The 56,142-nt window shown below is 62.7% G+C and carries 59 protein-coding genes (2 of these 59 running past the window's edge); 20 read left to right on the forward strand and 39 right to left on the reverse strand.

Translation table 11 applies throughout. From position 1 onward, the window contains the following. From NKI10_RS04320 to NKI10_RS04360, 9 genes are all read right to left on the reverse strand, one after another. Positions 1-705: the 5' portion of a type II secretion system F family protein gene (locus NKI10_RS04320; protein ID WP_023703460.1), read on the reverse strand. The gene continues 312 nt to the left of window position 1, outside the view; only the first 705 of its 1,017 coding nucleotides appear in the window; it begins with the start codon at positions 703-705; the stop codon falls past the left edge of the window. Positions 706-744: 39 nt separating this feature from the next. Beyond that, a complete protein-coding gene (locus tag NKI10_RS04325) occupies positions 745-1,758 on the reverse strand; it encodes a type II secretion system F family protein (RefSeq protein ID WP_023703461.1) in 1,014 nt (337 codons plus the stop codon). A 29-nt stretch (positions 1,759-1,787) separates the two neighbouring features. After that, complete coding sequence (locus tag NKI10_RS04330) at positions 1,788-3,293, reverse strand: TadA family conjugal transfer-associated ATPase (protein WP_023681981.1); 1,506 nt, start codon at positions 3,291-3,293, stop codon at positions 1,788-1,790. Positions 3,294-3,322: 29 nt separating this feature from the next. Continuing rightward, positions 3,323-4,606 (reverse strand): CpaE/TadZ family protein, encoded by a 1,284-nt coding sequence (locus tag NKI10_RS04335; protein ID WP_023681982.1) that lies wholly within the window; start codon positions 4,604-4,606, stop codon positions 3,323-3,325. Between the two features lie 54 nt (positions 4,607-4,660). Further along, positions 4,661-5,398: a CpaD family pilus assembly protein gene (locus NKI10_RS04340; RefSeq protein WP_352858845.1), complete on the reverse strand. Its 738-nt coding sequence runs from the start codon at positions 5,396-5,398 to the stop codon at positions 4,661-4,663. Positions 5,399-5,412: 14 nt separating this feature from the next. Then, the gene (locus NKI10_RS04345) at positions 5,413-6,945 is read right to left on the reverse strand and encodes a type II and III secretion system protein family protein (protein ID WP_023681984.1); all 1,533 of its coding nucleotides are present in this window, start codon (positions 6,943-6,945) and stop codon (positions 5,413-5,415) included. Next, positions 6,942-7,754, reverse strand: a complete 813-nt coding sequence (cpaB, locus tag NKI10_RS04350) for a Flp pilus assembly protein CpaB (protein WP_023681985.1) — start codon at positions 7,752-7,754, stop codon at positions 6,942-6,944. The genes NKI10_RS04345 and cpaB overlap by 4 nt, the downstream gene beginning before the upstream one ends. A gap of 205 nt (positions 7,755-7,959) precedes the next feature. After that, a complete protein-coding gene (locus NKI10_RS04355; RefSeq protein ID WP_023740760.1) occupies positions 7,960-8,478 on the reverse strand; it encodes an A24 family peptidase in 519 nt (172 codons plus the stop codon). Positions 8,479-8,627: 149 nt separating this feature from the next. Continuing rightward, a complete protein-coding gene (locus NKI10_RS04360) occupies positions 8,628-8,798 on the reverse strand; it encodes a Flp family type IVb pilin (protein ID WP_023681987.1) in 171 nt (56 codons plus the stop codon). Positions 8,799-9,143: 345 nt separating this feature from the next. Between NKI10_RS04360 and NKI10_RS04365 the strand changes: the two genes are divergently transcribed. From NKI10_RS04365 to NKI10_RS04375, 3 genes are all read left to right on the forward strand, one after another. Further along, a complete protein-coding gene (locus NKI10_RS04365; RefSeq protein WP_023681988.1) occupies positions 9,144-9,566 on the forward strand; it encodes a pilus assembly protein N-terminal domain-containing protein in 423 nt (140 codons plus the stop codon). Between the two features lie 155 nt (positions 9,567-9,721). Beyond that, positions 9,722-10,339 (forward strand): TadE/TadG family type IV pilus assembly protein, encoded by a 618-nt coding sequence (locus NKI10_RS04370; protein WP_031196259.1) that lies wholly within the window; start codon positions 9,722-9,724, stop codon positions 10,337-10,339. A 25-nt stretch (positions 10,340-10,364) separates the two neighbouring features. Then, entirely contained in the window at positions 10,365-11,000 is a 636-nt protein-coding gene (locus NKI10_RS04375) for a TadE/TadG family type IV pilus assembly protein (RefSeq protein WP_023715314.1), read from the forward strand. 25 nt (positions 11,001-11,025) lie between these two features. Here NKI10_RS04375 and NKI10_RS04380 read toward each other — a convergent pair whose 3' ends face one another. Then, positions 11,026-11,979, reverse strand: coding sequence for a PhnD/SsuA/transferrin family substrate-binding protein (locus tag NKI10_RS04380; protein WP_023715313.1), 954 nt, complete (start codon positions 11,977-11,979; stop codon positions 11,026-11,028). A gap of 175 nt (positions 11,980-12,154) precedes the next feature. Here NKI10_RS04380 and NKI10_RS04385 point away from each other — a divergent pair, with 175 nt between their 5' ends. The 4 genes from NKI10_RS04385 (at position 12,155) to rpsT (ending at position 15,516) form a co-directional block, all read left to right on the forward strand. Beyond that, positions 12,155-13,393, forward strand: coding sequence for a phosphopentomutase (locus tag NKI10_RS04385; RefSeq protein ID WP_023715312.1), 1,239 nt, complete (start codon positions 12,155-12,157; stop codon positions 13,391-13,393). Beyond that, positions 13,386-14,276, forward strand: a complete 891-nt coding sequence (mutM, locus tag NKI10_RS04390; RefSeq protein ID WP_023715311.1) for a bifunctional DNA-formamidopyrimidine glycosylase/DNA-(apurinic or apyrimidinic site) lyase — start codon at positions 13,386-13,388, stop codon at positions 14,274-14,276. The genes NKI10_RS04385 and mutM overlap by 8 nt, the downstream gene beginning before the upstream one ends. A gap of 40 nt (positions 14,277-14,316) precedes the next feature. Next, a complete protein-coding gene (locus NKI10_RS04395) occupies positions 14,317-15,090 on the forward strand; it encodes an enoyl-CoA hydratase (RefSeq protein WP_352858849.1) in 774 nt (257 codons plus the stop codon). 159 nt (positions 15,091-15,249) lie between these two features. Next, complete coding sequence (gene rpsT, locus NKI10_RS04400) at positions 15,250-15,516, forward strand: 30S ribosomal protein S20 (protein WP_023681995.1); 267 nt, start codon at positions 15,250-15,252, stop codon at positions 15,514-15,516. A gap of 26 nt (positions 15,517-15,542) precedes the next feature. Here rpsT and NKI10_RS04405 read toward each other — a convergent pair whose 3' ends face one another. After that, entirely contained in the window at positions 15,543-15,794 is a 252-nt protein-coding gene (locus NKI10_RS04405; protein WP_352858851.1) for a hypothetical protein, read from the reverse strand. Between the two features lie 569 nt (positions 15,795-16,363). On the opposite strand from NKI10_RS04405, the gene dnaA reads away from it, so the two are divergent. Continuing rightward, positions 16,364-17,908 (forward strand): chromosomal replication initiator protein DnaA, encoded by a 1,545-nt coding sequence (gene dnaA / locus NKI10_RS04410; protein WP_352858853.1) that lies wholly within the window; start codon positions 16,364-16,366, stop codon positions 17,906-17,908. A 27-nt stretch (positions 17,909-17,935) separates the two neighbouring features. Here dnaA and NKI10_RS04415 read toward each other — a convergent pair whose 3' ends face one another. Continuing rightward, positions 17,936-18,211 carry a hypothetical protein gene (locus NKI10_RS04415; protein WP_155922476.1) on the reverse strand — a complete coding sequence of 92 codons (276 nt, stop codon included), beginning with the start codon at positions 18,209-18,211 and terminating at the stop codon, positions 17,936-17,938. On the opposite strand from NKI10_RS04415, the gene dnaN reads away from it, so the two are divergent. From dnaN to NKI10_RS04445, 6 genes are read left to right on the forward strand one after another with little or no spacing between them, the layout of a single operon-like run. Beyond that, a complete protein-coding gene (dnaN, locus tag NKI10_RS04420; protein ID WP_023669575.1) occupies positions 18,210-19,328 on the forward strand; it encodes a DNA polymerase III subunit beta in 1,119 nt (372 codons plus the stop codon). The two genes, NKI10_RS04415 and dnaN, sit on opposite strands and share 2 nt — an antisense overlap. Before the next feature lie 58 nt (positions 19,329-19,386). Then, on the forward strand, positions 19,387-20,532 hold the full coding sequence (gene recF / locus NKI10_RS04425; protein ID WP_023669574.1) for a DNA replication/repair protein RecF: 1,146 nt from the start codon (positions 19,387-19,389) through the stop codon (positions 20,530-20,532). A 31-nt stretch (positions 20,533-20,563) separates the two neighbouring features. Then, the gene (locus NKI10_RS04430) at positions 20,564-21,319 is read left to right on the forward strand and encodes a molybdopterin-synthase adenylyltransferase MoeB (protein ID WP_023740762.1); all 756 of its coding nucleotides are present in this window, start codon (positions 20,564-20,566) and stop codon (positions 21,317-21,319) included. A 4-nt stretch (positions 21,320-21,323) separates the two neighbouring features. Next, positions 21,324-21,812, forward strand: coding sequence for a GNAT family N-acetyltransferase (locus NKI10_RS04435; RefSeq protein ID WP_023699472.1), 489 nt, complete (start codon positions 21,324-21,326; stop codon positions 21,810-21,812). Beyond that, the gene (locus NKI10_RS04440; protein ID WP_023736145.1) at positions 21,809-23,062 is read left to right on the forward strand and encodes an aconitase X; all 1,254 of its coding nucleotides are present in this window, start codon (positions 21,809-21,811) and stop codon (positions 23,060-23,062) included. Before NKI10_RS04435 ends, NKI10_RS04440 begins: the two co-directional genes overlap by 4 nt. Beyond that, a complete protein-coding gene (locus NKI10_RS04445) occupies positions 23,059-23,472 on the forward strand; it encodes an aconitase X swivel domain-containing protein (RefSeq protein ID WP_023669571.1) in 414 nt (137 codons plus the stop codon). The genes NKI10_RS04440 and NKI10_RS04445 overlap by 4 nt, the downstream gene beginning before the upstream one ends. Before the next feature lie 12 nt (positions 23,473-23,484). Here the strand turns inward: NKI10_RS04445 and NKI10_RS04450 are convergent, their stop codons facing one another. Then, positions 23,485-24,486 (reverse strand): 2-hydroxyacid dehydrogenase, encoded by a 1,002-nt coding sequence (locus tag NKI10_RS04450; RefSeq protein ID WP_023669570.1) that lies wholly within the window; start codon positions 24,484-24,486, stop codon positions 23,485-23,487. 157 nt (positions 24,487-24,643) lie between these two features. On the opposite strand from NKI10_RS04450, the gene NKI10_RS04455 reads away from it, so the two are divergent. Then, positions 24,644-25,201, forward strand: a complete 558-nt coding sequence (locus NKI10_RS04455) for an SH3 domain-containing protein (protein ID WP_023669569.1) — start codon at positions 24,644-24,646, stop codon at positions 25,199-25,201. A 13-nt stretch (positions 25,202-25,214) separates the two neighbouring features. Here the strand turns inward: NKI10_RS04455 and NKI10_RS04460 are convergent, their stop codons facing one another. Further along, a complete protein-coding gene (locus NKI10_RS04460; protein ID WP_352858856.1) occupies positions 25,215-25,574 on the reverse strand; it encodes a DUF4260 domain-containing protein in 360 nt (119 codons plus the stop codon). A 10-nt stretch (positions 25,575-25,584) separates the two neighbouring features. Then, positions 25,585-26,016 carry an iron response transcriptional regulator IrrA gene (irrA, locus tag NKI10_RS04465; RefSeq protein ID WP_031193300.1) on the reverse strand — a complete coding sequence of 144 codons (432 nt, stop codon included), beginning with the start codon at positions 26,014-26,016 and terminating at the stop codon, positions 25,585-25,587. 343 nt (positions 26,017-26,359) lie between these two features. Here irrA and fabA point away from each other — a divergent pair, with 343 nt between their 5' ends. The 4 genes from fabA to NKI10_RS04485 all read left to right on the forward strand — a co-directional run bounded on the left by fabA (position 26,360) and on the right by NKI10_RS04485 (position 30,801). Next, positions 26,360-26,875 carry a 3-hydroxyacyl-[acyl-carrier-protein] dehydratase FabA gene (fabA, locus tag NKI10_RS04470; protein WP_023669566.1) on the forward strand — a complete coding sequence of 172 codons (516 nt, stop codon included), beginning with the start codon at positions 26,360-26,362 and terminating at the stop codon, positions 26,873-26,875. Between the two features lie 122 nt (positions 26,876-26,997). Then, complete coding sequence (gene fabB, locus NKI10_RS04475; protein ID WP_352858859.1) at positions 26,998-28,218, forward strand: beta-ketoacyl-ACP synthase I; 1,221 nt, start codon at positions 26,998-27,000, stop codon at positions 28,216-28,218. Positions 28,219-28,251: 33 nt separating this feature from the next. Then, positions 28,252-29,064, forward strand: coding sequence for an enoyl-ACP reductase FabI (gene fabI / locus NKI10_RS04480; RefSeq protein WP_023669564.1), 813 nt, complete (start codon positions 28,252-28,254; stop codon positions 29,062-29,064). 183 nt (positions 29,065-29,247) lie between these two features. Beyond that, positions 29,248-30,801, forward strand: a complete 1,554-nt coding sequence (locus NKI10_RS04485; RefSeq protein ID WP_023669563.1) for a putative bifunctional diguanylate cyclase/phosphodiesterase — start codon at positions 29,248-29,250, stop codon at positions 30,799-30,801. A 16-nt stretch (positions 30,802-30,817) separates the two neighbouring features. Here the strand turns inward: NKI10_RS04485 and NKI10_RS04490 are convergent, their stop codons facing one another. The 10 genes from NKI10_RS04490 to rimP all read right to left on the reverse strand — a co-directional run bounded on the left by NKI10_RS04490 (position 30,818) and on the right by rimP (position 43,050). Continuing rightward, positions 30,818-31,831 (reverse strand): class I SAM-dependent methyltransferase, encoded by a 1,014-nt coding sequence (locus NKI10_RS04490; protein WP_023715304.1) that lies wholly within the window; start codon positions 31,829-31,831, stop codon positions 30,818-30,820. Between the two features lie 85 nt (positions 31,832-31,916). Beyond that, positions 31,917-34,064 (reverse strand): polyribonucleotide nucleotidyltransferase, encoded by a 2,148-nt coding sequence (pnp, locus tag NKI10_RS04495; protein ID WP_352510973.1) that lies wholly within the window; start codon positions 34,062-34,064, stop codon positions 31,917-31,919. A 278-nt stretch (positions 34,065-34,342) separates the two neighbouring features. Beyond that, on the reverse strand, positions 34,343-34,717 hold the full coding sequence (gene rpsO / locus NKI10_RS04500) for a 30S ribosomal protein S15 (protein ID WP_280790898.1): 375 nt from the start codon (positions 34,715-34,717) through the stop codon (positions 34,343-34,345). Between the two features lie 95 nt (positions 34,718-34,812). Continuing rightward, entirely contained in the window at positions 34,813-35,907 is a 1,095-nt protein-coding gene (gene corA / locus NKI10_RS04505) for a magnesium/cobalt transporter CorA (protein WP_023818823.1), read from the reverse strand. Positions 35,908-35,951: 44 nt separating this feature from the next. After that, a complete protein-coding gene (gene truB, locus NKI10_RS04510; protein ID WP_352858863.1) occupies positions 35,952-36,923 on the reverse strand; it encodes a tRNA pseudouridine(55) synthase TruB in 972 nt (323 codons plus the stop codon). Next, on the reverse strand, positions 36,923-37,342 hold the full coding sequence (gene rbfA, locus NKI10_RS04515; protein ID WP_023669558.1) for a 30S ribosome-binding factor RbfA: 420 nt from the start codon (positions 37,340-37,342) through the stop codon (positions 36,923-36,925). Before rbfA ends, truB begins: the two co-directional genes overlap by 1 nt. Before the next feature lie 170 nt (positions 37,343-37,512). After that, the gene (infB, locus tag NKI10_RS04520; protein ID WP_023669557.1) at positions 37,513-40,077 is read right to left on the reverse strand and encodes a translation initiation factor IF-2; all 2,565 of its coding nucleotides are present in this window, start codon (positions 40,075-40,077) and stop codon (positions 37,513-37,515) included. Continuing rightward, positions 40,074-40,724, reverse strand: a complete 651-nt coding sequence (locus tag NKI10_RS04525) for an RNA-binding protein (protein ID WP_023669556.1) — start codon at positions 40,722-40,724, stop codon at positions 40,074-40,076. Before NKI10_RS04525 ends, infB begins: the two co-directional genes overlap by 4 nt. Positions 40,725-40,762: 38 nt before the next feature. Continuing rightward, positions 40,763-42,358, reverse strand: coding sequence for a transcription termination factor NusA (gene nusA / locus NKI10_RS04530; RefSeq protein ID WP_023669555.1), 1,596 nt, complete (start codon positions 42,356-42,358; stop codon positions 40,763-40,765). Positions 42,359-42,405: 47 nt separating this feature from the next. Next, entirely contained in the window at positions 42,406-43,050 is a 645-nt protein-coding gene (gene rimP, locus NKI10_RS04535) for a ribosome maturation factor RimP (protein ID WP_352858865.1), read from the reverse strand. Between the two features lie 335 nt (positions 43,051-43,385). Between rimP and NKI10_RS04540 the strand changes: the two genes are divergently transcribed. Beyond that, on the forward strand, positions 43,386-43,550 hold the full coding sequence (locus NKI10_RS04540) for a hypothetical protein (RefSeq protein WP_352858866.1): 165 nt from the start codon (positions 43,386-43,388) through the stop codon (positions 43,548-43,550). Positions 43,551-43,592: 42 nt separating this feature from the next. Here the strand turns inward: NKI10_RS04540 and trmB are convergent, their stop codons facing one another. From trmB to NKI10_RS04610, 14 genes are all read right to left on the reverse strand, one after another. Further along, the gene (gene trmB, locus NKI10_RS04545) at positions 43,593-44,294 is read right to left on the reverse strand and encodes a tRNA (guanine(46)-N(7))-methyltransferase TrmB (protein ID WP_023669552.1); all 702 of its coding nucleotides are present in this window, start codon (positions 44,292-44,294) and stop codon (positions 43,593-43,595) included. Between the two features lie 138 nt (positions 44,295-44,432). Beyond that, complete coding sequence (gene metK, locus NKI10_RS04550; RefSeq protein WP_023669551.1) at positions 44,433-45,698, reverse strand: methionine adenosyltransferase; 1,266 nt, start codon at positions 45,696-45,698, stop codon at positions 44,433-44,435. A gap of 217 nt (positions 45,699-45,915) precedes the next feature. Beyond that, complete coding sequence (locus NKI10_RS04555) at positions 45,916-46,335, reverse strand: helix-turn-helix domain-containing protein (RefSeq protein WP_023669550.1); 420 nt, start codon at positions 46,333-46,335, stop codon at positions 45,916-45,918. A gap of 137 nt (positions 46,336-46,472) precedes the next feature. After that, entirely contained in the window at positions 46,473-48,065 is a 1,593-nt protein-coding gene (lnt, locus tag NKI10_RS04560) for an apolipoprotein N-acyltransferase (RefSeq protein ID WP_352858868.1), read from the reverse strand. Positions 48,066-48,142: 77 nt separating this feature from the next. Next, positions 48,143-48,613 carry a VOC family protein gene (locus NKI10_RS04565; protein WP_352858870.1) on the reverse strand — a complete coding sequence of 157 codons (471 nt, stop codon included), beginning with the start codon at positions 48,611-48,613 and terminating at the stop codon, positions 48,143-48,145. 20 nt (positions 48,614-48,633) lie between these two features. Further along, positions 48,634-49,728: a hemolysin family protein gene (locus NKI10_RS04570; RefSeq protein WP_023682011.1), complete on the reverse strand. Its 1,095-nt coding sequence runs from the start codon at positions 49,726-49,728 to the stop codon at positions 48,634-48,636. Between the two features lie 28 nt (positions 49,729-49,756). Continuing rightward, complete coding sequence (gene ybeY / locus NKI10_RS04575) at positions 49,757-50,263, reverse strand: rRNA maturation RNase YbeY (protein ID WP_352858872.1); 507 nt, start codon at positions 50,261-50,263, stop codon at positions 49,757-49,759. 17 nt (positions 50,264-50,280) lie between these two features. After that, entirely contained in the window at positions 50,281-51,273 is a 993-nt protein-coding gene (locus NKI10_RS04580; protein WP_027049340.1) for a PhoH family protein, read from the reverse strand. An 83-nt stretch (positions 51,274-51,356) separates the two neighbouring features. After that, positions 51,357-52,766, reverse strand: a complete 1,410-nt coding sequence (miaB, locus tag NKI10_RS04585) for a tRNA (N6-isopentenyl adenosine(37)-C2)-methylthiotransferase MiaB (RefSeq protein WP_352543374.1) — start codon at positions 52,764-52,766, stop codon at positions 51,357-51,359. A 76-nt stretch (positions 52,767-52,842) separates the two neighbouring features. Then, complete coding sequence (olsA, locus tag NKI10_RS04590) at positions 52,843-53,643, reverse strand: lyso-ornithine lipid O-acyltransferase (protein WP_352543375.1); 801 nt, start codon at positions 53,641-53,643, stop codon at positions 52,843-52,845. Positions 53,644-53,671: 28 nt separating this feature from the next. Next, positions 53,672-54,166: a ribosomal protein S18-alanine N-acetyltransferase gene (rimI, locus tag NKI10_RS04595; protein ID WP_023669542.1), complete on the reverse strand. Its 495-nt coding sequence runs from the start codon at positions 54,164-54,166 to the stop codon at positions 53,672-53,674. After that, positions 54,166-54,843, reverse strand: a complete 678-nt coding sequence (tsaB, locus tag NKI10_RS04600; RefSeq protein ID WP_023682015.1) for a tRNA (adenosine(37)-N6)-threonylcarbamoyltransferase complex dimerization subunit type 1 TsaB — start codon at positions 54,841-54,843, stop codon at positions 54,166-54,168. Before tsaB ends, rimI begins: the two co-directional genes overlap by 1 nt. 107 nt (positions 54,844-54,950) lie before the next feature. Continuing rightward, complete coding sequence (locus tag NKI10_RS04605) at positions 54,951-56,066, reverse strand: DUF1513 domain-containing protein (protein WP_352858875.1); 1,116 nt, start codon at positions 56,064-56,066, stop codon at positions 54,951-54,953. 3 nt (positions 56,067-56,069) lie between these two features. After that, on the reverse strand, positions 56,070-56,142 hold the end of the coding sequence (locus NKI10_RS04610) for an imelysin family protein (RefSeq protein ID WP_352858877.1). The gene runs 1,007 nt beyond the window's last position; 73 of the gene's 1,080 nt are visible here — the last part of the coding sequence; its start codon lies off the right edge, out of view; it ends in the stop codon at positions 56,070-56,072.

Consider the following 56,142-nt stretch of genomic DNA (forward strand, 5'->3'; position numbering starts at 1 on the left):
TTCCTGCAGATAAGAGAGTTCGGCATTGGTCAGCACGAATTCCTCCGCCAGCGCCACCGATTGCGAACCGATCTCCTCGGAGACCTTGCGCAAGGCAGCCTCGACCGACATGCCCGACTCGACGCAGATCAGCATCAGGTCGAGCGCATCCGGCCACGCCGCCTGGATCGACTGCTTGCGCTTGGCGGCACGATTGTTGACGTAAAGGATAGGCGCATAGAAGCCGGCGTAGGCGACGAGAATGCAGACGAACAGTTTCGCGAAGGCCGGCCGGTCAGGCAGTCCGCCGAGCACGAACAGATAGATCGCTGCCAGCGCGAAACCCACAAACGGCAGGATCAGGCGGAAAAACAGGAAGCGCGTCAGCGGGTTTTGGCCACGAAAGCCCGCCACCTTGAGCTTCTGCAACGTGCCTTCATCGGCCAACGCACGCCGCAGGTCGAGCCTGTCGACGATGTTGCGCATGCCGATCGACTGCTCTTCGCGCAGCCCCTTGCGGCGGCGATCGGCTTCGTTGGCAAGCCGCGAGCGCTGCTTGGCGCGCAATTCGTCACGCTCCAGCGCCACCGATTTCATGCGCGCCTTGAGCTGATTGCCGCCAAGCGCCGGCAGCAACGTGAAGACGGTCGCGAACACCGCAACGCCGACCAGCAATGCGATCAGGAAGGCAGGATCGGTCAGCGATTTTACGACTTGGTCGGTCATCCGTTTTCAGTCTTTTCGTTCGAGCTTTCCAAGGTGGGCCTAAACTTCAAAGTTCATCATCTTGCGCATCACCAGAATGCCGATCGACATCCACACGCCGGAACAGCCAAGGATCAGATTGCCGGTGCTGGTGGTGAACAGCGGCATGATGTAGTTCGGGCTCGACAGATAGACGAGAAGGGCGACGACAATAGGCAGCGCGCCGATGATGACGGCCGACGCCTTCGCTTCCATGGACAGCGCCTGGACCTTGGCCTTCATTTTCTTGCGATCGCGAAGCACGCGCGAAAGGTTGCCTAGCGCCTCGGAGAGATTACCGCCGGCCTGTGACTGGATCTGGATAACGATTCCGAAGAAACTTGCCTCGCTGCACGGCATGGTCTCAGCCATGCGCAAGGTGGCGTCGGGGATGGACATGCCAACCTGCTGCGAATCGACGATCCGGCGGAACTCGGTCTTGACCGGCTCCGGCGATTCATTGGCGATCAGGCGAATGGCGTCGTTGAGCGGCAGGCCGGATTTGACGGCGCGCACGATGATGTCGAGGGAGTTGGGAAATTCGTTGAGGAACGCCTTGACCCGGCGCGCGCGGCGAAACGAGACGAACCAGCGCGGCAGGCCGAGCGCGCCGGCCAGAAGCGTACCCGGCAGGACAAGTAGCGGCGCGCCGGCGAGATAGGCGAGCACCGTCAGCGCGATGCCGCAAATGACGGAGTAGATATAGAAACGCTCGATCGAGACCTGCATGCCGGCCTGACGAATCTGGGCCTTCAACGGCGGCTTCTTGACGGCGAGTTCGTTGGTTTTCTGCTTTTCGTCGAGCTGTTTCAGCGTGTCCTGGACAGATTTACGCCGCTTGACCGCCTCCGCGACACGGTCGCGCGAAGCCTTGACGACCGAACGATCGGTCTCGGCGGCCTTGATCGTCTCGAGCCGCTTGCCGGCCTGCTTCTCGTTGCTCATCTTGGTGAACAGGAAGGCATAGGCGACCGCACCGGCGCTGAAGCCGGCGAGCACGATGAACGCCAGCACGGTGGTATCAATTCCGAACATCGACCTCAGTCCCCACGCCTGGATATGCGTTAGTCAGCGCGTTTCTCCATCGATTCCAGAGCATTGGCGAGGCGCTGTTCCTCGCCATAGTAGCGGGCGCGATCCCAGAAATGCGGACGGCCGATGCCGGTCGACACATGCTCGCCAAGCAGCCTTCCGTTCGAGTCCTCGCCCTTGATGTTGTAGAGCACGATGTCCTGCGTGATGATGACGTCACCTTCCATGCCGATCACCTCGGTGATGTGGGTGATGCGGCGCGAGCCGTCGCGAAGGCGTGCTGCCTGGATGATGACATCGACGGAGCCGACGACGATTTCACGCACGGTCTTCTGCGGCAGCGAATAGCCGCCCATGGCGATCATCGATTCGATACGGTTCAGGCATTCGCGCGGGCTGTTGGAGTGGATCGTTCCCATCGACCCGTCATGGCCGGTGTTCATCGCCTGCAGCAGGTCGAAAACCTCCGGTCCGCGCACTTCGCCGACGATGATGCGTTCGGGCCGCATGCGCAAGCAGTTCTTGACCAGGTCGCGCATGGTCACCTCGCCTTCGCCCTCGAGATTGGGCGGGCGGGTTTCGAGACGTACCACGTGCGGTTGCTGCAGTTGCAGTTCGGCCGAGTCCTCGCAGGTGATGACGCGTTCCTCGCGGTCGATATAGTTGGTCAAGCAGTTGAGCAGCGTCGTCTTGCCGGAGCCGGTACCGCCGGAGATGACGATGTTGCAGCGGACGCGGCCGATAATCTTGAGTATCTCGGCGCCCTGCGGCGAGATGGCGCCGAACTTGACCAGCTGATCGAGCGTCAGCTTGTCCTTCTTGAACTTGCGGATGGTGAGCGCGGTGCCGTCGATGGAGAGCGGCGGCGCGATCACGTTGACGCGAGACCCGTCAGGAAGACGGGCGTCACAGATCGGGCTCGATTCGTCGACGCGGCGGCCAACTTGGCTGACGATGCGCTGGCAGATGTTGAGCAGCTGCTGATTGTCGCGGAAGCGGATGCCGGTCTGTTCGACCTTGCCGTTGACTTCGATGTAGACGTTCTTGGAGCCGTTGACCATGATGTCGGCGATATCGTCGCGGGCGAGCAGCGGTTCCAGCGGCCCGTAGCCTAGCACATCGTTGCAGATGTCGTCGAGCAACTCTTCCTGCTCGGCGATCGACATTGCGAAATTTTTGATGGCGATGATGTCGTTGACGATATCGCGGATTTCCTCGCGCGCGCTCTCGGGATCGAGTTTCGCAAGTTGCGACAGGTCAATGGTGTCGATGAGCGCGGAGAAGACCTGGCTCTTGGTGTCGTAGTAGGTTTCGCTTTTTTCGCGCTGGATCTTTTTTGGCGGCTCCGGCGCCATCGACGGCGCCTCAACGGCACGGCGAGTTGGCGGCGTTGCCAGCGCTCCCGGCGGCGGCGCTGCCGGGGGTCGGGCAAGTACCGCCATCTCCGCAGGCGTTGCAGCAGCCGGCGCCGCTGACGCTGGCTGACGGAACTCCGGGGTGAACCGGCCGCCGTCGTCGGAGCCTCTTTTTCCAAACATGATCGACTACCAATTTCGCTTGAGAAGCGTCATTTCTTGTTACGCGAGAGCTTGCCGAGGAGGCCGCCAAGGCCTGCCTTCTTCCTGGCCTTGATTTCGCTGCGACCGGTCAGCACGTGCGCGATTTCGTTGATCATGCCGACGACCGGGCTCTTGGGATCCATCTCGCCCAGCATGCGGCCGTTGTTCGCGGCATTTCCAAACAACAACGGGTCGAAGGCGATGACCGACATCGGCGTGAGGCTGAGCGGCTCGGCGAAGTCGGAAGCGGAAATCTCGGGCCGTTTCGGCACGCCGGCCTGATTGATGATCAGTTTCGGCGGCGGATCGTTCGGGCGAAGCCGCGTCAGCATATCGACCAGATTCTTGGTGTTGCGCAGATTGGCCAATTCCGGCGTCGCAGTGATGACGATCTCGTCGGCCTTGATCAGTGTGTTCTTGGTCCAGCCCGTCCAGATATGGGGGACGTCGAGCACCAGCAGCGGCACGCTGCGCTGGGCGGTATCGATGAGTTGCGTGAAGGCATCGGGATCGAAATCATAGACACGTTCGAGGGTGGAGGGCGCGGCGAGCAGCGACAGATGTTCGGCGCACTGGGCAAGCAGACGGTCGAGATAAACCTCGTCGACGCGTTCGGGCGAAAACACGGCCTCGGCGATGCCTTGCGCAGGGTCCTGGTCGAAGTTTATGTTGGCCGTCCCGAAAGCCAGGTCGAGATCGGCGACGACCACTTCCGACTTGAACAGCGATGACATCGCCCACGCCACATTGTGGGCGATGGTCGAGGAGCCGACGCCACCCTTGGCGCCGACGAAGGCGATCGAGCGGCCGATCGGCTCGGCTTCCGGATCGACGAAGATCGACGAAACCACCGAGACAATATCGGCCATCGACACGGGCGCGATGACGTATTCGGAAATACCGAAGCGGATGAGTTCGCGGTAAAGACCGACATCGTTGTAGTGGCCGATCACCACGACTTTAGAGGAGGGATCGCAATATTCTGAAAGCTGGGCAAGCTGCTCCAGCAACTGCTTCGGTTCGCTGCGCGACTCCAGAAGGATGAGGTTCGGCGTCGGCGCGGATTGGTAGAATTCGATCGCCGTGGCGATGCCGCCCATATGCACTTTCAGATGCGCCTTGGCCATGCGGCGATCCTCGCCGGCCCGCTCCACCGGATGCGCGACACCTTCCGTCTCGCAAAATGCCTGGATGGAAATACGCGGAACCGGCCGCAGCGCCTGCATCGCGGCAATATCCAATTGCGAGCTGTCGCCGCCGTCTACGGGCGTATCGTAGGCAAGATTGCTCATTGTCATGCTCTTTTCCGTGACTTCTCTTCCGGTCTCTACGCGGGACCGGCGCTCCTAGTACGTCACTTCCGAATTGCCGAGGAACTCGTCCGAAATACCTCTGCCGCGGTAGACGTCGATCACCGCGCCGCGGTTCTCGGCGTCGATGTCGGACGACTTTCTTGGCCCGAGCAGATCGGTCGGATTGGCGAGTTGCGCGGCGAGGTTGTTTTGAGACGAGCAGCCGTAATCGGCGTAGTGCTTGTTTTCGGAGGTTTCGAGGATGTCTTCGGGCCAGCGCCCGCATTTGTCGGTCTGGGCTCTCACCGAAATATAGGAAACGCGGATAGGCGCCGACGCTTCCGGGGAAACCGACTGGTAGGAGGTCACCACGATCCGGTTTAGCTTGATGCCGCTGGCAACCGCCAGCCTTGCGAAATCGCGCGCCGCGGCAGTCGCCGCGACCTCATTAGCCGAGCCGATCGGGGTTGCGATCGTCAGCGCCGGGGCAGCGCTCTTGTCGTAACCGTCGAGGAAGCCCAGAAGCGTGTCGCGCTGCGAGCCGGTCATGCCGCGATCGCCGGCGCCGACCGGGAGGTCGAGCTTCTGGTTCTTCTCGGCAATTACGATCGGATGCGTGGTGCGATAATCATCGGGAATCGCCCCAACCGTGATGCTGTCGCGCTTGGCGCAACCGGCAAGCGAGGCGGCGATCGCGACCGCCAGGATCGGCATTGCCGATCGGCGGATCCGGCCACGGCCAGACCATGCCGTTGCGGCAATCGCCAGTACCTTTGATGCTGACTGATACATGTCCGCTTCCCCGCTTACTTGTAGATGAAGCCGACAACGCCGTGGTAGCGGCCGTTGGGCTTGTCGGTCTGCATGGTGCCGTAGACGCGGTTGACGCGGCCAAGGAACATGGCCGGACCATCGCCTGCGGCATTGAAATTGTCGTCCGGCTTAGCCAGGTCGTTGCGCGCCACCGGCCGAGCCAGATAAGGCGTGATGATGATGACCAGTTCAGTTTCATTGCGGACGAAATCGCGGCTGCGGAATAGCGTGCCGAGCACCGGGATCTTGGTCAGGCCGGGCAAGCCCGATACAGCCTGGCGGACGTCGTCGCGAACGAGGCCGGCAATCATCATCGAACCGCCCGACGGCAATTCGACGGTGGTGTCGGCAAGTCTCTTGCGGATCGACAGAAGCGTCAGGCCGGGCAAGCTGCCGCCGCCTTCCAGGGTGGTAGCACCTTCCGAGGTCGGCTCCGAAACCGATGTTCTGACCTTGAGGCTGATCCGACCCGCCGACAGCACAACGGGCTGGAACTCGAGGCCTATGCCGTATTCCAGCTTTTCGTTGGTGTAGGTGACCTGGCCGGTCTGGTTGTCGGTCGAAACGTTGTTCGTACGTGCCGTGATGAGATTGAATTCGCCGCCGACCCTGAACGTTGCCTTCTCGCCCGAAACCGCGGTGAGGGTCGGTTCTGCAAGCGTCTTCATGACGCCGCTTTGCTCCATGGCATTGATGTAGGCTTTGAGGCCACTGCCGCCCAAGTTAAAGCCTGAATTCTGCGAAAGCGGCTTTCCCAAACCGTAGTTGGGCGAGCTCAGCGCACCGTAAGCGATGCCGTCCATGCTGCCGCTGCCAACCATGTTGACGCCGAGCTGCTTCATCACCGAGCGGCTGACTTCGGCCACGGTCACCTTCAGCGTCACCTGGTCGTCGCCGATGATCTGTAGCAGGTTGACGATCTTCGAGACCCGGCGTTCGGCATCCGGGTTGTTGATGTCGACGCCGCCATTGGCATTGCCGCCGGCCGCGGTCTGCGAATACTGGCCCGTCGTCGCTTCACCTCCGGACACGAAGATGGTTGCCAGATCGACGGCGCGCTTGGCATCGAGCGGCGTATCCACCGTCCCGGTCAGGACGACGTTGTCGTTCAGCAATTCGACCTTGATCTCGGCATTCGGAAGGAAGCGCTTGAGGTAGTCTTCCAATCCGGCGACGTCGCGTTCGACGGCCAGATCCAGGCTGGCAATCTGCTCGCCATTGGGACCGAAGACGAAGATGTTGGTTTCGCCCACCGACTTGCCGAACAGATAGATGCGCCTTGCGGTGCGGGTCACCGCATCGGCGACCGCGGGATTGGCGACAAGGATGTCGTAGGCGTCGCTCGGCAGATCGATGACGACCGATTTGTTGAGGCCGAGCTTGACACGTTGCGTGGCGGTCGAGGCCGTGACCCCGACGCTCTTTCCGGCGGCCTTGGCGTCGCCGAGGCCACTTGCATGGGCTCCGAGGAAAAGCAGGCCGACGGCTGCAGCCATGGTGACCGGCAGTTTAGCGACTAACCTCATTTCCTTGCCCCTACTTCGGAAACTTCGCCCGATTTGATCAACCGCACCGTTCCGCGCCGCCCACTGCCGGAAACGAGGTAGTCGGCTTCATCGGTACCCTTTTCCTTGTTGTCGGTGATCGAGCGCAGCGCCAGCGTCAGGCGATCGGCCATCTGCTGGGCGACGGTTATGATCTCGGCCTGCTGCGGCGTCAGCTCCAGCGTCGCCGTCTGTCCGACCCTGGTCTTCTTGCCTTCCTCGTCCTCCTGGATGGTCTGATCGATCGCCAGGACGCGGATGTTCTTGAGGATGGTCTCGGTGGTGAATCCGCTGCCGCCGTTGCCGGTGTCGGATCTGCGGGTCATGATGACGTCGACAAAATCGTTGGGCAGGATGAACCCGCCTGCCGACGTGTCAGCCGAGATCGCGGTGGCGACGGCACGCATGCCGGTGGGCAGGATCGAAGACATGAAGCTTTGCCCCTCGCCGATCAGCTTGGAGCGCCGCAGCGGCTCACCGGTGTACATCGCCATGCGGGCGACGGAGCCCTTCAGTTTCTCCCGCGCTTCGGGTTCGGCGGCACGGGTGATGAAATTCGCATTGATGCCATCGGACGGCCAGGACTCCCAGCTGAGATTGTTCTCAAGTGGGCTGCCCATCGGCACGTCGCCGGAAAGCACGAGCACATCCTGCAAGGCAATGGCCGGCGCCTGCGGGGCATCGGCGACGACCTGCTGGGGCGGGACCGCCACCATATTCTTGGCGACATAACCTGCACCACCCGCCGCAGCCACCGCCACGCCCAGAATAATCAGTCGGGATGCTGGCATCTGTCCGAACCCTCGCCTTTAGGCAACCACCTAGCCAGGCCGGACTTTGCAGCGGCAATCGTCAAAACAAGGTTAATGCAATGCTTACGATCGTGATTAATTTAAGGTTTACATAAATTGGACGGACCCGTGCTCCGACGACAGAAAGGGCGACCAGCGGCCTCTTTTCAGACCGATGTCGGAGCGGCAAAGGTTGCTTGCTGCTTCAGTTCGCCAGCTTTGCCAGTGCCCAAACCATCAGGGGTGAATCCGGATAGGTCAGCAGCCCGCCAATGCCGAGTGCAATGCCGTAGGGAACGCCAGTCGTGTCGTCGGCGAAATGGCGCAGGAATACATTGTGGCTGGTGTAAATCGCCAGCGGCGATTTCCGGTAGAGAAGGATGGCGAGCGTCAGCAGTCCGCCGATGAACGTCGATATCACGAGATACTCGACAAGGTGAATGTTGAACCCCATCCAGACGGCGGTGCCGGCGAGCAGCTTGGCGTCGCCGCCACCCATGCCGCCGAGTGCAAACAGACCGAACGTCACGGCCAGCACTAGGGCGCCGGCGGCGAAATGCCAGCCATAGGTTGCCCAGTCCATGGCCGTCAGCGGCGCAACCAGCGCAAACACCGCCAGCAGCAGCACCGGTACGCGGTTGGCGATCGTCATCGACAGCATGTCGGAGATCGCGGCGAAGAGCATGCAAAAAGGAAAGATGACGAAGATCAACGCTTCGAGCATGGGCGCGACACCCTGTTGCCAACTGTGTCCAGCCTCAGCCTAGACATATATGATTAACGATCGATGAGACTGGGTTACTCAAAACCGCCCGACGCGATGAAATAAGGGCCGCCAGTCAGGCGGCCCCTATCTCTAAGGCAACCAGGGTATTACGAACCACTCACCTTACCGGCGATGGCGATGAACTTGTTGTTCAGGGCGTTGCCGAGCTGACCAGCGCCAAAAATGATGGCAAGCGCGATGAGAGCGGCGATCAGACCGTATTCGATAGCGGTCGCGCCGGATTCGTCCTTCGCGAAACGTGCGATGAGATTAGACATTCGAGAGCTCCTACTCCACGTGTTACAGCACTTCCGTCAACTTCTGTGGTGGTTGATCGGATGCTGCCAATCTACGGAGAAGCTCTTTCAATCGGCTTAATAAACAGCCTTACCGATTCCTTTCCCGCTTCGAACAGCTTGCGTGGTTAACCGTAAACTAAACGCTGGACAGTGGCTCGCCTGCCCGTGAAAAGCTGTGATTTCACGGCTATCGGCAGGACGCATTGTTATATCAGCTGGCAGCAAGATTGGAGCGAATACCCGGCGCCGGTCAAGGGTTTAACCGTTGGTTCACCAATCTCCTTCATGTTCCGTGAACAAGTTTTGCCGCTGTGGAGCGCCTTGATGACCGCCATGAAATCGTCATTCCTGCTTGTCGCGCTTCTCGCCGTCCCGGCTTTCGTGCTGCCGGCCAAGGCCGGAGCCGGCATTGAAGTGACGATGAACCAGGCCAAGATCGTCAAACTGACACGCCCCGCCGACACCATCGTCGTCGGCAATCCGGCGATCGCCGACGCCTCCGTCCAGGATGCATCGACGATCGTGCTGACGGGCAAGGGATTCGGCGTGACCAATCTGGTTGTCCTCGACCACGATGGCAGCCCGATCGTCGACGAGCAGGTGACCGTAGTGCGCCAGGACGCGTCGTCGGTGCGTATCTACAGGCGCGCCTCGGTCCAGACCATGTCCTGCACGCCCTATTGCGAAAGCTCGTACAAGAGCGACTCGGAAAAGTCGTCCGAGGCCGAGATGAGCGCTGGGCAGTAAGCGCCTCAGGTGACTTGATTGTCTGGGGGAGAGCCGCGTCGGTTAGCGGCCGGTTAACGTCGCCTGGTCGAATTTAACGGTCATTCAAACCGGAGCTAAATGGGTTCTTGATAGTGGTGCTGACGGTACCGCATCAGGATCGGCAGGAACGGGTTATGGGCGACGTTTTGGACGAGGATTCAAGACGCAAGATCTGCAAGGCCAAGGCAGGGCGCGTGACGTTTGCCCGTCGTTTCCTTGGTGATCGGCGCGGCGGCACGGCGATAGAATTCGCCATGCTTGCGTTACCGTTTGCGGCTCTCGTCTTCGCCATCCTCGAGAGCTGCATTTCATTTGCCGGACAGGAGGTGATGGCCAACATCACCGATGATATCGCCCGTCAATTGCGTACTGGCCAGTTGAGGCAAGCCGATGTGACGGAAGAGAAGCTAAAGGGTAGGGTCTGCGCCAGACTCGAGATCATTGTCGCCAAGGGTTGCCCCGGTTTGCTGGTTGATCTGCGCCCGTTCAAGACCTTTGCCGGGGCAGCCAGTGCGGGTTTCAAGATTTCCGGCTCGACCATCACGCTGACGGGCAAGGATCCGGATACAGGCAAGGACCCGGCTTTCGGGACCCCCACAATAGGTCCGGCAGAATCAAAGAACATGCTGCGGGTTTTCTACCCTTGGCCGGTCATGACCGATTTCATGGCTCAATACATGTCGAATATGGATGGCGGCAAGACGCTGCATTACGCAACGGCAACGTGGCAAAACGAGCCATTCGACAACTGAGGCACGTGTAGCAAAGGAAAAGGGCATGTTTCGTGCGGGGGCACATCCGGGGATATCGGTTATCTGGAAGAGAGCGGCGCGGTTTTGTGCCGATCGGCGGGGCATAGCGGCGGTCGAGTTTGCCCTCATCGTGCCCGTCTTGCTGATCATGTATTTCGTTACCATGGAGGCCTCGCAAGCCATCGAGGCCAGCAAGAAGGTCAGCCGCATCAGCTCCATGGTTGCCGACCTCGTCACGCAGCAAACGTCGGTGGTCAATGCAGATCTCACCGACATTATGAAAATCGGAAACTCCAGCCTTCAGCCTTATAACCGCTCAGTCGCCGATATCTTCATCACAGCAATCGACATCGAAGCCGATCCGGGCAAACCGACACCGAAGGCGAAGGTGGCGTGGTCCTGGCGCGTGCTGAATGGGGTCACGAGCCGCGACTCCAACCCGACAAGCTCCACCACTGTTCCGGCGACGCTCAACGTTGCGGGGACTTTCCTTATTCGTGTCAAAACCACTCTCAAATATGAACCGATCATCTCCTGGTCGGAAAGCGCCGAAAAGCCGCTCGGATTTATCTCGGCCTTCAACGAAGGCAAAATAACGATGAGCGAAACCTACTATCTCAGGCCGCGCCGGGCCACCTCGATCCCCTGCAGCAATTGCTGAAGCAGTTCTACCCATTCAACCCGGGTCATTGCGCGCTGCTGTCCGTGCTGCCTGACACCAGGCGCACGATGGAAGCGGCCATCGCATAGTCACTCGCAGCGGCGAGCGTGAACCCTCCCGCATGTTTCGATTCCACGAAATCGTAGACTTCCGGCGACTGCGATCGGAGATTGGTGAGGAAGACGGTCAGTCGGCGTTTGGCTTCGGGGTCGAGATCGCTGCGGACGGCGTGAGGGCCGTATCTGAGCACGCCGGAGGTCCAGATGATCTGCAGCGCGGCTTCTGGAATGCCCGCCGCCTCCAGCCGCGCCGCCGTGCCGTCCGGATCCGCCGGCTGATCGCCAGCAATCGCCGTCCGGTTTTCCGCCCTGGCCCGCTCCCAGCCGAACAAGGCATCGGCCTGGCCATCGACCAGCATCGCTTCTGCGGCGGCAGCCGAGCCGGCATGAGCGAGGAATGGCGCATCCTGGCTGATCTTGATGCCGTCGGCCGCCAGCCCGGCGAGCGGTAGAAGCGAACCGCCGACATAGTCGGAAGGCGCCATGGCGATGCGGTGCGTTTCCAGGGCCGCGAGATCGGAAAGCCTGCCGTCGCGCGTCAAAAGCACGGAGCGGATGCCCGTGGCACCGTCGGCGTCGACCGGCGCCACAAGAGGTTCGACGCAGCCGCAGCGCTCCGAGGCGGTGGCGTAGGCGGTCGCCGAATAGACCGCGTATTGAATCCGGCCATTGGCCTGCGCCTCGATCAGCGCCGCATAGTCATGCGCGACGACGAATTCCACCTTCATGCCGAGCGCCCTGCCGTAGGCGTCAGTCAGCATGGCCAGACCCGGAACCGTGTTGCCGGCGCCCGGCTCGGCAACGATGCCGATCCGAAACGTGCCGATCTGGTCGCGCCAGTCGGCGTGCGCGGCGAGCTGCGAGGCCAGCAGTGCTACGGTGGTCGCCAGTGCACTCCAACCGAGGTCAGCCCGTCTCATCGATCCATGCCCCGCACACCGTTCCTTGAAGCGCATTGCATGTCTCAAGGATGCGTACACCACGCCTGCCCGACTTCGCGACCATCGCGTCAGGCCGTTGCCGCCTGGTTTACGATTTGCCAATGCCGCGACGGGACCTTATGTCTGGTCAACCAGACTGGCAATGACGGCACCTATGTCACGCGCTTTCCTCTTCGTTCTCGATTCTTTCGGCATTGGCGGCGCCGCCGATGCCGAACGCTATGGCGACGCCGGCTCGAACACATTGGGACATATCGCGCTGGCTTGCGCGGAAGCCCGCGCCGATCGCGAGGGCCTGCGCGAGGGACCGCTGAAGGTGCCCACCATGGTTTCGCTCGGTCTCGGCCGCGCAGCAGAAACCGCAACCGGCTTCCAATTCGACAGCAAAGCCGCCGTTTCAGCCTCCGCCTTCCACGGCGCCGCGCAGGAGATTTCGAGCGGCAAGGATACGCCGTCGGGTCACTGGGAAATCGCCGGGCTGCCAGTGCGGTTCGACTGGGGCTATTTCCCCGATAAGGTGCCCGCCTTCCCTGCCGAACTGACCGAAGCGATGATCCGCGAGGGCAAGGTCCCAGGCATTCTCGGCAACTGCCATGCACCCGGCACGGAGATCATCGAGCGCTTCGGCGAGGAGCATATCCGCACCGGCCAGCCGATCTGCTACACCTCGGTCGATTCCGTCCTGCAGATAGCAGCGCACGAAGTTCATTTCGGCCTGGAGCGGCTCTACGAGTTCTGCAAGACGGTACGCCGGCTGGTCGACCCGCTGAAGATCGGACGGGTGATCGCACGGCCTTTCCTGGGCGAAACATCAGCCACGTTCGAGCGCACCTACAACCGCCATGACTACGCCGTGCCGCCGCCTGAGCCGACGCTGCTCGACCGCTTGACCGGGCGCGGCAGCCGGGTGATCGCGGTCGGCAAGATCGGCGACATCTTCGCCCACCGCGGTATCTCGGAAGTACGCAAGGCGCCCGGCAACATGGCAATGTTCGACAAGGCGCTGGGCGCGATGGACGATGCCGGCGACGGCGACCTGGTGTTCGCCAATTTCGTCGACTTCGACACCGAGTTCGGCCATCGCCGCGACGTCGCCGGCTATGCTGCGGCGCTCGAAGCCTTCGACCGCCGGCTGCCCGAGGCACTGGCAAAGCTGAAGCCGGGCGATCTGCTCATCCTCACCGCCGACCATGGCAACGATCCGACATGGCGTGGCACCGACCACACGCGCGAACGCATCCCGGTCATCGGCATCGCACCGGGTCTCACGGGCGGCGACATCGGGCTCAGGACCACCTTCGCCGATATCGGCGAGACGGTCGCCGAACACCTCAAGCTGGCGCGCGGCCGCCACGGCGCTTCCTTCCATGCGGCGATAGGCGGCCATGCCTGAACTGCCCGAGGTCGAAACGGTCCGGCGCGGCCTGCAGCCGGTTCTGGAATGCGCGCGGATCGTGCGCGTCGAGGCGCGCCGGCCCGATCTCAGATTTCCGTTTCCGGCGAAATTTGCGCAGCGGCTGACCGGCAAGACGGTCATCGCGCTTGGCCGCCGCGCCAAATATCTCACCATACACCTGGACGGTGGCCCCGTGCTGATCTGCCATCTCGGCATGTCGGGCTCGTTCCGCATCGAGGCCGCTGATGACAAAGAGACGCCCGGCACGTTCCATCAAGAGCGCTCGAAGGATGCCAAGCACGACCATGTGGTGTTCCATGTCGTGTCGCCTGTCGGCGTCCAGTCTCGCGTGGTCTTCAACGACCCGCGTCGCTTCGGCTTCATGCTGTTTGCGGAAGGCCTGGCCGACGCGCATCCGATGCTGGCGGGACTGGGCGTCGAGCCGACCGGCAATGCGCTGGAAGGCACCCTGCTCGCCTCGCTGCTGAAGGGCCGCAGATCGCCGTTGAAGGCGGCGCTGCTCGACCAGAAGCTGATTGCCGGGCTCGGCAATATCTATGTGTCGGAAGCGCTGTGGCGCGCCGGCCTGTCGCCATTGCGCGAGGCAGGCACCATCGCGGGGACCGGCAAGAAGGCCAAGGAACAGAGCGAACGACTGGCCGAGGCAATCCGTTCGGTGATCGCCGATGCGATCGCCGCCGGCGGGTCTTCGCTGCGCGACTATGTGCACACAGACGGGTCGCTGGGCTATTTCCAGCATTCCTTCGCGGTCTACGATCGCGAAGGCGAGCCCTGTCCGACGCCCGGCTGTCGCGGCCACATCGAGCGCATCGTGCAAAGCGGCCGCTCGACCTTTTATTGCCGGACCTGCCAGCGGTAAGCTAGACGGTCCTTCAGTGCCGCAACCAGGAGGCCAGCCCATGAGCTATGAAACCATCATCGTCGAGACGCGCGGCAAGGTCGGCCTGATCACGCTGAACCGGCCTAAGGCGCTCAACGCGCTGAACGCGCAGGTGCTGGCGGATTTGCTGACAGCGGCAAAGGGGTTCGACGCCGATCCCGGCATCGGCGCCATGGTCATCACCGGTTCCGAGAAGGCTTTTGCGGCGGGCGCCGACATCAAGGAAATGCAGGCCGTCACCTACGCGGAGGCCTATGTGCAGGATTTCTTCGTCGGCTGGGAAGAGTTTACCCGTGCGCGCAAGCCGATGATCGCGGCGGTCGCCGGCTATGCACTGGGCGGCGGCTGCGAACTGGCGATGATGTGCGATTTCATCATTGCCGCCGACACGGCGAAATTCGGCCAGCCCGAAATCACGCTCGGCGTCATTCCCGGCATGGGCGGGTCGCAACGGCTGACCCGCTTTGTCGGCAAGTCGAAGGCCATGGACATGTGCCTGACCGGTCGGGTGATGGATGCCGCCGAAGCCGAGCGCAGCGGCCTGGCCTCGCGCGTCGTGCCGGCCGGCGAGTTGATCGAGGAGGCGATGAAGGCCGCGGCCAGGATATCAGAGTTTTCACTGCCATCGGTGATGATGGCCAAGGAGGCAGTCAACCGCGCCTACGAGACGACGCTGGCGGAGGGACTGCGCTTCGAACGCCGGCTGTTCCACTCGCTGTTTGCGCTCGACGACCAGAAGGAAGGGATGGCAGCCTTTGCCGAGAAGCGGAAGCCGAATTTCACCAATCGCTAGAGTGGCGGCGGAGAGGACCAAAAAGAAGCCAAAGCGGCGTTGACGCGCCGGAAAAGCTGAACTATAAGCCGCTCCAACCGAGGCGGCCGTTGGCTGCCCGTTTGTTTTTTGCGCCCTGCGGCATCCCGCATGCGCCCACCAGATCAGAAGAGAGGCATCATGGCCAATACCTCCTCGGCCAAAAAGGCAACGCGCAAGATCGCCCGCCGCGCAGCGATCAACAAGAACCGCCGCTCGCGCGTGCGTACCTATGTCCGCCAGGTCGAAGAGGCACTGGCTGCCGGCGACAAGGCAGCCGCGCTGGAAGCCTTCAAGACCGCAGAGCCGGAATTGATGCGCGCCGCGACCAAGGGCGTGATCCATAAGAATACGGCATCGCGCAAGGTGTCGCGTCTGGCTCACCGCCTCAAGGTGCTGTCGGCCTGATTGACCGTTCCTGAACTGTCGTTCTTTCAAACCCGGCCAATCGCGCCGGGTTTTTTCGTTTGCCGGCAAGCACTTAAAAAGAACGGCAGCAAAGCACGCCCGAGCCGCATTCCAGAGTCTGGAATGCTTTGCCGGCACATACACTCCCACTGATATTCCAATCCGCCGAAACGGCCCACGCCAATAAATTTGGCTGTCACAAATTGCTGATGTTTTTCAACGACTTGCTGGAAGTGATCCACAGCTTGTTCACATCGCCTGTGGGCGATAGGCAGCAAGTTGGTGTCAAGCGAATTATTTCAGAAAATTTCAAACCGCACAGCCATTTTCATATTCGCGGCAAAAGGGTTTGAATCCCAATGGCTTTGTCAAAATATGCGCTTCCAGCACGGAGCCCGAACCGTTGTTCACTAACCAGATTCCTTAAAAATCCGTTAGAGGTGGCCTTGCCCTATCCACAGCGATTTCGGTAATGTCGGTCTATCGAAAGGGACGGGCCATTAGCCCTTAACCCAGCCTGAATCGGCCAGCTAACAGTGGCAGAATTCATGACGTGGATCAATTCCGCGAACGGGTATGGCTTGCCTTTTCGATACGATAGGGGACTGGCGTAATTGTACATGGCAGCTTGATGGCGCACCGGCGTTTTCGCCGGGTAGCACCGCTTTGCCCGAACATGTCAGACGGACTGGCTTTAAGCAGCCGGGACCCATCCCTTTTTGACGAGGCAACGTCATCCGCCGGCGGCGGCGGTGGTGTTGTAGCGAAGATACGGTCGCCGGAAACATGGGTGCAGGAGGCGCACTCCCGGCGGAAAAAAGGTACAAAGGAAAAGGGACGCACAATCATGCAGAGCGGCATCGAGCGGGAGCTTACGGGCGACCTGCCATTTCCCGGAACATTGGTCGGAGCGCACGATATGGCGGCTTCCAACGACGCGGAACAGAAGTTCGACCGGGTCAAGGCCCAATTGAAGGCGCGCCTGGGAACCGAGGTCTATTCGAGCTGGTTCGGCCGTATGAAGGTGGCTGAGGCTTCCCGGGGCATTGTACGCATCTCGGTGCCCACGGCCTTCCTGCGCTCGTGGATCAATGGCCATTATCTCGATCTCATCGCCGATCTGTGGAAGCACGAGGATCCCGAAATCCTCAAGATTGAGATGGTCGTGCGCACCGCGACCCGTCCGGCCCGCAATGGCGTCGAACCCGAGGTCGTGCCGGCGCGCAAGATGACCAAGCATACGCAGACCGCATTGGCGGCCGGCACGGTCGCCCCCGGCAGGATGGAGCGGGCGCCCGCCCCTCGTCCCGGCACGCCGATCGAGAGCGAATTCCGGCACAATGTGCTGGGGTCGCCGCTCGACCCGCGCTACACGTTCGGCTCCTTCATCGAAGGCCCGTCGAACCGGGTGGCTTTCGCCGCAGCCAAAGCCGTGGCGGAATCGCAGTCGAGCGCGGTGCGCTTCAACCCGCTGTTCCTTCATGCAACCGTCGGGCTCGGCAAGACGCACCTTTTGCAGGCGATTGCGGCCGAATCCCTGAAACAGAACCCGAAATCGCGCGTCGTCTATCTGACGGCCGAATATTTCATGTGGCGCTTCGCCACCGCGATCCGCGACAACAATGCGCTGACGCTGAAGGAACAGCTGCGCGACATCGACCTCTTGATCATCGACGACATGCAGTTCCTGCAGGGCAAGTCGATCCAGCACGAATTCTGCCATCTCATCAACATGCTGCTCGACAGCGCCAAGCAAGTGGTGGTTGCCGCCGACAGGCCGCCGTCGGAACTGGAATCGCTGGAACCGCGGGTGCGCTCGCGCCTCAATGGCGGTGTCGCGCTGGAAATGTCGGCGCCGGACTTCGCCATGCGCATCGGCATGCTCAAGCTGCGGCTTGCCACGGCCAAGGTCGACGATGCGTCGCTCAATATTTCGGAGGAGATCCTCAACCATGTCGCCCGTACCGTCACCGGCAGCGGGCGTGAGCTGGAAGGCGCGTTCAACCAACTGCTGTTTCGTCAGTCGTTCGAGCCGGCGATCACCATCGACCGCATCGACGAGATCCTGGGGCACATCTATCGCTCTGGCGAGCCGAAGCGGGTGCGCATCGAGGACATCCAGCGCATCGTGGCGCGCCACTACAATGTGTCGAAGACCGAGTTGCTGTCCAACCGGCGCACGCGCACCATCGTGAAGCCCAGGCAGGTCGCCATGTACCTGTCGAAGGTATTGACGCCGCGCTCGCTGCCGGAGATCGGCCGGCGGTTCGGCGGGCGCGACCACACCACGGTGCTGCATGCGGTGCGCAAGATCGAGGACCTTTCCGGCGTCGACAACACGCTGGCGCAGGAACTGGAACTGTTGCGCAGGCTGATCAACGACCAAGCCTGATCGGCGCGGCAAACGGAGCGCGCCGGGTTAGAGTATTCGGTCGTCGCGCTTTAAATTTTCTTGTTTTGATGCATGTCGTTGTCCCAAAACCGCTGCGCAGTTTTCGGCGACATGCATCGGTTGCCGGCCAACGTCCGCTTTATCCCCAGAAAGCCCGCTTAACCGGCGCGAACCGGTGGCCCGGACTTGCGTTTGCTGGCTTTTTCCTGTCAGTTTGCATAGATTCTGAGCCTGTTCAGACCTTTCGCGGGGCGCCGCCCACTGGTGACCCGTCCATTCATTCAAGCGAGCCTGTTTCGTCATGCGTGTTATCCTGGAACGGTCCAATCTCCTGAAGTCGCTCAACCACGTTCATCGCGTGGTCGAGCGGCGCAATACCATACCGATCCTGTCGAACGTGCTGCTCAGCGCCGAGGGCGCCAGCCTTGAAATGAAAGCCACCGACCTCGACCTCGAAGTGACCGAAGCGACGCCGGCAAAGGTCGAGCGCGGCGGGGCGACGACGGTTCCGGCGCACCTCCTCTACGACATCGTGCGCAAGCTGGCCGACGGCGCCGAAGTGATGCTGAAGACCGATGAGGACGGCAACGCCATGACGGTGACGTCGGGCCGCTCGAGCTTTCGCCTGCAGTGCCTGCCGCAGTCCGATTTCCCGGAGCTTTCGGCGGGGTCCTTCTCACACATCTTCCGGCTCGATTCCGTCGCCCTGAGAGGCCTGATCGAAAAGACCCAGTTCGCCATCTCCACCGAAGAGACGCGCTACTATCTCAACGGCATCTACCTGCACACGCATGAAACTGGCGGCAAGCTGAAGCTGCGTTCGGTGGCGACCGACGGTCACCGCCTGGCGCGCGCCGAGATCGACGCTCCGGCCGGGTCCGAAGGCATGCCGGGCATCATCATTCCGCGCAAGACGGTCAGCGAATTGCAGAAGCTGGTCGACGATCCCGATGTCGCGGTGACCACCGAATTGTCCGACACCAAGATCCGCTTCACCATCGGCAGCGTGGTTCTGACCTCGAAGCTGATCGACGGCACTTTCCCGGACTACCAGCGCGTCATTCCGACCGGCAACGACAAGAAGCTGATCATCGACCGCCAGAGCTTCGCCGCCGCCGTCGATCGCGTCTCGACCATTTCCTCCGAGCGCGGCCGCGCGGTGAAGCTTTCGATCACCGAAGGCCAGGTGACGCTTGCCGTCAACAATCCGGATTCGGGCAGCGCCACCGAGGAACTGGCGGCCGACTATTCGTCCGACCCGATCGAGATTGGCTTCAACGCCAAATATCTGCTCGACGTCGCTGCTCAACTCACCGGCACGGAAGCCAAGTTCATGCTGGCCGATGCCGGCTCGCCGACGCTGATCCACGACATGGCCGATGAGACCGCGCTCTACGTGCTGATGCCGATGCGGGTGTAGCCGCACTGCGGCACACTGCAGCATAGTGATTGCGGCGACTTCTATAGGCGGATAGCGGTTGCCGGAACAAAATCACATAAGTAAGCTCACACTTACGAATTTCCGCAACTATGCGGCGTTGTCGATCGGCTTTTCACCCGGCGCGGTGGTGTTTTCCGGCGACAATGGCGCCGGCAAGACCAATCTCCTGGAAGCCATCTCGCTGCTGACGCCTGGCCGCGGCCTGCGCCGGGCGCCCTATGTCGACGTGGCCCGCGAAGGCGGCGATGGCGGCTTTGCGCTGCACGCAAGGCTCGACGGGCCGGAGGGGCAGGTCGAGATCGGCACCGGCATCACCGGGGGTGAAGCGGCCGGCGAGGGCGGTCGCAAGGTGCGCATCAATGGCGCGCCGGCACGGTCGGCCGACGCCATGCTGGAATGGCTGCGCGTGGTCTGGCTGACGCCGGCCATGGACGGCCTGTTCCCGGGGCCTGCCGCGGACCGGCGACGCTTTCTCGACAGGCTGGTGCTTGCGATCGATCCCGGCCACGGCCAGCGCGCGCTCGACTATGAGAAGGCGATGCGCGGACGTAACCGATTGCTTACGGAAGGTTCGCGAGACGGCGCATGGTTCGACGCCATCGAGATGCAAATGGTCGAAACCGGCGTGGCGATTGCCGCGGCGCGCGCCGAGCTGGTGCGCCTGCTGGCCGCCATGATCGACAGGTTGCCGTCCAGCGGGCCGTTTCCGCAAGCCGACATCAGCCTCTTCGGCGACCTTGAAAGCCATGTCGCCTCAGCACCCGCTGTGGATGTCGAGCAACGCTATCGCGACGCCCTTGCCGACGGCCGCGAGCGCGACCGCGCCGCCGGACGCACGCTCGACGGCCCGCACCGTTCGGATCTACTGGTGCGCCACCGCCCCAAGGCGATGCCGGCCGAACTCTGCTCGACCGGAGAGCAGAAGGCGCTGCTGGTCGGCATCGTGTTGTCGCACGCAAGGCTGACCGGCGAGATGTCGGCGATGACGCCGATCCTGTTGCTCGACGAGATTGCCGCGCATCTCGATGCCGGCCGGCGCGCCGCGCTGTTCTCGATCCTGGAGGAGCTGAACTGCCAGGCCTTCATGACCGGAACCGACGCCGCGCTGTTTTCCAGCCTGAGGGGACGCGCGCAGTTCCTCACCGTCGACCACGGCACGGTTGGGCCAACCGAAGAGACCTGACAAGGTTTTTGCTCCGCTATATGGTCGGGCAATGACCCCTGCCGCCCTCACCGACGAAGAACTCGAACGCTATGCCCGCCACATCGTGCTGCCCGAGATCGGCGGCGCCGGCCAGCAGCGGCTGAAGCGCGCACGGGTGCTGGTGATCGGCGCCGGCGGCCTCGGCGCACCGGTGCTGGAATATCTCGCTGCCGCGGGCGTCGGCACACTTGGCATCGTTGATGACGACATTGTCTCGCTGTCCAATCTGCAGCGGCAAGTGATCCACGCCACCGATACTGTCGGCGCGGCGAAGACCGAGAGCGCCAAAGCAGCGATCGCCCGGATCAATCCCCATGTCGCGGTGGAATTGCACGATTTCAGGCTGACGGCCGACAATGCTGCCGTTCTCGTCGCGCGCTACGACGTGGTCGTCGACGGCTCCGACAATTTCGAGACGCGCTATGTGGTGGCGGATGCCTGCGCGGCGGAAAAGCGGCCGCTCGTGCATGCCGCCGTCGGCCGCTTCGACGGCTCGGTGACGGTGTTGATGCCGTTCGGGACCGGCGCCGACGGCAGACCGAACCCTGGATATCGCGACCTCTTTCCTGAAGCGCCGCCGGAAGGACTGGTGCCGTCCTGCGCGGTGGCCGGGGTCGTCGGTGCGCTGACCGGCGTCATCGGCACCTTGCAGGCAATGGAAGCCATCAAGCTGATCACCGGTATCGGCGAACCACTGGTCGGCCGGCTGCTGCTCTACGATGCACTGTCGGCGCGCTTCGACACGATCCGTTACAAGAGAAACTGAGCTTATGGATCAGTCCACCAGCGTCCTTGTTACGCAGCTTGCCTCCGATTTCGAGCGCTGGGACGAACTGCTCAGCCTGATCATGCGCGCCTTTGCACCGATGGACGGCGTCATCGACCCGCCCTCCTCGGCACATCTGCTGAACGCCGGAAACCTCAGGGACAAGGCTGGCCGAGAGACCGTGTTGCTGGCCCTGCAGGATGACAGGATCGCCGGCTGCGTTTTCGCGCTGGAGAGAGCCGATGATTTCTACATCGGCAAGCTCGCCGTCGAACCTGAGCTTCAAGGGCAAGGCATCGGCAGGCGGCTGATGCAGGCTGTCGAATTTCTCGCCCGCAGCCGGAACAAACCGGCCATCGAACTGCAGACGCGAATCGAACTGACCGTAAATCATGCAACCTTTGCCGGTCTCGGCTTTCGCGAGACTGAACGCACCGCGCATGACGGCTATGACCGGCCGACCTCGATCACCTTGCGCAAGGAGTTGGCGTGAGCCTTGCACTCAGCTCACAGGAGCAGACAGTCGCCTCCGGCCATGACGGGGCGGCGATGGCGATGCGCATCGTTGCCGAAAGCGCTGCGCTGCTCGGCGCGCCGCGACTTATCCCGATCGCCTCGACGCATATAGACGGCGCGCTCTATCACGGCGATTCCGGCACGCTGTTTGCCGAAAGGCTGGTCGATAGCGGCGCCAGGGTCGCGGTGCGCTCGACGCTCAATGTCGGCGCGCTCGACCTGATGGGCTGCTCGCGCGTGCGCCTCGAAGAGCCGGCGCGCGGCATGGCGCGACGAATGATGGAGGCCTACCGCAAACTGGGCTGCGAGCAGAGCTGGACCTGCGCGCCCTATCAGGCCGGCCACAGGCCGGCGCTTGGCAGCGATGTCGCCTGGGGTGAATCCAACGCGGTGGTGTTCTGCAATTCGGTTCTGGGGGCACGCACCAACCGCTATGGCGACTTCCTCGACATCGCCTGCGCCATATCGGGCCGCGCGCCGGATTACGGCCTGCATCGCCCCGAGAACCGGCAGGCACGGCTGGTGTTCGATGTGTCCGGCCTATCCGCCTCGTTCCTTGGCTCCGAGATCGCCTGGCCGGTGCTGGGCAACCTCTACGGCCGTGAGGTCGGCAATGCGATCGGCGTCGTCACCGGCATATTCAGCCATCCCGGCGAGGATGCGCTGAAGGCCTTCGGCGCGGCTGCGGCATCGTCGGGCGCCGTCGGCCTGTTCCACATTGCCGGCGTGACGCCCGAGGCGCCCGACGCCGAGACCATCCTGGTGGGCGGCAGGCCGGAAACGATGATCCGCGTAACGCCGGAGATGGCCATGAAGGCCCGCGCCGGCCTGTCCACCGCAGCCACGCAGACCGCCATCGATGCCGTGGCGATCGGCAGTCCGCATCTGTCTTTGGCCGAATTCGATGCACTTGAGCGGCTGATTGGCGGGCGGCGGCTCAGCGTGCCGATTTACGCCTGCACCGGCCGCCACGTGCTCACCAGGCTGGAGCAGAACGGCAAGCGCAAGATGCTCGAAGCCAGCGGCGTCATCATCGTCGCCGACACCTGCGTGGTGGTGACGCCGATCCTGCCGGATCTGGCCGGCGGCGTGCTGATGACCAATTCGGGAAAATTCGCGCACTACGCGCCGGGCAATACCGGTTACGCCGTGCTTTACGGCTCGCTGGCCGACTGCGTGGAAAGCGCGGTTGCCGGTAAGCCCAGGTTTACGGACATCGCCGCATGAATGCTGCAGCCGACATACTGGTGCCGGGCAGCGGAGGCGAAGGGCTGGCCTTGGTGCTGACCGCGCCAATCAGCTTCTGGGGTGGCGTCGATCCGAAGAGCGGCCGCATCGCCGATGTCCGTCACCCGCATCATGGCGAGACCATTTCCGGGCGTGTGCTGTTCCTGCCCGGCACGATCGGCTCGTCCTCAGCGTCAGCCGTGCTGATGGAACTCGTCCACAATGGCCATGCGCCGACGGCACTCGTGCTGCACGAGCCGGACGCGATCCTGCTGCTTGGCTTGATCGTGGCCAGGGAAATGGGCTGGCCGACGCCGGTAGCGCTCAGGCTCGAGCGCGACGATTTTGAGGCCTATCGCGGCAAGCGTGTGAGTGTCGCGGCGGATGGCGCCCTCACAACCGCATCCTGAACGCGGCCCGCTTCAAGTCCGTAGCGGCAGCACGCGGTCCGGCGGCCGGTGGCCGTCGAAGAAGGCGCGGATGTTGATGATCACCTTCTCGCCCATGTCGATGCGGCCCTCGATCGTCGCCGAACCCATATGCGGCAAAAGCACGACCTTGTTCTTCGCGGCAAGCTTCAGCAGTTTCGAGTTCAGCGCCGGTTCGTGCTCGTAGACGTCGAGGCCGGCGCCGGCGATCTTGCCGTCCTGGATCAGCTTGACCAGCGCTTCCTCGTCGATGATGTCGCCACGCGCGGTGTTGACCACATAGGCGGTGGGCTGAAGCAGAGCCAGGCGCCGCGCCGAAAGCAGATGAAAGGTCGCCGGCGTCGACGGGCAATTGACCGAGATGATGTCCATGCGGGCAAGCATCTGGTCGAGGCTTTCCCAGTAGGTCGCCTCAAGCCCTTCCTCGACCGCCGGCAGCACGCGATGGCGGTTATGGTAGTGGATCGACAGGCCGAAAGCCTTGGCGCGCCTGGCAACAGCGGTGCCGATGCGGCCCATGCCGACAATGCCGAGGCGCTTGCCCCAGATGCGCCGGCCGAGCATCCAGGTCGGCGACCAACCGGCCCATTTCTTGTCGCTGGTGAGCACATTGGCGCCTTCGGCCAGCCGCCGCGGGCCGGCCAGCATCAGCGCCATGGTCATGTCGGCCGTATCCTCGGTCAGCACGTTCGGCGTGTTGGTGACGGTAATGCCTTTCCTGGCCGCCGCCGCCACATCGATCTTGTCGACGCCATTTCCGAAATTGGCGATCAGCTTGAGATTGTCGCCGGCCTGGGCAATCAGCGCCGCATCGATCTGGTCGGTGATGGTCGGCACCAGCACATCGGCTTCCTTGATCGCCGCGACCAGCTCCGGCTGCGTCATCGGGCGGTCCTCGACATTCAGCCTGGCGTCGAAGAGTTCGCGCATGCGGGTCTCGACCGGATCGGGCAGCTTGCGCGTGATGACGACGAGAGGCCGTTTTTTGCCTGCCATTGTTTCCTCGAACCCGATCTCGTTGAGACCTCTTTAACCAAGACAGGCGAAACTGAATACCGGTCGCGGTGCCTGCCACTCCTGTAACAAGCGGTGCCGCCGAAGACAAAGAAAAAGGGGCGCCCGGACCAAAGGGCACGCGCCGAAAGGAATGAAAGTGTCTGGTTTCGCGTCGCTTCGCCTGATCCTCAGCGCAGCGCTTCTCGGCGCTCTCCTGCATTCCCCGCAAGCCGCGGCGCAAGGTGCCGCCGCACCTGTGCAGACGGTCACGCTCGGGCCGAGCGGCCTGCCGCTGCCGCGTTTCGTCAGCCTGAAATCGGCTCGCGTCAACTCGCGCGTTGGCCCCGGCGCCAACTATTCCGTCGACTGGATGTACACAAAGGCCGGCCTGCCGATGGAAATCATCCAGGAATTCGATACCTGGCGGCGGGTGCGCGATGCCGATGGCTCGGAGGGTTGGATCAACCAGTCGCTGCTGTCCGGCCGCCGGACCGCGATCGTCGCCCCTTGGCAACGCACCAAAGGTGGCCGAATCAATCTGCTCGACGATGCCGATAAGGACGCCAGCGTCATCGCCATCATCGAGCCGGGCGTTACGGGCACGATCAAAACCTGCGATGGCCAGTGGTGCGAAATGACCTTCGACGGCCACACCGGCTGGATCGCCCAGTCGCAGGTGTGGGGCGCCTATCCCGGCGAGCACGTCAAGAATTGAGATTGCTGGAGGCCTAACGGCCGATACGGCCGAGATGGGTGTCCTGAAAACCGGTCGACAGTTTGAGACCGTAGCCGAGCGCGCGGTCGACGGCGATGTGGATGATCCAGATCAGACCAATCGCGGTCGCCGTCGAATTGGCCAGAACATATCCGGCGAGGGCCAGCAACAGCGGGACGATCAGGATGTGCAACGCGTTGTAAGCGACAGCGCCGATCCGTGCCCCGGCGAGATAGCCCAGCATCGACAGGTCGGGCGCCAGAATAAGCAGGGCGAACAGCCACCAGGAAACGCCTGACACGGCATAGGCGACTATAGCCACGACCGCGACCGCAACCCATTCGAGCCGGATTGCAAAATCGACAGGTTTCACGGGTTGGGGCTTAAACGCTGCGCTTCGGGCGCAGCCTCACCACGATGTCGACATTGGCGATCTCCATGCCTGCGGGTGGCTCCGGCAGGTTGGAGACGGTCACCGGACCGCTTTCTATATCGAAGATCCTGTTTTCGCCTTCGATGTAAAAATGATGGTGATCGGAGGTGTTGGTGTCGAAATAGGTCTTGGACCCCTCGACCGCCAGGATGCGCAGCAGGCCGGCCTGGGTGAACTGGTGAAGCGCGTTGTAGACGGTGGCGAGCGAGACCGGCACGCCGGCGGCGACCGCCTCTTCATGCAGTTCCTCGGCCGAAAGGTGGCGGTCGCCCTTGGCAAACAGCAGATCGGCCAGCGCAATGCGTTGGCGTGTCGGCCTAAGGCCGGCTTCGCGAACCCGCTTGTCCACAGCGACATTTTCTTTCCGGCCGCCCAGATCCATCTATCCGTCCAAGCCCACAGTTCTGCCTCAAGACACGCCCAGAGTGGCGAAAAAACGTCATCAACCGAAACTGGATACCTCCCGACATATATTCTGTTGGCGGAATACGATCAATAGAGCGACGTGCGTCCAGTTGGACGCACTAAGTGCGCTCTATCGCTTTTTGGCGTCGCATCGTGCTTTCCGGAATCGAGATCGATTTCGGGCCGATGCGAGAGCGCGCATTGACCCGGGCAGACGGGCGGGTTAAGCGCAAACGCCGGTTTCCGGACCGAAAGGGATTGTGTTAGGAAACCAACGACAAGGGCGCCCCACCGCCCGGGACATTATGGGGACGAGACATATGGCGGGTTCGAAATCCAGCTACGGTTATGAGGAATTGCTTGCCTGCGCCCGCGGCGAGCTGTTTGGGCCCGGCAACGCCCAGCTGCCCTATCCGCCGATGCTGATGTTCGACCGCATCACCGAGATCAGCGAGACCGGCGGCGCCCACGACAAGGGCTTCATCCGCGCCGAATTCGACATCAAGCCGGACCTGTGGTTTTTCGCCTGCCATTTCATCGGCAATCCGATCATGCCGGGGTGCCTGGGCCTCGACGCCATGTGGCAATTGACGGGTTTCTACCTCGGCTGGCTCGGCGAGCCGGGCAAGGGCATGGCGCTGTCGACCGGCGAAGTGAAGTTCAAGGGGATGGTGACGCCTTCGGTCAAGAAAGTGGAATACGGCATCGATTTCAAGCGCGTCATGCGCGGACGCCTGGTTCTCGGCATCGCCGATGGCTGGCTTAAAGCCGACGGCGAACCCATATACGCGGCGACAGACCTCAAAGTGGGGCTGTCCAAGCAATCGGCCGCCTGACCGGCGCCACTGCAGCAGGGCGTTCCCGGACGCGCAACGACGCTGCGGCATTTTGGTTTTGCGTATGATCGCCGGCGAAAACCGACTAGGGTTTCGGGATCATCCGCTGGAAGGAGTTGCGAATGAGAAGGGTCGTCGTCACAGGCCTCGGCATCGTATCGTCGATCGGCAACAACGCCAACGAGGTGCAATCCTCGCTCCACGATGCCAAATCAGGCATCAGCTTCTCCGATTCCTTCGCCGAACACGGCTTCCGCTGCCAGGTCTGGGGCGCGCCGACGCTCGACCCGACCCCTATAATCGACCGGCGCGCCATGCGCTTCCTGAGCCAGGGCGCGGCCTGGAACCATGTCGCGATGGACCAGGCGATCGCCGACGCCGGGCTTGGCGAAAGCGACATCACCAATGAGCGCACCGGCATTGTCATGGGCTCGGGTGGCCCCTCGACCCGCACCATCGTCGAGGCGGCCGAGACCACGCTCAAGAACAACAGCCCCAAGCGCATCGGTCCGTTCGCGGTGCCGAAGGCGATGTCGTCGACCGCGTCGGCGACGCTCGCCACCTGGTTCAAGATCCACGGCGTCAACTATTCGATCTCGTCGGCCTGCTCGACCTCGGCGCATTGCATCGGCAACGCCTACGAACTGATCCAGTGGGGCAAGCAGGATGTGATGTTTGCCGGCGGCCATGAGGACCTCGACTGGACGATGTCGGACCTGTTCGATGCCATGGGGGCGATGTCGTCGAAGTATAACGACAAGGCGTCAACAGCTTCCCGCGCGTATGACGCCAATCGCGATGGCTTCGTCATCGCGGGCGGCGCGGGCGTCCTCATCCTGGAGGAGCTCGAACACGCCAAGGCGCGCGGCGCCAAGATCTACGCTGAGATCGTCGGCTATGGCGCGACGTCGGACGGTTACGACATGGTGGCGCCGTCGGGCGAAGGCGCGGTGCGCTGCATGCGCCAGGCTCTGGCGACGGTGTCCGCGCCGGTCGACTACATCAACACCCACGGCACCTCGACGCCGGTCGGCGATTCCCGGGAAATGGGCGCCATCCGAGAGGTGTTCGGCGACACGATGCCGTTCATCACCTCGACCAAGTCGCTGACCGGCCATTCCCTTGGTGCCGCCGGCGTACAGGAATCGATCTACTCGATCCTGATGATGCAAGGCAGCTTCATCGGCGAGAGCGCCCATATCGAAAACCTCGATCCCGAATTCGAGGGCATGCCGATCGTGCGCAAGCGCATCGACGACGCCAGGATCGACACGGTTTTGTCCAACTCGTTCGGCTTCGGTGGCACCAACGCAACGCTGATTTTCCAGCGCTATTCCGCATAAGGCCAGCGTTTTATTGTAGGGGGATTGCCGGCCATGGACGGACTGATGAAGGGCAAGCGCGGGCTTGTCATGGGCGTCGCCAACGATCATTCGATCGCCTGGGGCATCGCCAGGAAATTGTCCGAACACGGGGCGGAGCTTGCCTTCACCTATCAGGGCGACGCCTTCGGGCGCCGCGTCAAGCCGCTTGCCGAGAAACTTGGGGCGTCACTGGTGGTGCCGTGCGACGTCGAGGACAGCGCATCGGTCGCCGCCACCTTCGAGACGCTCGGCAAGGAATGGGGCGGGCTCGACTTCGTCGTCCACGCCATCGGCTTTTCCGACAAGAACGAGCTCAAAGGGCTCTACGCCGACACCAGCCGCGACAATTTCGTCCGCACCATGGTCATCTCCTGCTACTCCTTCACCGAGGTCGCCCGCCATGCCGCCCCGCTGATGAGCGAAGGCGGCGCGATGATCACGCTGACCTATGCCGGCTCTGTCCGCGTCATGCCGAACTACAACGTCATGGGCGTCGCCAAGGCCGGGCTGGAAGCCAGCGTGCGCTATCTCGCCAACGATTATGGCCCGCGCGGCATCCGGGTGAACGGCATATCGGCGGGACCGGTGCGTACTTTGGCCGGCGCCGGAATCTCGGACGCCCGCCACATGTACTCCTACCAGCAGCGCAACTCGCCGCTGCGCCGCACGGTGACCATCGACGAGGTCGGCGGCTCGGCGCTCTATCTTTTGTCCGACCTCTCGTCAGGCGTCACCGGCGAAATCCATTATGTGGATTCCGGCTATCACATCGTGTCGATGCCAACCCTGGATGAGTTGAAGCAGACCGACAGCGTACGCGATTAACTCACCAGTAAAATTAGATGCATCGGCGGAAACTCATTTTAAGGAGATATCCGCTAGAAGTCTTATGGGCTTGGGCTCTGCGCGTTCTTGCTGGGCGCAAAGGATGCTTTAGCCTTTATGAATTTGCGCTTGATATTTCCGAAAGTCGAGTTGATTTCGGGATCATGCGACAGGGACTGAGCAATGCCTGCTGTCAGCAACCCGAAGCGAACACCTGTGTTCCGGCTGCTCACCGTCGCCAGTTCGGGCCTTGGCAGTTTCATCCTTGGGCTTTGGGGCCTCCGGCATGGTTTCGGGGACGGCTTTGCCGGCATGCAGGCGGAAACCATGATCGGCATCGCGTCGGCGCTATGCGCGCTGGCCGCCGCCGGTGCTGCCTTGTCCTTCTTCGCCGGCGTCGATGAATCGGTGGACTACGTTTTCAACGAAACCCATTTTGACAAGCTGACCGGGCTTTTTGCGCGGCCGGCGATGGTCGGCAGGATTGCCGACGCGGCGTCCGCGACGATCAGGACCGGTGAGCCGGTGTTCCTCATCGACATCGACATCGACCGCTTCAAGCAGATCAACGACGCCATCGGCTACAGCCATGGCGACGAACTGATCCGCGGCTTCACCAAGCGGTTGAAGGCCTGCATGCCCGAAGGCGCGGTGATGGGGCGCATCGGCGCCGGCGAGTTCGCTATCCTTGTCTGGGAACACCAACTCCAAAGGTCCATGGAAAGCACCGTCGAAACCATGATCGAGGAGATGCTGAAGCCGTACCAGCTCGATTCCCACCTGCAGTCGGTCGGCCTGTCGGTCGGCATCGTGGCGATGCCAAAGGATGGCGTCGATCCGGTCCTCATCCTGCGCCGCTCCAACCTGGCGCTGCAGAATGCCCGCGCCGGCGGCGTGGGCAACTGGTCGGTCTTCCATTCCGACATGGGCCAGGTCGCCGACTACCGCCACTGGATCGAATCCGAACTGCACATCGCCTTCGTCCGTGGCGATTTCGACCTTCACTACCAGCCGCAGCTCGACCTGCCGACCGGCCGTATCGTCGGCTACGAGGCGCTGATCCGCTGGAAGCACCCGGAACGCGGCATGATCCCGCCGATGGAATTCATTCCGATCGCCGAAGAGACCGGCATGATCCACCCGATCGGCAATTGGGTGCTGAACAAGGCCTGCAGCGATGCCCGTCATTTGCCCGAGGACTGCTTCGTTGCCGTCAACATCTCGCCGGTCCAGTTCATGACCAAGGATTTCGTCGGCATCGTGCGCGATACGATGGCCAGCACCGGCATCAAGCCGTCGCGGCTGGAGCTCGAAGTGACCGAGACGGCGATGATGCAGGACCGCGACCGCGCCGCCACCATCCTGCAGCAGCTTGCCGACATGGGCATTTCGGTGGCCGTCGACGATTTCGGCACCGGCTATTCCAATCTCAGCTACCTGATCGACTTCGCCTTCGGCAAGCTGAAGATCGACCGCTCCTTCGTCAGCCGCATCGACACCGATTCGAATTCGGGCGCCGTCGTCTCTACCATCGTCGGCCTGTCGCGGGCGCTCGGCGTCGGCATCATCGCCGAAGGCGTCGAGACCGAGAACCAGGCGACGCTTTTGCGAGCAGCTGGTTGCGAGATGGTGCAGGGCTATCTGTTCGGCAGGCCGGCGCCGCTCAAGATCAAGCCTGGCGATATCAGACCGACCATTCCCGTCCACGAGCCGGCGCGCATCGTCAGCATGCATTGAGGCGACCGGCACCGTCCTATCGGCGCGCGGAGAAAACCTTGAACATGCCGTCGCGGGCGAGCTCGGCATGGCTGGAGAAGACGGCCTTCAGAACCGGTTCGTAAGGCAGCTGACGGTTCGCCACCATGAACAGCCGCCCGCCCGGCTTCAGCGCCTTGCCCGCCGCCTGGATCATGCCGGCGCCGATTTCCGGCTCGGCCGCCCGGCTGCGATGGAAGGGCGGGTTCATGACGATGGCATCATAGCGCCGCTCGACCGGCTCGCTCAGCAGATCGGTCCAAAAGAAGCCGGGCTCGAAGCCTGTCTGGCCGATATTGCCCTTGGCCGCCTCAAGCGCGTCGAAATCCGCTTCGTAAAGGTCGAGCCCCGTTATACCGGATGAACGTGCCGCGACCTCGGCGGCGACATAACCCCAGCCGGCGCAGAAATCAGCAATGTTGCCGCGCAGGTCTTTGGGCAGGTTGTCGACCAGAAGTTTCGAGCCGGCGTCGATCCGGTCGAAGGAGAACATGCCCGGCGCAGTGCGGAAGCGGTCCTCTACGACCAAGGCAGGATTGGCGACGCGCAGTTTTTCCGCAGGCGCCAGATCGACCGGACGGCGAAGCCAGAAGGCGATGCCGTGATATTTCGGCAGATGCCCTTCGATGGGGACAAGCTCGTCGATGCGCTTGCGCAGGCTGGCGATGCCTTCGTCCTTACCGCCGGCGACAATGATCAGACCGCCCGGCGTGACGCGTTCGATCGCCTCGGCAATACGCATCTCGTTTAGCCCACGATGGCGGCCGGCAAGCACGAGCGCTGCATCGAATGCATCGCCTTCCGAGCGGGGCGTTACCTTGTGACCGGCACGCTCCAGCGCTCGGAGATGCGGCCGGAAACCCTGTGCAAGATGGAGCTCTGCCTCGAAGCCTTCCGGCAAGCGGAAGCCGGGCTCCGCACCCAGGAACAACACACGCTCGCCCTTTTGCGGCAGAGGGAGCCCCTCGGCCTCGAAGGGATGGAACAGTGTCTTCAGCGGCTCAGCGGCCATCCTTCGATTCTCATGTCGTAGACGGGTCTTAAACGAAAACGGGCGCGACATAAGCCGCGCCCGTTCAACTCTATTGTCAGACCACTCAGGCGGCGTTTTCTTCGCCTTCGGTCTTCTTGTCGCGGGCGATTTCCTTGCCGGTGGCCTGGTCGACGACCTTCATCGACAGGCGGACCTTGCCGCGCTCGTCGAAGCCCATCAGCTTGACCCAGACCTTGTCGCCTTCCTTGACGACGTCCGAGGTCTTGGCGACCCGGTCGTTGGCAAGCTGCGAGATGTGGACGAGGCCGTCACGCGGACCGAAGAAGTTGACGAAAGCGCCGAAGTCGGCGGTCTTGACGACCGTGCCTTCGTAGATTTCGCCGACTTCCGGCTCGGCGACGATGGTATGGATCCACTTCTTGGCCGCCTCGATCTCCTTGGCGTTCGACGAAGCGATCTTGACCGTGCCGTCGTCCTCGATGTTGATCTTTGCGCCGGTCTTCTCGACGATCTCACGGATAACCTTGCCGCCGGAGCCGATCACGTCGCGGATCTTGTCGGTTGGGATGTGCATAACCTCGATGCGCGGTGCGAACTCACCGAGTTCGGGGCGGGCGCCGGTCAGAGCATGCGCCATCTCGCTGAGGATATGCTGGCGGCCGTCCTTGGCCTGGTCCAGCGCGATCTTCATGATCTCCTCGGTGATGCCCTCAATCTTGATGTCCATCTGCAGCGAGGTGATGCCGCCTTCGGTACCGGCAACCTTGAAGTCCATGTCGCCGAGGTGATCTTCGTCACCCAGGATGTCGGACAGAACCGCGAAGCGCTCGCCTTCCTTGATCAGGCCCATCGCGATACCAGCAACCGGCTTGGCCAGCGGAACGCCGGCATCCATCAGTGCCAGCGATGTGCCGCAAACGGTGGCCATCGACGACGAACCGTTGGACTCGGTGATCTCCGAGACGACGCGCAGCGTGTAGGGGAACTGGTCAGCGCTCGGCAGCATCGGACGGATGGCGCGCCAGGCGAGCTTGCCGTGGCCGATTTCGCGGCGGCCCGGCGAACCCATGCGGCCGGTCTCGCCGACGGAGTAGGGAGGGAAGTTGTAGTGAAGGAGGAACTTCTCCTTGTACATGCCGGTCAGCGAATCGACATACTGCTCGTCCTCGCCGGTGCCCAGCGTGGCAACGACCAGCGCCTGGGTCTCGCCGCGGGTGAACAGCGCCGAACCGTGCGTGCGCGGCAGGACGCCGACTTCCGAGACGATCTTGCGGACCGTCTTGAGGTCACGGCCATCGATGCGCGAACCGGTGTCGAGAATGTTCCAGCGCACGACCTTGGCCTGGAGTTCCTTGAACACCGAACCGATCTGCTCGGAGGTGTACTTGGCGTCTTCGCCTTCGGCCGGAGCGAACGCTGCCTTGACCTTCGCCTTGACGGCGTCGACGGCGGCGTAACGCTTCTGCTTATCGACGTTCTTGTAGGCATTGCTGAGCTCGTCGCCGACGATCTTCAGCATTTCGGCTTCAAGCGCGGAGTAGTCCGGCGCTGTGAAATCGCGCGGCTCCTTGGCGGCAACTTCGGCCAGCTTGATGATGGCGTCGATCACCGGCTGGAAGCCCCTGTGGCCGAACATGACGGCGCCGAGCATCAGCTCTTCGCCGAGTTCCTTGGCTTCGGACTCGACCATCAGCACGGCGTCGGCGGTGCCGGCGACAATGAGGTCGAGCCTGGATTCCTGCATCTCATCGACATGCGGGTTGAGCACGTATTCGCCGTTGATGTAGCCGACTCGGGCGCCGCCGATCGGGCCCATGAAGGGAACGCCCGACAGCGTCAAAGCGGCCGAGGTGGCGACGATCGACAGGATATCGGGATCGTTCTCGAGGTCATGCTGGACGACGGTGACGACGATCTGGGTGTCGTTCTTGTAGCCGTCGGCGAAGAGCGGGCGGATCGGGCGGTCGATCAGGCGGGAAACCAGCGTTTCCTTTTCGCTCGGACGTCCCTCGCGCTTGAAGTAGCCGCCCGGGATCTTGCCGGCGGCGTAGGTCTTTTCCTGGTAGTTGACGGTCAGCGGGAAGAAATCGAGGCCTGGCTTCGGCTCCTTCATCGAAACGACGGTGGCGAGAACCTTGGTTTCGCCATAGGTCGCAAGCACCGCGCCGTCAGCCTGACGTGCGATCTTGCCGGTTTCCAGGATGAGCGGACGGCCGCCCCATTCGATTTCCACTTTGTGGTAGTTGAACATATCTTGTCCTTAATAAGCGGAAAGGGCAGCGCCGTTTCACGGTGCGCGGATGCCCTTTCCCTGGCTTCCTTTCTCGGGCAGCCACGGGCAAGACAACGGGAAGCTCGGGTAGATTTCGGCGCTGGTTAGCGCACGAGCGTCCTGCAATCCTGCCCCATGACCGTCCATGGGCGGTTTCGAGTGGCCTCTGCACGCTCGAAACCGGGTCTGGCCAATCGGTGCGACTGGCAGAATGCGCGACCGGCGGGCTCTCCTTCGAAAGCCCGCCGGTCAATTCGTCAACGGCGCAGACCGAGCTTCTCAATCAACGTCTGATAGCGCGCGTCATCCTTGCGCTTGAGATAATCAAGCAGGCTGCGGCGCTGGGAGACGAGAGCGAGCAGACCACGGCGGGAATGGTTATCCTTTTTGTGGTCCTTGAAGTGGTCGGTCAGGTTCTTGATGCGCTCGGAAAGGATGGCCACCTGGACTTCCGGAGACCCGGTATCGCCCTTGGCGGTTGCGAATTCACCCATCAATTCCTGTTTGCGCTCGGCAGTAATCGACATCGTGTTTTTCCTTATCTGTTTGAGGAAACGGGTCGCCCTCAGCCGGGATGTCGTCCAGCAGGGGCCGGTGCAAGCAAAGCGACATGGCGCGATGCTGCGGCGCATATAGGGCAATTCCCCGGAAAACACCAGCCCATTCATAAAGCCGGCTTGTCGCAGCTCTTTGCTCGGGAATCCAGGATTCCCCTGACACCGAAACCTTACAGCCACTTCTTGCTTTTGAAGAAGACGATCAGCCCGACAGCAACGGCCAGCATGAACAGCAGCGAAGCCGGGTAGCCATAGTAGGCTTTCAGTTCCGGCATGTTCCACGGCGAGATATCGGGATCGAAATTCATCCCCCAGATACCGACCAGGAAGGTTAGCGGCATGAAGATCACCGAGACGATGGTGAGATAAGAGATGACGTCGTTGGTGCGCGCCTGGCTCAGCGACAAATGCATTTCGATCAAGCCGGTCAGCATATCACGCTGGTTCTCGACCAGCTCGATCAGCCGCAATGCGTGGTCGAGCGTGTCGTTGAAGAAGATTTTCGTCTCCGGCTTCACATAGGGCACGTCGTTGCGGATCAGCGTCGCCAGCGCGTCGCGCATCGGCCACAGCACGCCCTTGAGCACATTGGCGTCGCGCCGCAATTCGTGCAGCTGGCGCATCTGATGCTTGTGAGGCGTGTTGAGCATCTCGTCCTCGATGCCATCGACCTCCTCGCTAGCGGCCTCAATCGGCGGAAAATAGCTGTCGACGATGGAATCGATGAGCGCATAGGCCAGATAGTCGGCGCCGCGCATCCGCAAGCGGTTGGGCAACGCTGCGGCGATGCGCTTGCGCACGGGGTCGAACGGATCGCCTTCGCGCTCCTGGAAGGTGACGACGAATTTCTTGCCGAAGAACACCGCGATCTGCTCATAGCGATGCACCTTGACGTCGTCGATCATGCGCATGACGACGAAGGCGTGGTCCTCGAAGAAGTCGACCTTCGGCCGCTGGCCGGTGTTGACGACATCTTCCAGAGCCAGTGGATGCAGGTTGAAGATCCGGCCGATCTCCTCGATCAGCTGGATGTTGGCGAGACCGGTGCAGTCCAGCCAGACGACCGGCCAATTGTCGCAATGGGTGTTGAGATCGTCGATGCTGGCATCGTTGATGGTCTTGAATTTTTCAGGCGAAATCAGCGTCAGCCGCAGCTCGGACCGTCGCGCCGCCGGATCGGCGATCAGCGTGCCGGGCGAGGCGCCAACCGGCGGCCGGCGCGTTGTCACCGGCGCCCGCTTCTTCACCGCCTCAGCCTTTGCCATGTGCCCCTCGGATGTGACGTCGACGTAAGACTAGACGAGAGTGGTCAGCCGACAAAGACCCGCTTCGGCTTGAACATGCCTTGCTCGATGGCGCCGATGGCGACAAGCTTGCCGCGCGCGGTGGCGCAGGCTTCCTCGGCTTCCACGGGCGCGTCGCGGCCGCGGATGATGACGGGATTGCCAAGGCGGATCTTGGTCGCCGCTTCGTCGCTGATGGCGATCTGGGGCAGGCAGTCGAGCGCGGCGGCCGTGTCGACAAGCAGCGCATCGATGGCGCCGAAATCGATTGGCAGATCGGCGGCATCGGCGTCGCCCTCTTTGTCAGCTTCGCGCTGTTCGCCGAAACGGGCGGCTTCCAGTTCGGCGACGGTGACGAAATCCTCCTGGGTGAACGGCTCGACCTCGACCCTGCGCAATTCGGCGATGTGGCCGAAGCAGCCGAGGTCGCGGCCCATGTCGCGGGCCAGCGAGCGCACATAGGTGCCTTTGCCGCATTCGACCTCGAACGAAGTGTGGTCGGCAGCGTGCTCGACGATGTCCAGACGGCCGATCTCGATCTCGCGCGCGGGGATGTCGACTGTCTCGCCCCCACGGGCGAGATCGTAGGCGCGTTCGCCTGATATCTTGATGGCCGAGAATTGCGGCGGTGTCTGCATGATGACGCCGGTGTAGTTCGGCAGCAGCGCCCTGACATCGTTTTCCGCCGGACGGCGGTCGGAACTTTGCGTCACCGGGCCTTCGAGATCGTCGGTCGAACGCTCCTCGCCCCAGGCGACGGTGAACCGGTAGATTTTGGCGCCGTCCTGCACATAAGGCACGGTCTTGGTTGCCTCGCCGAGCGCGATCGGCAGCATGCCGGAGGCCAGCGGGTCGAGCGTGCCGGCATGGCCGGCCTTTTCTGCCTGGAAAAGCCATTTGATCTTGGAGACGGCTTCGGTCGAACCCATGCCAACCGGCTTGTCCAGCACCACCCAGCCGGAGATCGGCCGTCCCTTCTTCTTGCCGCGGCGCCCCACTATTTCTCGTCCTTGTCGTTGTCTTCGCCATCGGCACCCAAGTCTCGCGCGACTTCGGGCGATTTCAGCAAATCGTTGATCCTGGCGAAATTGTCGAAGGACGTATCGAGCTTGAAGCGGAACTCCGGCATGAACTTCATCTGGCGGAGCGCGCCGGAGACGCGGCCACGGACGAACTTCGCATGCTTGTTGAGCGCGTCGATGACCGCACCCGTGTCCTTGGCGCCGAGCGGCGAAACGAAGGCCGTTGCGACCCTCAGATCAGTGGACATGCGCACTTCCGAGACCGAAACCACGGTGTTCTCGATCAGCGGGTCGATAATCTCGCCGCGCTGCAAGGTTTCCGACAGCGCATGGCGCACCTGTTCGGCGACGCGAAGCATGCGCTGGGATGGGCTGGAGGCGGTTGGACGGGGCATTTTTCTCAATCCGGAAAGCGTGAGGCGCGGGATGGGACCGTGCCGCCATGTCTCATATTTGTTCTATGCATGTCGTTGTCCCAAAACCGCTACGCACTTTTGGCGACAGGCATTAAAGTTAGGGCGGCGGTCTTTCGACCACCGCCCGGTCGTATCGATAGTATACGAACTCAGAGCGTCCGGGTCACCATCTCGACGCGGAAGCACTCGATGATGTCGCCGACGCGCATGTCCTCGTAGTTCTGGAACGCCATGCCGCATTCCTGGCCGCCCGGAACTTCCGCGACTTCATCCTTGAAGCGCTTGAGGGTCTTCAGCGTACCTTCATGGATGACGACGTTGTCGCGGATCAGGCGCACGCCCGCTCCACGCTCGACCTTGCCTTCGGTGACACGGCAGCCGGCGATCTTGCCGACCTTGGTGATGTCGAAGATCTCGAGGATCTCGGCATTGCCAATGAAGGTCTCTCGGCGTTCCGGCGACAGCAGGCCGGAAAGTGCTGCCTTCACATCATCGACGAGGTTGTAGATGATCGAGTAGTAGCGGATTTCGATGCCCGCGGCCGCCGCGGCCGCACGTGCCTGCACGTTGGCACGGACGTTGAAGCCGATGATCGCGGCCCCCGAGGTCTCCGCCAGCGACACGTCGCTTTCGGTGATGGCGCCGGCGCCGGCATGAACGATGCGCGCACGCACCTCGTCGGTGCCAAGCTTGTCGAGAGCGGCGTTGATCGCCTCGATCGAACCCTGCACGTCGCCCTTGATGACCAGCGGGAATTCCTTCAACCCGCTTGTCTGCAGCTGCGACATCATCTGTTCGAGCGAGCCGCGCTGGCCGGCATGGCGAGCCACTGCCTTCTCGCGCGCCAGACGCTGGCGATATTCGGTGATCTCGCGGGCGCGGGCCTCGTTGTTGACGACAGCGAAGCGGTCCCCGGCTTGCGGCGTGCCCTGCAGGCCAAGCACCTCGACCGGCATTGCCGGCGGAGCCTCCTTGATCTGCTCGCCACGGTCATTGACCAGCGCGCGCACCCGGCCCCATTCGTTGCCGGCGACGAGGATGTCGCCCGGCATCAAAGTGCCGGTCTGCACCAGTACGGTGGCGACGGGGCCACGGCCCTTGTCCAGCTGGGCTTCGATGACCACGCCCTCGGCGGTACGGTCCGGATTGGCCTTGAGGTCGAGGATTTCGGCCTGCAGCAGGATCGCTTCCAACAGCTTGTCGAGGTTGGTGCCCTTGGTCGCCGACACTTCGACGTCCAGCACTTCACCGCCCATCGATTCGACGAACACCTCATGGCGCAGCAGTTCGGACCGCACCTTCTGCGGATCGGCATCATGCTTGTCGATCTTGTTGATCGCCACGATGATCGGAACGCCGGCCGCCTTGGCATGGCTGATCGATTCGATGGTCTGCGGCATGACGCTGTCGTCGGCCGCCACCACCAGGATGGCGATGTCGGTTGCCTGAGCGCCACGGGCGCGCATCGCCGTGAAGGCGGCGTGACCGGGCGTGTCGATGAAGGTGATCTTCTGCCCGTTCTTCTCGACCTGGTAGGCGCCGATATGCTGGGTGATGCCGCCGGCTTCGCCGGAGACGACATTGGCATTGCGGATGGCGTCGAGCAGCGAGGTCTTGCCGTGGTCGACATGGCCCATGATGGTCACGACAGGCGGCCGCGACACCAGGTCCTCGGCATTGTCGGCAATGTTGAACAGGCCTTCCTCGATGTCGGACTCGGCGACGCGGCGGACCGTGTGGCCGAATTCGGTGGCGACCAGCTCGGCCGTGTCGGCGTCGATGATGTCGCCCGGCTTCAGGATCTGGCCCTGCTTCATGAAGTACTTGACCACATCGACGGCGCGCTCGGACATGCGCTGCGCCAGTTCCTGGATGGTGATGGTTTCAGGCAGGATCACTTCGCGCATAACCTTCTCGCGCGGCTCATTGTGCATCGCGCGCTTGAATTTTTCCTGGCGGCGACGCATCGACGACAGCGAGCGGGCGCGCGCGTCCTCGTCGGAAAGAGCCGTGTTGAGGGTCAGCTTGCCGCGACGACGGTCTTCCTCGGCCTTGGTCGGCTTGGCCGGGCGCGCCACTTCGGGCGTAACCGGACGGCGTACCGGGGCGCCGGCGGCGGTGCGCTTCGGCTTGACCTCTTCCTCGTCGTCCGATGCCACAAGCTCGGCAGCCTGCGGCGCGCGGCGGCGCGCTTCTTCCTCGGCGCGGCGGCGGGACTCGGCCTCGGTCTGCAGGCGGGCTTCTTCCTCGGCCTGACGGCGCGCGGATTCCTCGCGCTCGCGCTTGCGGCGTTCCTCATCCTCGTTGCGGCGCTTGGCCTCTTCGATGGCGCGTTGGCGGTCCTCGACGTCGCGAACCTTGGAGCCTTCGAGCGCCCTGCGGCGCGCTTCCATTTCATTGCGCGACAGTTCGTTCAGCACCATGCCGCCGCGTTCGGCCGGGGGCGGCGGAGGCGGCGCCTTGGGCGCTTCCTGCACGACGGGGGCTGCCACTACCGCGGGCTTGGGCGTAAATACGGGTGCAGCCACCGGCTCCGGCTTGTCGCCGGGCATGGAGAATTTGCGCTTCTTGATCTCGACCTGGACCTGCTTGGTGCGGCCATGCGAGAAATTCTGTCGCACGACGCTCTGCTCGGTACCGGGGCGCTTCAGCGTCAAGGTCTTCTTCGGTGTAACACTCAACGTCTTATCGTCGCCCGATTTCGTATCGCTCATTCCATATCCTCTGCAGCATCATCTTCGTCAGCAACGGCCGCAAGCATTGCCAGATCGTCGGGGGTTCCGCCCCGATATCGGTCGAGCGCAACCATGCGCCTCTCAACCGCCTTGCCCGCGTCTCCCGCGAGAACGGCAGCATGTATCACATTTGTACCCCCCAATGCCAAGCTCAACTCGGCCTCGGAGAAAAGTTTGTAGGCAAGGACTGCAGGCCCGCCGAGGTGGACAGTTGCCCGCCGCGCCTGACTGATCTTGCGCACGCCATCGTCGGATGCCTCGGTCGCGTGGAGCACGAAAAGCGCCAACCCCGAGCGCACCGCGCTCTCGACCTTGGTTGCGCCGAGTGCGATCGAGCCAGCCTTGCGGGCAAGGCCAAGCATACCCAAAGCGGATCGTGCAAGCAGTCCGTCGACCATGCCGCCGAGATCGGGCGGCACGACGACCTGCGCCTTGAAGGCGCGGGCAAACAGGTTCTTCGCCGCCGCCTTGTCGATATGTAGGCGGTCGGCGCTCACCCAACAACCACGGCCGGGCAGATTTCTCTTCAGGTCAGGAACGACGGCCGAATCCGGGCCGACGACGAAACGGATCAGCTCATCCGGCTCGGCTTGCTTGCGCGTGACGATGCAGGTGCGATCGTTCATCTCGTCCTGGGGCGGGTTGTGTGCGATGCGGTTTCACCTCACGCACCAACGGCTTCGTCAGCCGGGACCTGTTCGGCTGCAAGCTCGTCTTCGGTGATCCAGCCGGCCTTGAGGCGGGCTGCCAGAACCATCTGCTCGGCGTCGGCGCGCGACACGCCGTGATTGGCGAGCACACCCGGGAATACCTTGGTCTCGCCGTCCTTGCGTTCCTTCCAGCCGGTCAGGTCGTCGGCGGCATAGCCGGCGAAATCCTCGATCGTCTTCACGCCATCCTCGCCGAGCGTCACCATCATGGCGGTGGTGACGCCAGGGATCTCGCGCAGTTCGTCGGTGACGCCCAGCGCCTTGCGCTTGTCGTCATGCTCGGCTTCGATCTTCTCCAGATATTCGCGGGCGCGGGTCTGGATCTCCGAAGCGGTGTCTTCGTCGAAACCGTCGATCGAGGCGATCTCGCCCGAATCGACATAGGCAACTTCCTCGACGCTGGTGAAGCCTTCGGAGGCCAACACCTGGCCGACCATCTCGTCGACATCAAGGGCTTCCATGAACAGCGACGAGCGTTCGACGAATTCCTTCTGGCGGCGCTCGGACTCCTCGGCCTCGGTCAGGATGTCGATGTCCCAGCCGGTGAGCTGCGAGGCAAGACGCACGTTCTGGCCGCGACGGCCGATGGCCAGCGACAGCTGGTCGTCGGGAACCACCACTTCGATGCGCTCGGCATCCTCGTCGAGCACCACCTTGGCGACTTCCGCCGGCTGCAGCGCGTTGACGATGAAGGAGGCGGCCGAAGGCGACCACGGAATGATGTCGATCTTTTCGCCCTGCAATTCGCCGACCACGGCCTGGACGCGGCTGCCGCGCATACCGACGCAGGCGCCGACCGGATCGATCGACGAGTCACGCGAAATGACGGCGATCTTGGCGCGCGAGCCTGGGTCGCGGGCGACCGACTTGATCTCGATGATGCCGTCATAGATTTCCGGCACTTCCATGGTGAAGAGCTTGGCCATGAACTGCGGATGGGTGCGCGACAGGAATATCTGCGGGCCGCGCTGTTCGCGGCGCACGTCGTAGACATAGGCGCGGACGCGGTCGCCGTACTTGTAGTTTTCACGCGGGATCAGCTCGTCGCGGCGGATAATCGCCTCGCCACGGCCGAGATCGACGATGACGTTGCCATATTCGACGCGCTTGACGGTGCCGTTGACGATCTCGCCGATGCGGTCCTTGTATTCGTCATACTGGCGGTCGCGCTCGGCCTCGCGCACTTTCTGCACGATGACCTGCTTGGCTGACTGGGCGGCGATGCGGCCGAAATCCATTGGCGGCAGCTGTTCGGCGATGAAGTCGCCAAGCTGGGCGTCCGGATTGCGCTCGCGGGCCGAGGAAATGGCGATCTGGGTGGCGTAGTCGTCGACCTTCTCGACCACTTCCATCAGCCGCTGCAGCTTCATCTCGCCGGTGTTGGCGTTGATGTCGGCGCGGATGTTGGTTTCCTGGCCGTAGCGCGAGCGCGCGGCCTTCTGGATCGCATCAGCCATGGCGGCAATGACGATCGACTTGTCGATCGACTTTTCACGCGCCACCGCGTCGGCGATCTGCAGCAGTTCAAGTCTGTTGGCGCTTACAACCATCTTATTTCTCCCGAGCTTGTTGCCGAGCTTTTAGGCCCGGCCGCTCATCATAGTTCCTGTTCGATGTCGTCTTCCGCGCCGCCTTCAGCACCTTCGGGTACATCATCAGCTTCGCCGCGGCGTTTCTTGGCTTCCTTGCGTTCCCGGTTGTCCTTCGAAAGGGCATCGCGAATAAGGTCGTCGGTGAGGATCAGCCGCACATCGGCGATCGCGTCATAAGGAATGCGAACCGTCGGCTCTTCGCCGTAGGCGGCCTTGTCGCGCTCGATCAGCATGTCGTCTTCGCCGGCTTCGGCGATCTTGCCCTTGAAGCGCTTGCGGTCGGCGACCGGCACCGAGGTTTCCATCTTCACCAGATGGCCGGTCCAGGTGACGAAATCCGACTTGCGTACCAGCGGCCGGTCGATGCCCGGCGACGACACTTCGAGATGATAGGCCTTCTCGATCGGGTCATCGACGTCGAGCGCCGGCGACACAGCGCGGCTGACCTCTTCGCAATCCTCGACGGTCATGGTGCCGTCCTCGCGTTCGGCCATGATCTGCAGCGTCAGGCCGTTCTGGCCCGACAGATGCACCCGCACGAGGCGGAAGCCAATGCCTCGCAACACCGGCTGAACGATCAGCGCGATGCGCGCATCGATACCGCTTTCGCGGATGATGCGGTCGTCGGCTTCGCTTGCCGTTGCAGTCATGCGGTTCCTGTCGTTCTCTGGATCAGGATGATCGTCGTCCCGAACCATCTCTTTGCTGATGGCTGACCGGCAGGTAATAAAAAAGAGCGGGACCGGGTGGACCCACTCTTCGTCATACCGACCAAGAATTTGAGGTTGATATAGACGATCCCGGCCGGTGTTTCAAGTCTGTTGACGGGCCGGGCAGAGTGCAGCCGGGGACGGCTGGCAGGATTGCGCGCGGCGCATGCCGGCTATGCGGTAACGGCCCTGTGATCCCGGATTTCACATCCCTATCTATGTTGCACTGCACAAATCAAAGATGAGCGCGCGGTGGCGCGCGAAAGGTCAAGACAATGAGCAACCGTACCGTGTTTTCCGCCATAGGCGACGCCTATGCCCTGTTCGGCAGCGCCGTTGCCGCCTCGCGGGCCGTCGAAGCCGGCCGCAAGCCGCGCGCCAACGATCTGCGCCGGCTCGGCATGGACCCGACCGCTTTCGGCAAGATCGGCCGTTTCTGAAGCCAGACCGGCTGTCGATGCGGGACACTTTCCCGCATCGAACTATTTTCTGATGAAGGTGAGATAGGCCGGCCGTCGGCCCTCGCGAATGGCTTTTGCCTCGTAGCGTGTGCCCGGCCAGCCTTCATAGGGCCGATGCCAGTCGGCCCCATCTTGCACCTGCCAGAGGAGCGCGCCATGCGCCCGACAGTGCAACAAGGTCCAGTTCACATAGGTGTCGATGTCGGATGCGAAGCGGAATTTTCCGCCCGGCTTCAGCACGCGCGCGAACCGATCGAGGTTGAGCGGGCTGACAAAGCGCCGCTTCCAATGCTTTTTCTTCGGCCAGGGATCGGGGTAGAGCAGATCGATGCCGTCGAGCGACGCCTGCGGCAACCAATCGAGCAGGCGCGTGGCGTCGTCGTCATAAACGCGAAGATTGGCAAGCGGCTTTTCCCGCACCGCCATCATCAACTTGGCCATGCCGTTGACGAACGGCTCGACACCGATGAAGCCGGTCGCCGGTGCCTCCGTGGCACGGTGCAGCAGATGCTCACCGCCGCCGAAGCCGATTTCCAGCCGAACCGTTGAAACATCCGCTGAGAATAGCGCGCGCAATTCTGCCGGTGCCTGGACGGAGAGGTCGAGGCCATACGCTCCAAGACCGCTTTCCAGCGCCGCCGCCTGCTGCGGGCGAATGGTCTTGCCGTGCCGGCGGCCGAAGAACCCTTCGGTCGCGCGGCTCCGCCTGTCCTGTGGATCCATGGCCTGGTCGCGCGCCGCGCTTAGATTGAGATGAGATTTGGGATTGAGATGAGATTTGGCTGAAATCTCATCTCAATCTAATCCTTTGTTGGAGCATGATCTTTTCCAAAAAACCGGTACCACTTTTTGGAATCATGCCTAAGCAGCGATCGCGTCCTTGAGCGCCTTGGCCAGATCGGTCTTTTCCCAGGAGAAGGACCCGTCTCGGCCGGCCTTGCGGCCGAAATGGCCGTAGGACGAGGTCTTTGCGTAGATCGGCTTGTTGAGGTCGAGATGCCTGCGGATGCCGGATGGCGACAAATCCATCACCGTGCGCAGCGCTTCCTCGAGCTTGGCCTCGTCGACCTTGCCGGTGCCGTGCAGGTCGACATAGACCGACAGCGGCTGGGCAACGCCGATGGCGTAGGACAGCTGGATGGTGCAGCGGTCGGCGAGCTTGGCCGCCACTACATTTTTGGCGAGATAGCGCGCCGCATAGGCGGCGGAGCGGTCGACCTTGGTGGTGTCCTTGCCGGAGAAGGCGCCGCCGCCGTGCGGGGCAGCACCACCGTAGGTGTCGACGATGATCTTGCGGCCGGTCAGGCCGGCGTCGCCGTCCGGTCCACCGATGACGAACTTGCCCGTCGGGTTGATGTACCACATGCAATCGTCGGCGATCTTGAGGTCGCCGAGCGCCTCACGGATGTAAGGCTCAACGACCTTGCGGACCTTCTTGGAATCCCAGGTCGCGTCGAGATGCTGCGTCGACAGCACGATCTGCGTCGCTTCGGCGGCTTTGCCATCGACATAGCGAACGGTGACCTGGCTCTTGGCGTCGGGTCCGAGCTTGCCGGCTTCGCCGTTGTTTTCGTGACGGGCAGCGGCGAGCAGTTCGAGAATCTTGTGGCTGTAATAGATCGGCGCCGGCATCAGGTCCGGGGTCTCGCGGCAGGCATAGCCGAACATGATGCCCTGGTCGCCGGCACCCTCTTCGCCCTGGCGGTCGGCGGCGTTGTCGACTCCCTGGCCGATGTCGGGCGACTGGCCGTGCAGCAGAACCTCGATCTTTGCCGTCTTCCAGTGGAAGCCGGCCTGCTCGTAGCCGATTTCGCGGATCGCCTTGCGGGCGACCGACTTGAACTTGGCCGGGTTGACGACCGAATGCCCGGCGGCGTCCTTGAGGATGTTGCCGGCTTTGTCCCGCTTCAGCAGAGTATCGGGAACCCTTACTTCGCCGGCGATGACGACGCGGTTGGTGGTTGCGAGCGTCTCGCAGGCGACGCGGACTTTCCATGGGTCCATGCCGGTCTTCTTGGCCTCGCGATAGACCAGATCGACGATCTCGTCCGAGATGCGGTCACAGACTTTATCGGGATGACCCTCGGCCACGGATTCCGAGGTGAAGAAGTAGTTCTGCCGCGTCACGGGTGTCCCCTCTTGAAAAAACGATCGGCAGGGCTGCCGATTTGGCGCGCCACGTGTTAACGGTGCCGGGCGCCGCTCGTCAAGCGGTGCCGCGGTTCTGGCATGAGTGCCGCAGCAATATATCTTGTACCACCGGCGGCTTGGCGCCGCCGGCAGTCAAGCCTCTGGGCTACTCGGGCCCAGGGGATTACTGGGGCCAATGGGTCAATCGACCGAATCACTCGGCATCTTCGGCAGAAAGGGACTTCACAAGGTCGATAATCCGGCGGCGCACCTTCACATCCGCGATCTTGACGAACGCGCGGTTGAGCTGAAGCCCTTCCGGACTGCCGCAGAATTCGACGGCGAAAGCCATCGAAGTGTCCTCGGCAAATCCTCTATTACCCACCGGCTCCTGCCCTGGCGCATCCTCGAAAAAGAAGGCGACAGGCACGCTGAGTATCGAGGCTATTGCCTGCAGACGGCTGGCGCCGACGCGGTTCGTTCCTTTTTCATATTTTTGGATCTGCTGAAACGTAATACCGAGATTTTCACCAAGCTTTTCCTGGCTCATTCCAAGCATATTGCGCCGAAGGCGGACGCGACTTCCGACATGGATGTCGATCGGATTCGGTTTCTTCTTGTTTTCTTCTGTCATTTTTTCCTCGCCGAATTTTTCCGGCCTTTTCTATTTTTCTCGCCCAAACGAAGCCGGAGCCAACTGCCCCAACAGAAACACCAACCGACTTCGAGAAAATTAGGCGGTAACAGTATGAGTTTCTAATGTGTCGACTGTCAATTCACCCGTAGCCGTTGCCTTACGTTCAAGCTGAGGGCGATTGCGGCAAACACCAACATGATCAGCATTCCGTTAATGCGCCGCCCCGCGGGGGAGATGAAGGCTTGGCCGGAGATCGGCACCCGCACGTCGATGGCGCCACGTGCATCGACCGCCAATGCGTCGACGATGCGTCCCCGCGTATCGACAACGGCGGAAATGCCGTTGTTGGCGGCGCGCAACAGCGGCAATCCGTTTTCCACCGCGCGAATCTGAGCCTGCCTGAAATGCTGGTACGGCCCGGGCGTGTCGCCGAACCATGCGTCGTTGGTGACGTTCACAATAAGCTGGGATGACGTTGCGTCAACAGCCACAAGATCAGGAAAGATCACCTCGTAGCAAATAAACGGCAAGGCGCTGATGCCGCCGGGCAAAGCGATCGGATGGCGCTCGTTGCCGGCGGCGAAATTCATCGGCCCGGCGACGAGCTGTCCGATGCCGAAGCGGCTGAGCAGACCGGAAAACGGCAGATACTCGCCGAACGGCACCAGATGGACCTTGTCGACGGCATCAGCGATTTCGCCCTTGTCATCGATCGCCACCACCGAATTGTAGTAGCGGCTGTCGGCATCCGCCCCCGATCCGCGCTCCTCGCGCACGACGCCGGCAATCAGCATCTGACCAGGCTGCAGCATGTCGCCGAGCGCGGTCAGCGCGTCCGGACGCTCGGTGAACAGGAACGGTACCGAGGTCTCCGGCCACAGGATAAGTTGCGGTTTGTCATGACCGGGATCGGGCGCTGCGGCCGACAGGCCCATCATCGTGGCGAAGATGCGGTCGCGCACCGAGGCGTCCCATTTTTCGCTGAGGTCGACATCCGGTTGCACGATACGGACCTCGAGAGTGCGGGTTGTCGGCTTGTCGGGGGTCGCGAGCCTGACATAGCCGAAGCCGGCATGGGCGGCGACGAGAATGGCAAGCAGGACCACACCGAGACGGACATGCCGGCGTGCTGCAAGCAAGGCCGGCATGGCGAAGACAAAGACCGCCAGCGCGTTCATGCCGACCATGCCGGTCACCGACACGCTTTGCATCAACAGCGGCACGGGCATCGCCGCATTGCCGACGGCATTCCAGGGAAAGCCGGTGAACAGGAAGCCGCGCAGCCATTCCGTCAGGCCAAAAGCAAAGGCAAGGGCGGCAATGCGGCCAATGTCGTTGGTCCATAACAGCCGCGCGACGACGGTGGCGAAGCCGTAGAAAAATGCCAGCGCCAAAGGAATGCCGACGACCGCGAAGGGTAAGGCCCAGGCGAAACTGTCGGCCTCGACCAGAAGCGCCTCACCGATCCACCACAGGCCGGCGAGGAAATAGCCGAAGCCGAACCACCAGCCGATGGCAAAAGCCGGCCGCAGGCGCCTGAGCCAGCCGTCGGAAGCCTCGCCGGTGGCGCCGTCGAGCAGCCAGACCAGCAGTGGAAACGAGACGAAACAGACGGCGAAGAAATCGTAAGGCGCCTGGGCGAGCACCGCCAGCGCCCCGGCAAGAAACGCCACCAGCGCGCGCCGCCAGCCCCAAAGCAGAATTATCCGGCCGGCAAGGCGCTCCATACAGACTTCCCAGGTCGCGCGAATCAGGAGCCAAGATTTATCAGATTTATTGAAACGCGAACCGGCCGATCGCTGCGCTATCGGTGCCATCCCTCGATGGTTAGCCCGCTCAGGTGCTCGGCCTCCTCGCGCGGCACGGTGCGCAAGGTCTGGGTGAAGGTCCAGACATGGCCTTCGGGGTCGCGCGCCCGATACTGCCGTTCGCCGTAGAAATGGTCGGCAGGCTCCTCGACGATTTGGGCTCCAGCCGCCATTGCCCGCTCACAATGCACGTCCAGGCCGTCTTTCAGACGCACACAGACCGACTGAGTGTTCTTGCCGCCGACGCTTACCGGACTGGCAATATGATCGGCCCATTCGGAATCGACGATGATGTAGCCGTCGCCAAAACGCATTTCGGCATGGACCAGCTGTCCGTCGGCGTCGCTGACCACCATGCTCGGCTCGAAGCCGAAGGCCGTTTCGAGCCATTTCAATGCGGCTCGCGGGTCCTTGTAGAACACACCCGAGCCAAAGGTTGAGTGCTTGAAGGGATCGTCGATCGTCATCGGCCGGGCAACGTTCTGTCCTAGGCCTGCTCGGTGCGAGGGGCGGTCACGCGGCGGCGACGCTCGCCCTTCTGGTTCTGGACGATGCGCACCCGCTTGACGCGGCGCGGATCGGCGTCGAGCACGTGGAATTCGAAGCCGGGGATGGCTTGCACAACCTCACCACGCGCGGGCACGCGACCGAGCGTGTTGAAAATCATGCCGCCGATCGTGTCGACATATTCACCATGCTCGCCGGCGGTAAAGTCCTCGCCGATCATCTTGGCGACCTCGTCGATCTCGGCCTTGCCGTCGACGACGAACACGCCCTCGCCGGTCTGGGTGATCAGCGGCTCGTCCTCGTCATGCTCGTCCTCGATATCGCCGACGACCATCTCGACGATGTCTTCCAGCGAGGCGAGACCATCGGTGCCGCCATATTCGTCGATGACCAGCGCCATCTGGGTTCGCGTCGTCTGCATATGGCCCATCAGGTCGGAGGCAAGCATCGAGGGCGGCACGAACAGCACCGGGCGGATCAGATTGAGGTCGCCGATGGTGCGGCCGAGATCGACCTGGGCGAGGTCGAGAAGCGTCGTTGCCGGCGTCTTCCTGGATGTTCTGCCCTTCTTGACCCGGGCGACCTTGGTGATGTGGGCCAGCACGTCGCGGATGTGAACCATGCCGCGCGGATCGTCGAGCGTCTCGGAATAGACCGGCATGCGGGAATGGCCGGACTGCTCGAACAGACCGAGCAGATCGCCCAACGTCGTGGTGATCTCGACGGCCTCAATATCGGCGCGCGGCACCATGACGTCCTCGACGCGTACCTCGCGCAGGCGCAATATGTTGTTAAGCATGGCGCGTTCGCCAGGCGAGAAAGACCCGGCATCGCTGGTCGTTTCGGCAAGCGCGCCGGCGATTTCCTCGCGCAGGCTGGTGCCGTTCCGCTGCCTGAAAAGGCCCAAGACGCGGTCGAACAGGGACGGACCGGCAGGCGATGGCTCGCTGGCAATACTACCAGAAGCGGGGCTGCCGGAACTGGGACTCGGACTCGATCCCTCTTCCGTCGTATCGGAAGGCTTTGTCGCACTGCCAGCCTCGGGGCGGGCGGCAGTTTCTGGTTTGTCGTTCATCGTCGTCCGGTCAATTGGTCTTTTGTCATTACGTGTAGGGATCGGGAATGGCAAGCCTTGCGAGCGCAGAGCGCTCGATGGCTTCCATCTCCTCGGCCTCTGCATCGGTCTCGTGATCGTAGCCCAGCAAATGCAGCAGGCCGTGGATGACGAGATGGGTGATATGGTTCTCGAAGGGCTTGTCTTCCAGGGCTGCTTCGCGCGCCACCGTCTCGGCGGCGAGCACGATGTCACCCAGCATGGGCGGCAGCTTGCCACCCCTGGGGAACGGAAAAGCCGGGAAAGACAAGACGTTGGTCGCCTTGTCCTTGCCGCGCCAGCCGGCATTGAGGGTACGGATATGGGCATCGTTGGAAAAGACGATGCTGAGTTCGGAAGGACCGGCAGCAGCGGTTTCGGCAAAGGCAGCCGACACGGCGCGATCGACCAGACGCGTCAGCGCCGCCTCATCGGGCCAGTCGCCGGCCTCGACCGACATATCGATCTCGACGGGAACCGAACTGTCCCCGCCGCCAGTTTTTATGTCTTCAGGCATGAGCCCGCATCGTCACATCAGCTCTCGGCGCCGAGGCCGCGCGCCAGCTTGGCGTCGCGGTCATAGGCCCTGACGATTTCGGCCACCAGCGGGTGGCGCACAACGTCGACATCGTTGAAGCGCACGGTTACCGCGCCGGCCACGCCGTCAAGGACACGCAAGGCTTCGACGAGGCCCGACTTGGTGCTTGGAGGCAGATCGATCTGCGTCGGATCGCCGGTGACGATCATGCGCGAATTCTCGCCGAGGCGGGTCAAAAACATCTTCATCTGCATCGGCGTGGTGTTCTGCGCCTCGTCGAGGATGACGGCGGCATGCGCCAGCGTGCGGCCGCGCATGAAGGCCAGCGGCGCGATTTCGATGACCTCGGCAGCGATAGCACGCTCGACCTTGTCGGCCGGCATCATGTCGTAGAGCGCGTCATAGAGGGGCCGCAGGTACGGATCGACCTTTTCCTTCATATCGCCGGGCAGAAAACCCAGCCGCTCGCCGGCCTCGACCGCTGGCCGTGACAGGATGATGCGCTCGACCATGCCGCGTTCGAGCAGCATCGCCGCATGCGCCACCGCCAGATAGGTCTTGCCGGTGCCGGCGGGGCCAATGCCGAAGACAAGTTCCGAACGCTCCAGTGCCCGCATATAGGCGTCCTGATTGAGCGAACGGGCATAGATCGTCTTCTTGCGGGTGGAGATCTGGGCGGCCGAGACTTTGCCCTTGCGTTCCAGCGTCGGCAGCGTCAGCTGGTCGTCGGCGGCAATCGCCATGCGCACGGCGCCATCAACGTCGGACTGGCCGATATCGGTGCCCTTCTGGAGAATGCCGTAGAGATTGTCGAGCGCGCGGCGCGCCTGTTCGGCCGCCGAGGCCGAGCCCTTGATGGTCAACTGGTTGCCGCGCGAGCGGATGTCGACGCCGAGCTTCTGCTCAAGCCGGGCCAGGTTCTCGTCGAACTGGCCGTACAGGGCGCTGGCAAGCTTGTTGTTGTCGAAAGTCAGAACGATGTGCGCCATGTCAGAGGCCCCGGATGTCTGGTTCTGGGGCAGAGTCTTCACTTCAGCAGCGCTCAACCGTCTCTCCTCATCTGCCGAGGCCATCAAGCCAACTCGGCGAACAGGCTATTGTAGCCCGTCTTCGTGATTCGCACCCGGATAATGTCACCGATTTCGCCGGCCTTTTCATCAACAATAACCGGCTGCAGCCAGGGCGAGCGGCCGACCTTCTGGCCGGCCTGACGGCCGGGCTTCTCGATCAGCGTGTCGATGGTGCAGCCGACCAGGCTCAGGCCGAAATCCTGCTGTTGTTTCAGCAGCAGCGCCTGCAGCCGTTGCAGGCGCTCGTCCTTGACCGCTTCCGGCACGTGATCGGGCATATCGGCGCCCGGCGTGCCGGGACGCGGCGAATATTTGAACGAGAAGGCCGAGGCGTAGTTCACCTGGCCCACCAGATCCATCGTCGCCTCGAAATCGGCGTCGGTTTCGCCGGGGAAGCCGACGATGAAGTCACCGGACAGCGCGATGTCGCCGCGTGCAGCGCGGATGCGCTCGAGCAGCGCCAGATAGTCCTTGGCCGTGTGCCTGCGGTTCATCGCCTTGAGGATGCGGTCTGACCCGGATTGCACCGGCAGGTGCAGATAAGGCATCAAAGCCGGGAGGTCGCGATGGGCAGCGATCAATTCGTCGTCCATGTCGCGCGGATGGCTAGTGGTGTAGCGCAGTCGCGCCAGGCCGGGAATTTCGGCCAGCCGGAACAGCAGGCGACCAAGCCCCCATTCCTTGCCATCCTCACCCTTGCCGTGCCATGCATTGACGTTCTGCCCCAGCAGCGTCACCTCGCGCACACCGGCATCGGCCAGCCGCTCGGCTTCGGCGACGATCTGCGCCACCGGGCGCGACACTTCCGAGCCCCTGGTATAGGGCACGACGCAGAAGGTGCAGAATTTGTCGCAGCCTTCCTGCACGGTGAGGAAGGCGCTGACGCCGCGCTTGATCATTTCGGCACGCTTCGGCTGCGGCAGATGCTCGAACTTGTCCTCGATGGCGTATTCGGTCTCGACGATCTTCTCGCCGCCGCGCACCCGGGCCAGCACATCGGGCAGCCGGTGATAGGTCTGCGGGCCGATGACCAGATCGACAGCAGGCGAACGGCGGATGATTTCCGCGCCTTCGGCCTGCGCGACGCAACCGGCGACGCCGATCAGCATTTCGCGCCCAACTGCTGCGCGTTCAGCCTTCATGTCGCGGATGCGGCCGAGCTCGGAATAGACCTTTTCCGCCGCCTTCTCCCTGATATGGCAGGTGTTGAGCAGCACCAGGTCGGCGTCGGCGATGACATCGGTCGCGGTGTAGCCGTCGGCGGCCAGCGCATCGGTCATGCGCTGTGAGTCATAGACATTCATCTGGCAGCCATAGGTCTTGACGAAGACCTTTTTGGCCGGGGCGGACGCCGCAGCCGCGCTTTGCGAGGCGCTGTCGGTTTCGTTCCGCTCTATCGTGTTCAAATCCATCCGGCGGCTTCTAACGCCTTTCCGTGACAAAAAACAGACGATTCTCGGGCATCGGCCTGTAGGCGCTCGGCCTGCGCTAGCAGCTCGGTCGGGGATCGGCGAGCGCGGCCTGCATCATGGCGCGCACCTGGCTTTCCATCATCCTCGACGTTTCCTTGCGGTTCGAGCCCTTGGAAAAGGCGATGGGCTCGCCGAAATGCACCTCGACGTCAATGGCGCCTTCGGCCATCAGCACCTTGAGATGCGGCATCAGGTCCTGATCGCCGATCCAGGCAGCGAGCGGCCGGTGGCGGCGGCCGAGAGGCACGCCGTGCACCCGCGTGTAGGCAATCGCCAGCGGCTGGATGAAGACCTGCTCGGCCGCGCCTTCCGAAATCGCCATCGAGGCGGCGCCGAACAAGGTGCTCTTGAACGGCAGGATGGTGTTGCCGTCGCCGGTAGAGCCCTCGGCAAACAGCACCATGGCGTCGCCCTTGGCCATGCGGCTGGCGATCTCGCTGGCCTGGTCGCCAGCTGTCCGCTTGCGCTCGCGTTCGATGAAGACCGTACGCTGCAGTTTCGACAGCCAGCCGATCAGCGGCCATCCCTCCATGTCCGCCCGAGCGATGAAGGTCACATCGGCAAAGGAGCCCAGCACCATGATGTCGGTCCAGGAGATATGGTTCGAGGCGACCAGCAGCGGGCGCTGGCTGGACAGCGCACCTTTGACATGGATGCGCAGGCCGAGCGTCCGGACGATGAGGCTGTGCCAGGCCTTCAGAATGACCGTCTCGCGCCAGATTCCAGTCTTCATCGACAGCAGCTGCAAAGGCACAAGGACCAGCGAACCGATGACAACGAGGCTCAGCGCCAGGAAAATCCTGATTTTTCCGATCATGCAGCTTGGCCCTGCCCCAAAACTTTGGCTAGCGAAGATCGCGGCGCATGACAAGCGCGCCGGTAGGACCATGTTCGGTCGAGCGGTAATAATTGGCGCGGTGGCCGACCTGGCGGAAGCCGAGCCGCCGGTAAAGGGCGATGGCAGCGACATTGGTCTCGTCGACCTCAAGGAACAGTGCCTCGGCGCGCTGCGCATGCAGTTCGCGCAGCACGGCGTCCATCAATTGCCAGCCGAGCCCCTGGCGGCGATGCGAGCGCGCCACCGCCACGGTCAGAATCTCGCCCTCGCCGGCTGCAAGCCTGGCCAGCACGAAGCCGACCGGCGGCTTGGCGCCCTGGCCGATTTCGCGCGCGGCATAGCCGAACACGGTTTCCTGTTCGAGCAACGCGGCGAACTCGCCATCGGTCCAGGGCCGGACGAAATCCTCGCGATGCAGCACCGACGCTGCCGGGCTGTCGGCGATGGTCAGCGGCTCGAGCGCATAGTCCCTGCGGCGCGGCTGGAGGAAAGGGATGCGCATCACTTTTCCTGCCTCAACAGGATGAACCCGGCCTGCGCCTTGGCATCGGCGCCGCGCAGATAGAGTGGCTTCGGCTTGTCGCCCTCACCTTTTGCAGCGGCGAGCCGGGCGTAGACGGCAATGTCGGCGGTGGCAGCCGTCGGGCCGATATCGAAATCGCGACCGGCCGCGGCTGCGATCTGCACGGCGGCCGTGCCGGCAAGCACCGGACGATTGTCCGCCGCCATTCCCGCGGCTTGGGCAAGTGTGGTCACAGCCGGACCATAGCGCAAAATCGCTTCCGCATCGTAAAACGCGGCATGGATCTCCTCGCGGCCTGCATCGAGAGCCGCCAGGATCGGGCGGCCGGGAAATGCCGCCCTCGCCTCGGCCGCCAGCGCCTCCAGTGTCGTTACCCCGATCGCCGGGATCTTCAGCGCCAGCGCCAGGCCGCGCGCCGCCGAGACGCCCACCCGCAGGCCGGTGAAGGAACCCGGACCGATGGAGACCGCAACGGCGCCAAGGCCGGCATAATCGGTGCCGTCCGCTTTCAACGCTTCGTCAATGACAGCCATCAGGTGTTCGGCGTGGCCTTTGCCGAGATCGAGTACCGAGCGGCCGAGCTCTCTGCCGCCCGATGCGTCATAGACGCAAGCGGCGCAGAGATTGGCGGCACAGTCGATGGCGAGCAGTTTCATGGGCGACCGGTTCGAAAAACAGTCTCCCTCTGCCCGCCACGGCGCGCCGCCGCAAGAGCCAGCGCGTAAATTGTTAAGCGGCTTCGCTTCGGTGCAGGCCGGACGGCTTACGCCGCTGGCGCGATGCGCAGCATGTGGTTGTCCCAGACATAGTCGGGCTCGGAGCGCGTCGCGCCGCTGCCTTCGATGATTTCGCCGGCACCCGTGGTTGCCATGAAGCCCGGGCCGTCGGGCGCCAGGCCGCAGACCTCGACCAGCGCCTTGGTGGCGACGATCTTGCCGCTGGCGGCGTCGATCACGGCCAGCGAATTGCCTTCCGGCGAAGACACCGCGACCGTGCCGGCAATCGGGTTGGTGGCGACCGAGCCGATGTAATCCCGAAAGCCGGATAGCACGTCCTGCGGCATGTCGAGCAGCTGCAGCCCCTTGCCGCGCGTGGCGCGGCCGACCAGCGGTGGCCGGTCGGTGCCTGGCCCGCGATACTGGCAGCCGAACCAGACGGTGCCTGTGGGGTCGGCATCCATGTGGCGAATCGACAGCTGGTGCAGAGCCGGCGGCAGTTCGTGCTTTTCGATGAGATCGCCGGTTGTGCGATCGACCAGCACATAGGACGGCTTCATCGTCGCGATGTTGAGTTCGGCGCGGCCATAGTCGGGATGGGTCTCGATGCCGCCATTGGCGATGGCGATCGTCCGGCCGTCTCCGAGCAGCAAGAGCTCGTGCGGCCCCATGCCATAGGTCGGAAACTCGCCGATGCGGCTGAACTTGGCCCGTGCGTCGTAGATCCCGACGACGCCGGCGGCATTGTCGAAATTGTTTTCGGTGGCGTAAAGCAGCGCGCCGTCGGTGGAAAACACACCGTGGCCGAAGAAATGCCGACCGGTGATGCTGGCGATGGTCAGCGGCGGCTCGCGGCCGGCATGGTCGAAGACCACGGCGAAGGTGCCGGGTTGCCGGGCGAAGACCACGGAGCGCTTCGAGACCGGATCGAAGGTGACGTCGTGGCCACGGTCGGGCAGGTCGATCGCATGCAGTACTTTTCCGGCTTCCGACAACACAGCGGCGCCAAAGCTGCCGTCGCGCTTGACGAAGGCGGTGGCAAAGACGGCATCGGCGGCAAGCGTGTCCGCCCAGGCCCGCGGGGCCATTGACGCGACGAAGCCGGCGCCGGCAGCTCTGAGAAAATCGCGGCGGTCCATCAGCGGCGTGCGTGTCGCAACCATTGGTCAGTCCCCGTCCAGTGACGAAAAGCCGGCGGTCAGGCCGAACTCGGCGGTTAGCCGGGTGCCGATCAAGCCC

Origin of the sequence: Mesorhizobium sp. M0802 (assembly GCF_040320115.1) — a bacterium.
In the GTDB taxonomy this organism is placed as follows: domain Bacteria; phylum Pseudomonadota; class Alphaproteobacteria; order Rhizobiales; family Rhizobiaceae; genus Mesorhizobium.

Bases quoted from the DNA above. Each gene is read 5' to 3' on its own strand.
- NKI10_RS04365 (WP_023681988.1), top strand. From the start codon at position 9,144: ATGACCGCCATGAAATCGTCATTCCTGCTTGTCGCGCTTCTCGCCGTC.
- NKI10_RS04385 (WP_023715312.1), top strand. From the start codon at position 12,155: ATGTCACGCGCTTTCCTCTTCGTTCTCGATTCTTTCGGCATTGGCGGC.
- NKI10_RS04415 (WP_155922476.1), bottom strand. From the start codon at position 18,211: ATGACGAAACAGGCTCGCTTGAATGAATGGACGGGTCACCAGTGGGCG.
- NKI10_RS04435 (WP_023699472.1), top strand. From the start codon at position 21,324: ATGGATCAGTCCACCAGCGTCCTTGTTACGCAGCTTGCCTCCGATTTC.
- NKI10_RS04360 (WP_023681987.1), bottom strand. From the start codon at position 8,798: ATGTCTAATCTCATCGCACGTTTCGCGAAGGACGAATCCGGCGCGACC.
- NKI10_RS04335 (WP_023681982.1), bottom strand. From the start codon at position 4,606: ATGAGCAATCTTGCCTACGATACGCCCGTAGACGGCGGCGACAGCTCG.
- NKI10_RS04345 (WP_023681984.1), bottom strand. From the start codon at position 6,945: ATGAGGTTAGTCGCTAAACTGCCGGTCACCATGGCTGCAGCCGTCGGC.
- NKI10_RS04380 (WP_023715313.1), bottom strand. From the start codon at position 11,979: ATGAGACGGGCTGACCTCGGTTGGAGTGCACTGGCGACCACCGTAGCA.
- NKI10_RS04445 (WP_023669571.1), top strand. From the start codon at position 23,059: ATGAATGCTGCAGCCGACATACTGGTGCCGGGCAGCGGAGGCGAAGGG.
- dnaN (WP_023669575.1), top strand. From the start codon at position 18,210: ATGCGTGTTATCCTGGAACGGTCCAATCTCCTGAAGTCGCTCAACCAC.
- rpsT (WP_023681995.1), top strand. From the start codon at position 15,250: ATGGCCAATACCTCCTCGGCCAAAAAGGCAACGCGCAAGATCGCCCGC.
- NKI10_RS04395 (WP_352858849.1), top strand. From the start codon at position 14,317: ATGAGCTATGAAACCATCATCGTCGAGACGCGCGGCAAGGTCGGCCTG.
- pnp (WP_352510973.1), bottom strand. From the start codon at position 34,064: ATGTTCAACTACCACAAAGTGGAAATCGAATGGGGCGGCCGTCCGCTC.
- lnt (WP_352858868.1), bottom strand. From the start codon at position 48,065: ATGGAGCGCCTTGCCGGCCGGATAATTCTGCTTTGGGGCTGGCGGCGC.
- NKI10_RS04340 (WP_352858845.1), bottom strand. From the start codon at position 5,398: ATGTATCAGTCAGCATCAAAGGTACTGGCGATTGCCGCAACGGCATGG.
- rpsO (WP_280790898.1), bottom strand. From the start codon at position 34,717: ATGCGCCGCAGCATCGCGCCATGTCGCTTTGCTTGCACCGGCCCCTGC.
- fabB (WP_352858859.1), top strand. From the start codon at position 26,998: ATGAGAAGGGTCGTCGTCACAGGCCTCGGCATCGTATCGTCGATCGGC.
- NKI10_RS04570 (WP_023682011.1), bottom strand. From the start codon at position 49,728: ATGAACGACAAACCAGAAACTGCCGCCCGCCCCGAGGCTGGCAGTGCG.
- infB (WP_023669557.1), bottom strand. From the start codon at position 40,077: ATGAGCGATACGAAATCGGGCGACGATAAGACGTTGAGTGTTACACCG.
- fabA (WP_023669566.1), top strand. From the start codon at position 26,360: ATGGCGGGTTCGAAATCCAGCTACGGTTATGAGGAATTGCTTGCCTGC.
- NKI10_RS04580 (WP_027049340.1), bottom strand. From the start codon at position 51,273: ATGGCGCACATCGTTCTGACTTTCGACAACAACAAGCTTGCCAGCGCC.
- nusA (WP_023669555.1), bottom strand. From the start codon at position 42,358: ATGGTTGTAAGCGCCAACAGACTTGAACTGCTGCAGATCGCCGACGCG.
- ybeY (WP_352858872.1), bottom strand. From the start codon at position 50,263: ATGCCTGAAGACATAAAAACTGGCGGCGGGGACAGTTCGGTTCCCGTC.
- NKI10_RS04565 (WP_352858870.1), bottom strand. From the start codon at position 48,613: ATGACGATCGACGATCCCTTCAAGCACTCAACCTTTGGCTCGGGTGTG.
- trmB (WP_023669552.1), bottom strand. From the start codon at position 44,294: ATGGATCCACAGGACAGGCGGAGCCGCGCGACCGAAGGGTTCTTCGGC.
- corA (WP_023818823.1), bottom strand. From the start codon at position 35,907: ATGGCAAAGGCTGAGGCGGTGAAGAAGCGGGCGCCGGTGACAACGCGC.
- NKI10_RS04555 (WP_023669550.1), bottom strand. From the start codon at position 46,335: ATGACAGAAGAAAACAAGAAGAAACCGAATCCGATCGACATCCATGTC.
- rimI (WP_023669542.1), bottom strand. From the start codon at position 54,166: ATGCGCATCCCTTTCCTCCAGCCGCGCCGCAGGGACTATGCGCTCGAG.
- NKI10_RS04330 (WP_023681981.1), bottom strand. From the start codon at position 3,293: ATGTTTGGAAAAAGAGGCTCCGACGACGGCGGCCGGTTCACCCCGGAG.
- tsaB (WP_023682015.1), bottom strand. From the start codon at position 54,843: ATGAAACTGCTCGCCATCGACTGTGCCGCCAATCTCTGCGCCGCTTGC.
- NKI10_RS04525 (WP_023669556.1), bottom strand. From the start codon at position 40,724: ATGAACGATCGCACCTGCATCGTCACGCGCAAGCAAGCCGAGCCGGAT.
- rbfA (WP_023669558.1), bottom strand. From the start codon at position 37,342: ATGCCCCGTCCAACCGCCTCCAGCCCATCCCAGCGCATGCTTCGCGTC.
- NKI10_RS04325 (WP_023703461.1), bottom strand. From the start codon at position 1,758: ATGTTCGGAATTGATACCACCGTGCTGGCGTTCATCGTGCTCGCCGGC.
- NKI10_RS04485 (WP_023669563.1), top strand. From the start codon at position 29,248: ATGCCTGCTGTCAGCAACCCGAAGCGAACACCTGTGTTCCGGCTGCTC.
- cpaB (WP_023681985.1), bottom strand. From the start codon at position 7,754: ATGCCAGCATCCCGACTGATTATTCTGGGCGTGGCGGTGGCTGCGGCG.
- dnaA (WP_352858853.1), top strand. From the start codon at position 16,364: ATGCAGAGCGGCATCGAGCGGGAGCTTACGGGCGACCTGCCATTTCCC.
- irrA (WP_031193300.1), bottom strand. From the start codon at position 26,016: ATGGATCTGGGCGGCCGGAAAGAAAATGTCGCTGTGGACAAGCGGGTT.
- NKI10_RS04490 (WP_023715304.1), bottom strand. From the start codon at position 31,831: ATGGCCGCTGAGCCGCTGAAGACACTGTTCCATCCCTTCGAGGCCGAG.
- NKI10_RS04430 (WP_023740762.1), top strand. From the start codon at position 20,564: ATGACCCCTGCCGCCCTCACCGACGAAGAACTCGAACGCTATGCCCGC.
- NKI10_RS04355 (WP_023740760.1), bottom strand. From the start codon at position 8,478: ATGCTCGAAGCGTTGATCTTCGTCATCTTTCCTTTTTGCATGCTCTTC.
- NKI10_RS04540 (WP_352858866.1), top strand. From the start codon at position 43,386: ATGAGCAACCGTACCGTGTTTTCCGCCATAGGCGACGCCTATGCCCTG.
- olsA (WP_352543375.1), bottom strand. From the start codon at position 53,643: ATGATCGGAAAAATCAGGATTTTCCTGGCGCTGAGCCTCGTTGTCATC.
- miaB (WP_352543374.1), bottom strand. From the start codon at position 52,766: ATGGATTTGAACACGATAGAGCGGAACGAAACCGACAGCGCCTCGCAA.
- mutM (WP_023715311.1), top strand. From the start codon at position 13,386: ATGCCTGAACTGCCCGAGGTCGAAACGGTCCGGCGCGGCCTGCAGCCG.
- NKI10_RS04605 (WP_352858875.1), bottom strand. From the start codon at position 56,066: ATGGTTGCGACACGCACGCCGCTGATGGACCGCCGCGATTTTCTCAGA.
- NKI10_RS04370 (WP_031196259.1), top strand. From the start codon at position 9,722: ATGGGCGACGTTTTGGACGAGGATTCAAGACGCAAGATCTGCAAGGCC.
- NKI10_RS04375 (WP_023715314.1), top strand. From the start codon at position 10,365: ATGTTTCGTGCGGGGGCACATCCGGGGATATCGGTTATCTGGAAGAGA.
- rimP (WP_352858865.1), bottom strand. From the start codon at position 43,050: ATGACTGCAACGGCAAGCGAAGCCGACGACCGCATCATCCGCGAAAGC.
- NKI10_RS04450 (WP_023669570.1), bottom strand. From the start codon at position 24,486: ATGGCAGGCAAAAAACGGCCTCTCGTCGTCATCACGCGCAAGCTGCCC.
- fabI (WP_023669564.1), top strand. From the start codon at position 28,252: ATGGACGGACTGATGAAGGGCAAGCGCGGGCTTGTCATGGGCGTCGCC.